The organism is Bulleidia extructa W1219, assembly GCF_000177375.1.
Classification (GTDB): domain Bacteria; phylum Bacillota_I; class Bacilli_A; order Erysipelotrichales; family Erysipelotrichaceae; genus Bulleidia; species Bulleidia extructa.
Window position 1 is genome coordinate 286,966 of the sequence record NZ_ADFR01000002.1, and the last position, 57,671, is coordinate 344,636.

The 57,671-nt window shown below is 34.6% G+C and carries 57 protein-coding genes (2 of these 57 only partly in view); 20 read left to right on the forward strand and 37 right to left on the reverse strand.

The genetic code is table 11. The features are described from left to right. The 7 genes from HMPREF9013_RS01965 to HMPREF9013_RS01995 all read right to left on the reverse strand — a co-directional run. Positions 1 to 127 carry the 5' end (the start) of a glutaredoxin domain-containing protein gene (locus HMPREF9013_RS01965; RefSeq protein ID WP_006626694.1) on the reverse strand. Its footprint begins 188 nt before the window's first position, so 127 of the gene's 315 nt are visible here — the first part of the coding sequence; its start codon is at positions 125 to 127; its stop codon lies beyond the left edge, outside the window. 38 nt (positions 128 to 165) lie between these two features. After that, the gene (locus tag HMPREF9013_RS01970; RefSeq protein ID WP_006626695.1) at positions 166 to 972 is read right to left on the reverse strand and encodes a hypothetical protein; all 807 of its coding nucleotides are present in this window, start codon (positions 970 to 972) and stop codon (positions 166 to 168) included. A 227-nt stretch (positions 973 to 1,199) separates the two neighbouring features. Further along, positions 1,200 to 1,832, reverse strand: coding sequence for a hypothetical protein (locus HMPREF9013_RS01975; protein ID WP_006626696.1), 633 nt, complete (start codon positions 1,830 to 1,832; stop codon positions 1,200 to 1,202). A gap of 12 nt (positions 1,833 to 1,844) precedes the next feature. Then, positions 1,845 to 2,471 carry a hypothetical protein gene (locus HMPREF9013_RS01980; protein WP_006626697.1) on the reverse strand — a complete coding sequence of 209 codons (627 nt, stop codon included), beginning with the start codon at positions 2,469 to 2,471 and terminating at the stop codon, positions 1,845 to 1,847. Positions 2,472 to 2,482: 11 nt separating this feature from the next. After that, positions 2,483 to 3,109 (reverse strand): hypothetical protein, encoded by a 627-nt coding sequence (locus HMPREF9013_RS01985; RefSeq protein ID WP_006626698.1) that lies wholly within the window; start codon positions 3,107 to 3,109, stop codon positions 2,483 to 2,485. A 12-nt stretch (positions 3,110 to 3,121) separates the two neighbouring features. Then, the gene (locus tag HMPREF9013_RS01990; protein ID WP_006626699.1) at positions 3,122 to 3,979 is read right to left on the reverse strand and encodes a hypothetical protein; all 858 of its coding nucleotides are present in this window, start codon (positions 3,977 to 3,979) and stop codon (positions 3,122 to 3,124) included. Positions 3,980 to 4,050: 71 nt separating this feature from the next. Then, positions 4,051 to 5,133 (reverse strand): hypothetical protein, encoded by a 1,083-nt coding sequence (locus HMPREF9013_RS01995; protein ID WP_006626700.1) that lies wholly within the window; start codon positions 5,131 to 5,133, stop codon positions 4,051 to 4,053. A 161-nt stretch (positions 5,134 to 5,294) separates the two neighbouring features. Between HMPREF9013_RS01995 and HMPREF9013_RS02000 the strand changes: the two genes are divergently transcribed. Both HMPREF9013_RS02000 and HMPREF9013_RS02005 read left to right on the forward strand, forming a co-directional pair. Then, positions 5,295 to 7,871 (forward strand): PD-(D/E)XK nuclease family protein, encoded by a 2,577-nt coding sequence (locus tag HMPREF9013_RS02000; RefSeq protein WP_006626701.1) that lies wholly within the window; start codon positions 5,295 to 5,297, stop codon positions 7,869 to 7,871. Further along, entirely contained in the window at positions 7,864 to 10,983 is a 3,120-nt protein-coding gene (locus HMPREF9013_RS02005; protein ID WP_006626702.1) for a UvrD-helicase domain-containing protein, read from the forward strand. The genes HMPREF9013_RS02000 and HMPREF9013_RS02005 overlap by 8 nt, the downstream gene beginning before the upstream one ends. A gap of 113 nt (positions 10,984 to 11,096) precedes the next feature. Here HMPREF9013_RS02005 and HMPREF9013_RS02010 read toward each other — a convergent pair whose 3' ends face one another. The 19 genes from HMPREF9013_RS02010 to HMPREF9013_RS02100 form a co-directional block, all read right to left on the reverse strand. After that, positions 11,097 to 11,828, reverse strand: coding sequence for a C39 family peptidase (locus tag HMPREF9013_RS02010; protein ID WP_040333235.1), 732 nt, complete (start codon positions 11,826 to 11,828; stop codon positions 11,097 to 11,099). After that, positions 11,803 to 12,009 (reverse strand): hypothetical protein, encoded by a 207-nt coding sequence (locus HMPREF9013_RS02015; RefSeq protein WP_040333237.1) that lies wholly within the window; start codon positions 12,007 to 12,009, stop codon positions 11,803 to 11,805. The genes HMPREF9013_RS02010 and HMPREF9013_RS02015 overlap by 26 nt, the downstream gene beginning before the upstream one ends. 74 nt (positions 12,010 to 12,083) lie before the next feature. Next, the gene (locus tag HMPREF9013_RS02020; protein ID WP_006626705.1) at positions 12,084 to 12,953 is read right to left on the reverse strand and encodes a hypothetical protein; all 870 of its coding nucleotides are present in this window, start codon (positions 12,951 to 12,953) and stop codon (positions 12,084 to 12,086) included. A 188-nt stretch (positions 12,954 to 13,141) separates the two neighbouring features. Beyond that, positions 13,142 to 15,052, reverse strand: a complete 1,911-nt coding sequence (locus HMPREF9013_RS02025) for a histidine kinase dimerization/phospho-acceptor domain-containing protein (RefSeq protein WP_006626706.1) — start codon at positions 15,050 to 15,052, stop codon at positions 13,142 to 13,144. Continuing rightward, positions 15,042 to 15,740 (reverse strand): response regulator transcription factor, encoded by a 699-nt coding sequence (locus HMPREF9013_RS02030; RefSeq protein WP_006626707.1) that lies wholly within the window; start codon positions 15,738 to 15,740, stop codon positions 15,042 to 15,044. Before HMPREF9013_RS02030 ends, HMPREF9013_RS02025 begins: the two co-directional genes overlap by 11 nt. Positions 15,741 to 15,855: 115 nt before the next feature. After that, positions 15,856 to 16,395: a rubrerythrin gene (gene rbr, locus HMPREF9013_RS02035; RefSeq protein WP_006626708.1), complete on the reverse strand. Its 540-nt coding sequence runs from the start codon at positions 16,393 to 16,395 to the stop codon at positions 15,856 to 15,858. Positions 16,396 to 16,701: 306 nt separating this feature from the next. After that, positions 16,702 to 18,654 carry an insulinase family protein gene (locus HMPREF9013_RS02040; RefSeq protein ID WP_006626710.1) on the reverse strand — a complete coding sequence of 651 codons (1,953 nt, stop codon included), beginning with the start codon at positions 18,652 to 18,654 and terminating at the stop codon, positions 16,702 to 16,704. A gap of 2 nt (positions 18,655 to 18,656) precedes the next feature. Beyond that, complete coding sequence (locus HMPREF9013_RS02045; protein WP_006626711.1) at positions 18,657 to 19,559, reverse strand: insulinase family protein; 903 nt, start codon at positions 19,557 to 19,559, stop codon at positions 18,657 to 18,659. Positions 19,560 to 19,736: 177 nt separating this feature from the next. After that, entirely contained in the window at positions 19,737 to 20,489 is a 753-nt protein-coding gene (locus HMPREF9013_RS02050) for an ABC transporter permease (RefSeq protein WP_006626712.1), read from the reverse strand. Then, positions 20,482 to 21,339 (reverse strand): ATP-binding cassette domain-containing protein, encoded by an 858-nt coding sequence (locus tag HMPREF9013_RS02055; RefSeq protein ID WP_006626713.1) that lies wholly within the window; start codon positions 21,337 to 21,339, stop codon positions 20,482 to 20,484. The genes HMPREF9013_RS02050 and HMPREF9013_RS02055 overlap by 8 nt, the downstream gene beginning before the upstream one ends. Then, positions 21,332 to 22,900 (reverse strand): HAMP domain-containing sensor histidine kinase, encoded by a 1,569-nt coding sequence (locus HMPREF9013_RS02060; protein WP_006626714.1) that lies wholly within the window; start codon positions 22,898 to 22,900, stop codon positions 21,332 to 21,334. The genes HMPREF9013_RS02055 and HMPREF9013_RS02060 overlap by 8 nt, the downstream gene beginning before the upstream one ends. After that, positions 22,884 to 23,564 carry a response regulator transcription factor gene (locus HMPREF9013_RS02065; protein WP_040333314.1) on the reverse strand — a complete coding sequence of 227 codons (681 nt, stop codon included), beginning with the start codon at positions 23,562 to 23,564 and terminating at the stop codon, positions 22,884 to 22,886. The genes HMPREF9013_RS02060 and HMPREF9013_RS02065 overlap by 17 nt, the downstream gene beginning before the upstream one ends. A gap of 180 nt (positions 23,565 to 23,744) precedes the next feature. Then, on the reverse strand, positions 23,745 to 24,293 hold the full coding sequence (locus tag HMPREF9013_RS07165; protein ID WP_006626716.1) for an FHA domain-containing protein: 549 nt from the start codon (positions 24,291 to 24,293) through the stop codon (positions 23,745 to 23,747). A 34-nt stretch (positions 24,294 to 24,327) separates the two neighbouring features. Beyond that, a complete protein-coding gene (gene rsmI, locus HMPREF9013_RS02075; protein WP_006626717.1) occupies positions 24,328 to 25,182 on the reverse strand; it encodes a 16S rRNA (cytidine(1402)-2'-O)-methyltransferase in 855 nt (284 codons plus the stop codon). Between the two features lie 67 nt (positions 25,183 to 25,249). After that, positions 25,250 to 26,245: a regulatory iron-sulfur-containing complex subunit RicT gene (ricT, locus tag HMPREF9013_RS02080; protein ID WP_006626718.1), complete on the reverse strand. Its 996-nt coding sequence runs from the start codon at positions 26,243 to 26,245 to the stop codon at positions 25,250 to 25,252. Further along, positions 26,223 to 27,200, reverse strand: a complete 978-nt coding sequence (locus tag HMPREF9013_RS07170; RefSeq protein WP_050772074.1) for a DNA polymerase III subunit — start codon at positions 27,198 to 27,200, stop codon at positions 26,223 to 26,225. The genes ricT and HMPREF9013_RS07170 overlap by 23 nt, the downstream gene beginning before the upstream one ends. Beyond that, a complete protein-coding gene (gene tmk, locus HMPREF9013_RS02090; RefSeq protein ID WP_040333324.1) occupies positions 27,190 to 27,822 on the reverse strand; it encodes a dTMP kinase in 633 nt (210 codons plus the stop codon). Before tmk ends, HMPREF9013_RS07170 begins: the two co-directional genes overlap by 11 nt. A gap of 248 nt (positions 27,823 to 28,070) precedes the next feature. Further along, positions 28,071 to 28,850 carry a M15 family metallopeptidase gene (locus HMPREF9013_RS02095; protein ID WP_006626721.1) on the reverse strand — a complete coding sequence of 260 codons (780 nt, stop codon included), beginning with the start codon at positions 28,848 to 28,850 and terminating at the stop codon, positions 28,071 to 28,073. Positions 28,851 to 28,859: 9 nt separating this feature from the next. Further along, the gene (locus HMPREF9013_RS02100; protein WP_006626722.1) at positions 28,860 to 29,357 is read right to left on the reverse strand and encodes a QueT transporter family protein; all 498 of its coding nucleotides are present in this window, start codon (positions 29,355 to 29,357) and stop codon (positions 28,860 to 28,862) included. 214 nt (positions 29,358 to 29,571) lie between these two features. Between HMPREF9013_RS02100 and HMPREF9013_RS02105 the strand changes: the two genes are divergently transcribed. The 4 genes from HMPREF9013_RS02105 (at position 29,572) to phnE (HMPREF9013_RS02120) (ending at position 33,112) form a co-directional block, all read left to right on the forward strand. Continuing rightward, entirely contained in the window at positions 29,572 to 30,642 is a 1,071-nt protein-coding gene (locus HMPREF9013_RS02105; protein ID WP_006626723.1) for a phosphate/phosphite/phosphonate ABC transporter substrate-binding protein, read from the forward strand. 64 nt (positions 30,643 to 30,706) lie between these two features. Next, positions 30,707 to 31,462, forward strand: a complete 756-nt coding sequence (gene phnC, locus HMPREF9013_RS02110; protein ID WP_006626724.1) for a phosphonate ABC transporter ATP-binding protein — start codon at positions 30,707 to 30,709, stop codon at positions 31,460 to 31,462. Further along, positions 31,459 to 32,286: a phosphonate ABC transporter, permease protein PhnE gene (gene phnE / locus HMPREF9013_RS02115; RefSeq protein WP_006626725.1), complete on the forward strand. Its 828-nt coding sequence runs from the start codon at positions 31,459 to 31,461 to the stop codon at positions 32,284 to 32,286. Before phnC ends, phnE (HMPREF9013_RS02115) begins: the two co-directional genes overlap by 4 nt. A gap of 10 nt (positions 32,287 to 32,296) precedes the next feature. Beyond that, positions 32,297 to 33,112: a phosphonate ABC transporter, permease protein PhnE gene (gene phnE / locus HMPREF9013_RS02120; RefSeq protein WP_006626726.1), complete on the forward strand. Its 816-nt coding sequence runs from the start codon at positions 32,297 to 32,299 to the stop codon at positions 33,110 to 33,112. A 63-nt stretch (positions 33,113 to 33,175) separates the two neighbouring features. Here the strand turns inward: phnE (HMPREF9013_RS02120) and HMPREF9013_RS07705 are convergent, their stop codons facing one another. The 3 genes from HMPREF9013_RS07705 to HMPREF9013_RS02130 form a co-directional block, all read right to left on the reverse strand. After that, complete coding sequence (locus HMPREF9013_RS07705) at positions 33,176 to 33,265, reverse strand: hypothetical protein (RefSeq protein WP_408610309.1); 90 nt, start codon at positions 33,263 to 33,265, stop codon at positions 33,176 to 33,178. A gap of 277 nt (positions 33,266 to 33,542) precedes the next feature. After that, positions 33,543 to 33,917, reverse strand: a complete 375-nt coding sequence (locus tag HMPREF9013_RS02125) for a hypothetical protein (RefSeq protein WP_040333242.1) — start codon at positions 33,915 to 33,917, stop codon at positions 33,543 to 33,545. Positions 33,918 to 34,074: 157 nt separating this feature from the next. Further along, a complete protein-coding gene (locus HMPREF9013_RS02130) occupies positions 34,075 to 34,836 on the reverse strand; it encodes a tyrosine-protein phosphatase (RefSeq protein ID WP_006626728.1) in 762 nt (253 codons plus the stop codon). A gap of 56 nt (positions 34,837 to 34,892) precedes the next feature. On the opposite strand from HMPREF9013_RS02130, the gene HMPREF9013_RS02135 reads away from it, so the two are divergent. Both HMPREF9013_RS02135 and HMPREF9013_RS02140 read left to right on the forward strand, forming a co-directional pair. Beyond that, complete coding sequence (locus tag HMPREF9013_RS02135; protein WP_006626729.1) at positions 34,893 to 36,410, forward strand: bifunctional metallophosphatase/5'-nucleotidase; 1,518 nt, start codon at positions 34,893 to 34,895, stop codon at positions 36,408 to 36,410. Between the two features lie 152 nt (positions 36,411 to 36,562). Next, entirely contained in the window at positions 36,563 to 37,456 is an 894-nt protein-coding gene (locus HMPREF9013_RS02140; RefSeq protein ID WP_006626730.1) for a hypothetical protein, read from the forward strand. A gap of 236 nt (positions 37,457 to 37,692) precedes the next feature. Here HMPREF9013_RS02140 and HMPREF9013_RS02145 read toward each other — a convergent pair whose 3' ends face one another. The 8 genes from HMPREF9013_RS02145 to HMPREF9013_RS02180 form a co-directional block, all read right to left on the reverse strand. Beyond that, complete coding sequence (locus HMPREF9013_RS02145; protein WP_006626731.1) at positions 37,693 to 38,265, reverse strand: hypothetical protein; 573 nt, start codon at positions 38,263 to 38,265, stop codon at positions 37,693 to 37,695. Positions 38,266 to 38,308: 43 nt separating this feature from the next. Then, the gene (locus HMPREF9013_RS02150) at positions 38,309 to 39,322 is read right to left on the reverse strand and encodes a hypothetical protein (RefSeq protein ID WP_006626732.1); all 1,014 of its coding nucleotides are present in this window, start codon (positions 39,320 to 39,322) and stop codon (positions 38,309 to 38,311) included. An 89-nt stretch (positions 39,323 to 39,411) separates the two neighbouring features. Further along, positions 39,412 to 40,089 (reverse strand): hypothetical protein, encoded by a 678-nt coding sequence (locus HMPREF9013_RS02155; RefSeq protein WP_006626733.1) that lies wholly within the window; start codon positions 40,087 to 40,089, stop codon positions 39,412 to 39,414. A 2-nt stretch (positions 40,090 to 40,091) separates the two neighbouring features. After that, positions 40,092 to 40,388 carry an FtsB family cell division protein gene (locus tag HMPREF9013_RS02160; protein ID WP_006626734.1) on the reverse strand — a complete coding sequence of 99 codons (297 nt, stop codon included), beginning with the start codon at positions 40,386 to 40,388 and terminating at the stop codon, positions 40,092 to 40,094. Between the two features lie 19 nt (positions 40,389 to 40,407). Continuing rightward, positions 40,408 to 40,689, reverse strand: coding sequence for an RNA-binding S4 domain-containing protein (locus tag HMPREF9013_RS02165; protein WP_006626735.1), 282 nt, complete (start codon positions 40,687 to 40,689; stop codon positions 40,408 to 40,410). Beyond that, positions 40,676 to 44,104: a transcription-repair coupling factor gene (gene mfd, locus HMPREF9013_RS02170; RefSeq protein ID WP_006626736.1), complete on the reverse strand. Its 3,429-nt coding sequence runs from the start codon at positions 44,102 to 44,104 to the stop codon at positions 40,676 to 40,678. The genes HMPREF9013_RS02165 and mfd overlap by 14 nt, the downstream gene beginning before the upstream one ends. Positions 44,105 to 44,154: 50 nt before the next feature. Next, complete coding sequence (gene pth / locus HMPREF9013_RS02175) at positions 44,155 to 44,727, reverse strand: aminoacyl-tRNA hydrolase (RefSeq protein WP_006626737.1); 573 nt, start codon at positions 44,725 to 44,727, stop codon at positions 44,155 to 44,157. After that, positions 44,724 to 45,551: a hypothetical protein gene (locus HMPREF9013_RS02180; RefSeq protein WP_006626738.1), complete on the reverse strand. Its 828-nt coding sequence runs from the start codon at positions 45,549 to 45,551 to the stop codon at positions 44,724 to 44,726. The genes pth and HMPREF9013_RS02180 overlap by 4 nt, the downstream gene beginning before the upstream one ends. Positions 45,552 to 45,626: 75 nt before the next feature. Between HMPREF9013_RS02180 and HMPREF9013_RS02185 the strand changes: the two genes are divergently transcribed. The 12 genes from HMPREF9013_RS02185 to HMPREF9013_RS02240 form a co-directional block, all read left to right on the forward strand. Beyond that, positions 45,627 to 46,385: a M15 family metallopeptidase gene (locus HMPREF9013_RS02185; RefSeq protein ID WP_006626739.1), complete on the forward strand. Its 759-nt coding sequence runs from the start codon at positions 45,627 to 45,629 to the stop codon at positions 46,383 to 46,385. Positions 46,386 to 46,463: 78 nt separating this feature from the next. Next, positions 46,464 to 46,598, forward strand: a complete 135-nt coding sequence (gene rpmH, locus HMPREF9013_RS02190) for a 50S ribosomal protein L34 (protein WP_040333247.1) — start codon at positions 46,464 to 46,466, stop codon at positions 46,596 to 46,598. A 30-nt stretch (positions 46,599 to 46,628) separates the two neighbouring features. Then, on the forward strand, positions 46,629 to 46,958 hold the full coding sequence (gene rnpA / locus HMPREF9013_RS02195) for a ribonuclease P protein component (protein WP_006626741.1): 330 nt from the start codon (positions 46,629 to 46,631) through the stop codon (positions 46,956 to 46,958). A 20-nt stretch (positions 46,959 to 46,978) separates the two neighbouring features. Further along, positions 46,979 to 47,890 carry a YidC/Oxa1 family membrane protein insertase gene (locus HMPREF9013_RS02200; RefSeq protein WP_006626742.1) on the forward strand — a complete coding sequence of 304 codons (912 nt, stop codon included), beginning with the start codon at positions 46,979 to 46,981 and terminating at the stop codon, positions 47,888 to 47,890. A gap of 1 nt (position 47,891) precedes the next feature. Continuing rightward, positions 47,892 to 48,512, forward strand: a complete 621-nt coding sequence (locus HMPREF9013_RS02205) for a Jag family protein (protein WP_006626743.1) — start codon at positions 47,892 to 47,894, stop codon at positions 48,510 to 48,512. Between the two features lie 461 nt (positions 48,513 to 48,973). Beyond that, on the forward strand, positions 48,974 to 50,335 hold the full coding sequence (dnaA, locus tag HMPREF9013_RS02210; RefSeq protein ID WP_006626744.1) for a chromosomal replication initiator protein DnaA: 1,362 nt from the start codon (positions 48,974 to 48,976) through the stop codon (positions 50,333 to 50,335). 141 nt (positions 50,336 to 50,476) lie between these two features. Beyond that, entirely contained in the window at positions 50,477 to 51,598 is a 1,122-nt protein-coding gene (gene dnaN, locus HMPREF9013_RS02215; protein ID WP_006626745.1) for a DNA polymerase III subunit beta, read from the forward strand. Positions 51,599 to 51,683: 85 nt separating this feature from the next. Next, a complete protein-coding gene (locus HMPREF9013_RS02220) occupies positions 51,684 to 51,893 on the forward strand; it encodes an RNA-binding S4 domain-containing protein (protein ID WP_006626746.1) in 210 nt (69 codons plus the stop codon). Further along, a complete protein-coding gene (gene recF, locus HMPREF9013_RS02225) occupies positions 51,883 to 52,962 on the forward strand; it encodes a DNA replication/repair protein RecF (protein WP_006626747.1) in 1,080 nt (359 codons plus the stop codon). The genes HMPREF9013_RS02220 and recF overlap by 11 nt, the downstream gene beginning before the upstream one ends. A gap of 69 nt (positions 52,963 to 53,031) precedes the next feature. Then, the gene (gene gyrB / locus HMPREF9013_RS02230; RefSeq protein ID WP_040333325.1) at positions 53,032 to 54,951 is read left to right on the forward strand and encodes a DNA topoisomerase (ATP-hydrolyzing) subunit B; all 1,920 of its coding nucleotides are present in this window, start codon (positions 53,032 to 53,034) and stop codon (positions 54,949 to 54,951) included. 12 nt (positions 54,952 to 54,963) lie between these two features. Next, a complete protein-coding gene (gyrA, locus tag HMPREF9013_RS02235; RefSeq protein ID WP_006626749.1) occupies positions 54,964 to 57,450 on the forward strand; it encodes a DNA gyrase subunit A in 2,487 nt (828 codons plus the stop codon). Between the two features lie 161 nt (positions 57,451 to 57,611). After that, positions 57,612 to 57,671, forward strand: the 5' end (the start) of a protein-coding gene (locus tag HMPREF9013_RS02240; protein WP_006626750.1) for an Hsp20/alpha crystallin family protein. It continues 357 nt past the right edge of the window; the window shows 60 of its 417 coding nt (coding positions 1–60); the start codon lies at positions 57,612 to 57,614; the stop codon falls past the right edge of the window.

A 57,671-nucleotide genomic window follows, 5' to 3' on the forward strand; every position in this document is an offset into this window, starting at 1 on the left:
AAAACTCCTTCAAAGTTTTCAACGAAGCGGTGATATCTAGAAATTCATACTCCACCCCATATCGATCAAAGTTTTGTTTGCATGCCACACAATCCGGACACATGGTACTTCCATAAATTTTAAACATACGTTTTCCTCCAATATAAAAACCTCTATCAGGATGGTTTATTTCGTTTGACCAACGCGCCATAAATCACTATACGGTATGAAAACAATTTCATCAGCGTTCTTTTTCGCTTGGGCTCGTTGTTGGCGAATATCCCCACCATGATGTGCATTCAACAGGTTCTTATTTACCATATATTGTACATAAAGAACTTTTTTCAACAAGAACCAATGCGTCACATAGAAACAAATTTTCTGTTTCCGATCGTATAAATCTTCCAAAATCAAGGGAGCTTCTAAACGCAATTGATTCGCCGCTAACAAAGCATCATTTTTCAAATTACCATATCCTTGAAAAAATTTATGATCTAGTTTTCTTTGTAATAACCCACATTTTTCATCAAACATTGTATGCAATAAATCCACCAAATCAATCTCGGAATCATTCCCGATGGCTACAATATCGTTTTTACAAGACGCAAATTCACTTTCCGGTTCACTCAAACAATAGAATAACCCCTTGGCATAAAGATAACTGTATTGTGGTTCATCACAAATCAATAAAGCTCTTTGCTTAGCCCCTTTTTCCAAGTATAAAAAGAAAGGAATTACCATTGGCTTACCTTCCAATTTAAAAATATCCTTGTAACGAATCATTTGATTACTAATGGTTGAAGAGTTTATTGAGGCTTGCAAATCAACACAAATACGAATTTGAGGAAATTCCTTTAAAATAGACTTTAACACTTCCAAAAAATCATTCGACAAATCATCATTTTGTACATCAAGATATTCTTCCAAGTATCCATTGAAACGACAATCCAAACCATTATTTTTCTTCTGTTCGAGTATATCACCAACCGACATCCTTCATCCTCCCTAATATATGCGCTTTCCAATATATTTTTAGTATACCCTCACAAATTTTAGTCAATATGTGATTTCCATTATTTTTTCTTGTATATTTGAATCTTTTCCTCACTTCAATCTATTCAAAAAAGCACAACCGTTCGATTGTGCTTAAAGATCCATACTATCCATCTGACCTCTTATAGTCTAACTTGTTTCTATAAGATACTTTCCTCTATCTACAACTATAGGCTTTTAGGTTTTTGTAAAACTATTTCCATTTCAGGATATCTATTGAAAGAAGCGTAGTTTAATACCTCTTGATCATTTTTAATCTGCTCAATGTAAGCTAAAATCTCTCCTATCCCTGCCTCTTTAAGAGTCACTTTCCTATGCCTTAACTCCATCACATATCCAGTAGAAGGTGTCTCAGTACCAACGATGGGATATATTTCTACATCCACTTTTTTGATCGGTTGATGTTGAATCTTATTGAAAAAGAATTTCAACCGATTTAAGTAATATTTATACTTACCATCAAATAACCTAAGCTCCGTATCCATGATCTCAAAAATGGTTAAGCCTTTAAAACTATCTTCCTGTAACAACTTGGTACTTAAATATTGATGATACTTAGAATAACAATCCTTACATAACCAATAGTAAAAATCTAATGTCACATATCCTTCTTTTTCACATCCATCTCGATTCATGATTTTTTCAAAACACAATGTGCAATGTTCATGATCAAAATCAGGATATTGTCCTAAATGATTCTCCAAATAAAAGGTTTTGTATTCTATACTACTTGAAATACCCTTCATAGACTCATACCATCCCGTTTTTTCACCCATTATCTTAAGTGTTTGCTCGTCCATCATGATTCTCCTTTATGGTTTAGGCTTTCGGAAATTCAGTTTTACCCAAGGATATCTATTGAAAGAAGTATACTTCAATACCTCTTGATCATTTTCAACCTGCTCAATATAAGCTAAAATATCCGTTATCTCAGCTTCTCTAAGAATTACTTTTTTATATTTCAATTCTATATGATATTTATAGGCCATATAACTGGATATAACCGGACATATTTCTACATCTACTTTTTTAATCGGTTGTTTTTTTATCTTATTGAAAAAGAATTCCAATCGCCCTATTTCATATTCATACTTACCATCAAATAATGTCAACTCCGTATCCATGATCTCAAAAATCGTTAAGCCTTTAAAACTATCTTCCTGCAACAACTTAGCACTTAAGTATTCATGATACTTAGAGAAACAATCCTTACATAACCAATAATAAAAATCTAATGTCACATATCCTTCTTTTTCACATCCATCTCGATTCATGATTTTTTCAAAACACATTTGACAATGGTCATGATCAAAATCAGGATATTGTCCTAAATGATTCTCTAAATAGAAGGTTTTATACTCTGTATTATCCAACACCATATCCAGAGCCCAACCTAAACCTGTTTTTTCACCTACTAGTTTAAATGTTTTCTCATCCATAGTGATTCTCTCTAATCTATCCGTTTTTGAAAGTGTATCTTAATCCGTGGAGATGTATTGAAAGAAGCGTAGTTTAGTACTTCTTGATCTTCTTCAATCTGTTCAAGATAAGCCAAGATTTCTGCTATCCCTGCATTTCTAAGGATTACTTTTCTATGCCTTAATTCTATCCTATATTCATTAGCCAACTCACTTCTAATGATAGGATATATCTCTAAGTCCACTTTTTTTATCGGTTGATTTTGAATCTTATTGAAAAAGAATTCCAGTCGTTCTATTTCATATTCATATTTACCATCAAACAACATCAACTCCGTATCCATCACTTCAAAAATGGTTAATCCTTTAAAACTATCTTCCTGTAACAATTTAGCACTTAAATATTGATGATATTTAGAAAAACAATCTTTACATAACCAATAATAGAAATCTAATGTCACATACCCTTCTTTTTCGCAACCATCTATATTCATGATTTTTTCAAAGCACAATTCACAATGGTCATGATCAAAATTAGGATATTGTCCTAAATTATCCTCTAGATAATAGGTTTTATACTCTATATTATCCAACACAATATCCAGACCCCAATCCAAACCTGTTTTTTCACCTACCAGCTTAAATGTCTTCTCATCCATCATAATTCTCCTTTATGATTTTTTTTGAAAAGAATTATCGGGGAAAATCCTGTATCCATGATTCCCTGAACCGTCATAGTTATAATCCCAATGAAGACCATATGGTTTTCCATGCTTTAAATCCGGATGTAAGTTTTCTCCTGTCTCCTCTTTTCTCCAAGCTCCCTTTCCGGTATCAGGAACATCATTCCCTCTCCATTTCCATCCTTCTCCCGGTGAAACGTTTGGATCGTTACCCGGATAATCGGGAACCGTATGCCCATTTCCCACATCTCTATTATCTTCTGGAGATTTTACTTCATTTTCCTTAATTGGTTGATCTTTGTTCTTGGATAAAGCTTTAACCGCTTCTTTGGTTGCCCAGCTATACCCAAAGGAAACTCCATTCAGTTTCAACCCTTTCGGTGTTACATTGACTAAAATCTCAAACCCGTTATAATCCAATTCCCATGTTGTATAAGCAATAGTGGTCAGTAGAAGAGCATACGTTACTTTTTCATAAGCTTCCGAAAGACCCGCTCCTAAAAGTTCTAATTTCGCAGCCACCCCGAGATCAAACTCATAAATTCCTATCGTCTCATTGAAAGGTGTGATTCGGGATGTTAAGTCACCCGTTTTTTTAGATGAAGATGAACTGTTCGCTCCATCATAAGCTCTATCGTGTTGTCTTGAAGGTGATTTTATAATTTCTAAAAATTCACTTTTACTGATTGTTACGCCACTTATGGTGATACTATCTTTCGTTATTTTATAATCTTCTATATTATTAAGCTGATTTGTCTTGAAAGAATTAGTAGCCTTCACGTTTACCGGAACAACAAAATGAATGATGACCAAAATAGATAGAAAAACCGATAAAATTTTTTTCATAAATAGCTCCTTATCTAGGTAGATTCCTGATTTATTTCATGTCATTTCTTTTCCCAATATATTATCAATTTTTATTTCTTTTTTTCTTCTAGCACATCTACAATCAATTTAGCCTGAGAATTTCCATCACTGGCTAATCTTTCATCTAAAATCACGAATTTTCCATTACGATAAAAAAGTTTACTAACTCCGTTTCCTGATTTCTGATATCCCTCTATTTCCAGCATCTCTTCTTTGCCATCTTTCAACTCTACCAATGCATCCGCTGCCATAAAGAAATGTCTATCTCCCACTGAAATCATTTCACGAGCGCCACTCGACAATTCGGTGATTTTTTTATTTTCTTTTACATCATATAAAACAGACCATTCCTTCTCACCATGTTGAAGTAAATATCGGTTATTTCCTAAATAGAAAGCTCCTGCCGGATCATCCACTTTTGTTATATCCGTCACCTTTCCTGTTTCCAAATCTAAAGAAAGTTGTTTTTTATTTTTCCCTTCATATTTTATGAAAGTCACAACATTTTTATTGATTTTATAGCTATCCGTAGGTACTGATTTCACTTCTTCTTTATATAAGGTTTTAATATCTTTTGAATCATTCAAATTAAGTGTTTTTATATGATAAAAATAACGACCTTTTTCTTTGGTTAAAAATTGATAAAGCAACCGATTTCCTTCAATCCTATTAAAAGTAGGTAATACCCAACGATCTAACCCAAATACTCCTTCATCTATTTTTTTATCTTGTCCATTCTCTCGATAACCCAACACAACCGTTTCGCCATCTTTTTTTAATTCTGAATAATAAAAGCCTTTCCCATGCTTCAAAAAATCCAAACAACGTACTTTCTCTTTAAAGTTATAAATAGAAGTATATTTTCCATTCGTTATATCCACATATCCAAGAGATTTTGCCCTAAGCTCTCCTGTTAAAGACGTCTTATCTTTGTCTTCTATGGAAATATAGATTTTATTTCCATCCATGTGACGAACACTAATATCTTCTCCTTCCATCTTGACTTCATAATGATTAACAACCTTAAATACTGACTTCGGCTGTTCTTTTGGCTGTTCTATTTTCTTCTCTATTTTTTTAGAACATCCGGCAAATAATACCATTAAAGCTAACCATACTTTTCCTTTTCTCATATTCTTCTCTCCTAAGCTCATCTTATCTAATTCATAGGATTTTAATAGTCTTATTTTGTTTTATCTTTTTTGTTATAATGATTGAGTTAGGGATAACTAAATCTAAATGGATACGCTTTATTGATTTCAACCATTTCTTTAAAAATGCTAGAATGAAGTATATGAAAAAAATACTAGCCAATGCCCCTTTAAATCAACAACTCTATCATCAATATTTCAATGCAACTAAAACAGTGGTCACAGACGTTAAAATTGTTTCTATCTCTTCTTACTTAAACCAAGATAACGAAGACCCTCTTTTTTTACTTTGGCAAATCCAAACTCTTTTATCCAAATCAGATACCTCTTTATTTCCAAACTATCAGGGCATGTTACAATACCCTTCTTTCATACAAGAAATCATTCACTTTGCGAAAGACTGTATCGCCTTTAATCTACAAAAAAAAGATTTACCCGAAAATGACTTTCTCGAAAAAGAGTTAAAAGAAATCATCGGTCTTGTTCTTTCATCCTCTTGTTTAAAAACCTATCGACAAACCATTCAGGAAAACAAAAATTTAGATTTCTCTTCTTTAGAAATCCAAGATCTTGTTCTTACCAACGATTACTATAATCATTTATTAAAAGATTACTTTCATCCTAAGATTGAATTTCAAGAATCTATTTCCGACTTACGCATGGCTTTAAATATTCGCCAAGAAATAGAAATCATGGCACAAGAAATTTGTACTTTCCAAGGTCGAGTCAATATCATATTAAGCAACTATTCTTCTCAGTTTCCTCTTTTAAAACAACTATTTCAGCGCTATGGAATTCCTTTTTGTGCTTATTCATCCAAACAAAACAGTTTAGTGGGCAGAATCTTTAAAGACTTATTTTTAGTTTCTTACGAGCAAAATACTGAGGCCTTCTTAGATTTAATTGAAAATAATGCTTTTGGTGATCGCTTACCACAAGAAACACAATCTGTCTTATCAAAATATCTTTCTAAAGTAGAAGTAAAAGCCCCTTTATTACCTCTTTTAACCATGGAAACCCTATGGCCAAAAGAAGCTGAGCTTTACCAACAACATCAAGAAAACATTGATACCTTTTATCATACGATTCAAGAATCGCTTTTCCTTCTCTTACAAGAAGGAAGTCTTTATGAAAAAATCCAACGAAGCTATACCGTGTTCCGATCTCTTCCTTTTTTAAAAGATCCTCATGAACAAACACTTGCTATTTCGCTAGAATCCTTTTTAAATCAAATAGGCGACGAAATTGATCGTGAAAGAATTCCTTTCTTTTTAGAACTGGTGAGTCAATTTCAATCCATTCAATTGCCAAATCAAATAGGAACCATCATGGTCACAGACCTGCGACATCCTGTTTTACAAGCAGATGTGTCCTATATAGTCGGATTAAATGGTCACACTTACCCAAATGTTCCAAGCAAATCCGGTATCTTTAATGAATCTTATTATGCTCAAATTCCCTACCCAAGTTATGAAGAACGGTATCATACCTATCTTTCTCAATTAAGTTGGATTTTTCATTCTGGAAAACAAATCCATTTTTCTTATTCTCAAAAAGATTATGAAGGAAAGAAATTAGAAGTTTCTTATGACATCCAAAAACTATTCTCACAAAAGGCTCAAACGAAGAAAGCCAAAGAATTACTGCCCCGAAAAAGAAACCGCCATGAAGACAATTTATCCTCTTCCTTTATGGAATCTTGGTTCACACAAAATCCTATACTAAAAGGTTCCGTTAGTTCTATTGAAGAATGGTATCGTTGTCCTTATCAATACTTTTTAAATCGCCTCTTAAAACTAAAAGAACAAAACGTCTTTGAACCAAATAGCTTATACATTGGAACCATCACCCACTCCCTATTGGAAAAAGCTCTAAATGAAAAAAAGAAACTTTACTATGAATTAAGTCTACAAGACCTTCAAAGTCAATTAGATCCTTACTTCCAACTTTGGAAAGTTTTAGATCCCGATCGCTTAGAAATGATTTCTCTTATTAAAGATAAGTTGGCTTCCAATCTTTATTTCTGTCTACAATACTTAAAAGAATATGAACAGAATTATGACTTTTTAGATCCGATCGCCAGTGAACAAGAATTCCAAATCGGTCTTTTTGACGGTTTAGAATTGGTGGGGAAAATTGATCGTCTCGATCAAGACCAACGCAATCAAGATTACTATCTATATGACTATAAATCTTCCCTCCATAAAATGGATAAATCCAAATACCTTTCTGGTCAACAGATTCAACTAATGACTTATAAATTGGTTTTAGAACAATCAGGAGATAAAAAAGTCAGAGCAACCTATTATTTCAGCCTATTACCCGAGAAACAACATTTGCCATCTCTTCAATATAAATTTGACCGTCGAAGTGTTGAAAAAGACCCACAAGATTTCTACGAAACAGATTATCTGCGTTCTATCTTTTTACAAAATCAATCCTTCCGTGGTTGGAAATTAGATGAAGATGTTTCTGATTATAATAAAAATGTGACTGTCGGTTCAAAATTTAAGCTTTTGAATAACGATTTTAATGAAGTGACTTTGCGTCTACTCAAACATTTTTATACCCAATTCAAAGAAGGAATGATAGAAAGAAACCCACAAGATTGCACCTTTTGTCCTTATAGAAGAATTTGCTCCTATCGAGGGACAGAAAGTCATCCACGCATTCCCGATGCCGTTTTAGAATTATTGGAAGGAGAAGATACTCATGACTGATCCCCAACAATTAGCCATCCAAGAAAGAAATACTAATGTACTGGTATCCGCTTCTGCCGGAGCCGGTAAAACTTATCTGTTGATTGAACGGTTAGCTCAACGGATCGTTCAAGATCACATCAGTTTAGATCAGATTTTAGCGGTTACTTTCACAAAAGCAGCTGCTTCTGAAATGAAAACTCGTTTGGCTATGAAACTCAATCGTTTAAGACAAACCGAAATTCAAGAAAGACATTGGATTGATCAACAATTGGCCATTTTATCCAAGGCTGAAATATCCACCATTGACTCTTTCTGTTTAAATCTCATCAAACAATATTACTCTATGATTGGATTAAATCCGACTCGACTCCATCAAACACTCTCCAATGGTCAAGAAAAAGAATTGAAGCACCTTGCTTTTGAAACAGCCCTTTCTCATTTTTATCAACAAAATCCGAAAAAAGCCTTAAAACTATCAAATCATTTCGATCTAAAACCTTTATCTTGTTCATACCTTGAAAAATCTGTTCATCAAATTAACGAGACCGCTAAATCCAGTTCAAATTATACTGACTGGATGAAACACGCTTTATCCTTTTATCCAAAACAAGCTTGTTTTTCAGATTATCCCAAGGAAATGCAAGACTATTTCTTTTCTTATTGGTCTAGACAACTCTTTTCTATTCAAACGATTCTTAAACAAATGAAAATCTGTTTGATGAGTGAAAAGCCTAATAAAACCACCGAAAAAATAACTTCCCTTTTATCACTCATCACTTCTTATCAAAAAGAATTAGCCACTGCTCATTACGAGGTTGCCGTTTTCATGATTAAACAATTGGCTCACTATCAATTCCGAGTGAATAAAAATGAGGAAATGAGGTATTTAAATAAACAATTCACGGAAATCCGAAATGCCTTGGAAGATTCTCTTATAGAAGAAAGTCGCTTGATTAAAGAATCTTCTTATCTACATGAGATCGCTCAAAGTTTATTATTCTTATGTCAAGAAACCGAATTTCAATATCAACAACTCAAAGAAAAAGTGATGGGTTTAGACTTTAATGACATGGCTTTATTTTCTCTGGAAATTCTTGAAAAAAATAATGGTTATCTAGCTAAAAAGTTGCAACAAAAATACGCTGAAATTATGGTGGATGAATTCCAAGATACTTCTGAATTGCAACATAAAATATTAACTATGATTTCCAATGGGAAAAATCTCTTCCGGGTAGGTGATTTAAAACAATCTATTTATGGCTTCCGTAATGCCAAGCCGGAATTGATGGCTGACTTAATGAAATCAAAGAAAGATAAAGTGTATCACTTAGAACACAACTATCGTTCTAAAGACCACATTGTTCAATTCACAAACGCTCTTTTTCAATGCTTAATGAATTATGAAAAAAGCTCTGTTCCCTATGCCTCAGAAGATATCGTTACCATTGGTAAACCTGAACAGCAAGACAAAGAATCCTCTTGTGTTAATCTGATACAAATCAATTCTAAAGACAACATGCTTGGTGCTAAGTGGATTGGTCAAGAAATTCTCCGCTTACTAGAAGAAGGTTATACTTTTCAAGATATTTGTATCCTAACTCCAAGCCATGCTGACAAAGCACAACTTCGTCGTGCTTTTGATGAAATCCATATCCCTTATGCGATTGATGAGAAACAAGGCTTTTTTAAATCTTCTGTAGTACAAACCATCATCAGTTTTGTACACTATTTCTGTGGTAAGCAAGAGGACATTCATTTATTTGCGGTGTTACAATCCCCTATCTTTCAAATATCAGATGAACAATTTGCCAAAAGTCGTCTATCTTATCAACAAGAAAAGCCAAACACTCGCTTCAGTACTTATTTCTTAGACATTCATCCTACGATTAAAAAACGATTAGAAGCCTTAAAAACTTGTTTCTTACAAGAAGGAACCTTGGCTTTCTTACAAGCTCTTTCTCTTGAAAATAGCTTCTATGCTCACCTTTCTTCTCAACAAAAAACCAATTTTGATTTCCTTTTTGAAAAAATCGTACAAGAAAATATCTTTACAGCCTATGATTTCTTTCATTGGTTAGAAAGAAGTGAAGATGAATCTTCTACAGAATCCAACTCTCATTTAGCAGAAGAAAATTTAGTCAAAGTAGAAACCATTCATCATTCCAAAGGGCTTCAATACAAAGTGGTTTTCTTATATAAATGTGATATGAAAAGCCAAAACAACGGCCCTGTTGAAGTATCTGGTCAATACGGTATCGGCTTAGATTATCAAGAGTACACTTACTACAGCTATCATTCCTCTCTGGTCAAATGGATGATTCAACAGGATAATCATCGAAAAGAAGGAGAAGAGTTTTTACGTTTAGCTTACGTTGCCATCACTCGAGCCGAAGAAAAGCTATATTTAGTTTCTCCTTCCAACAAAAAAGAAGGTTCCTTAACAAGAGATTTCATTCTTTCCAACCAGGATTTAGGGGTTTTGGTACAAGCTGCTTTAAAAGACTTACCTGCTTCTTTATATCATTGTATAGAAGTTGAAGAACTGGAAAATGTTCAAGAATATAAAATGCAACCCGACTATCCTTTTGTCCAAGAGCTACCTCATTATTCAAAAGATTTTTCTTCTATTTTCAAACAAGATTCACCAAGTCATCATGGAATAGAATTAAAACCACTTAATTTTGAGAAAAAGAAGGTGACCGGTCAAAACTTCGGTTCAAAAGTCCACACTTGTTTAGAAAAGCTTCCAAACCGTCCTATACAGCTTGATGAAATTGATCCCCAGTTGCCAATGGCTACCAGAGAAAGTATTCTTTTCTTCCAGAATAGCGATTGGACACAAAAGATATTCCAGACAATGGATATCCATCGTGAACTTCCTTATTATTATGAGGAAAATGGAATCGCCTACCAAGGTATCCTTGACTTTATCGCAACAAATCAGAAAAAAGCTATTATCTTAGATTACAAAACCGATCATCTCGATACGGAAGCTGCCTTCATTGCTCGTTACCAAGACCAATTGTGTCAATATCGAACAACTTTTGAAAAAATATATCCGGAAATCGAAACTTGGATCTATTCTCTTCATTTAAAGAGGTTCATTTTTGTAAAAAAACAATCACAGTAAATTCAAACAGCTAAACTCCATCATTCAACCAAATAAAAAGTACAACCGATTTCTATAATCTGAATCAGTTGTACTCGGTATCACTAATTATCGCATTATTTTATCTTATAAACTTACCAAATATAATATCCTCCATTCCCATTTTTTTCTATAGCCTTTGTCATTTTATAAGCCCCAACACTATCATGAGTTTTAAAATATGGGTCATTATAATAAAGAGATTTATTCTCCCCATTAGCTCTTAAACAATCCGCTGACTTTGATGCGGGCGTTCCTTGAATTCGATATCGGTATCCCGTTATGACAATATAATGGCCACTATCAAATTGATACTTCTCATTTAATAGTTTTGTATTAACGTTACCGACAATCGGATAATTCTTCTTGAGGCTCTCCTTGGTAGACTCGTAGATTCCTCTTTGTGCTATCGTTGTAGAACTATAGAAATTACTGTTTGTATACTTATTTAAACCTCTAACCATTTGCCAAACATAAGTTCCGCTTTTATTCGTATTCATATAAGAAGCCAGTGTGCTTTGACTCACTTTCTTTCCGGTTTTATACTTCACGATCATTTGAACACTTGCCGGTCCACACCAATACTTTGTTTCTTGTCTGAAAACCGGAACTGACAGAAATTTTTGTTCAACAATATGAGATGATTTTATGGAAATTTGATTTTTCGCTTCTCTTTCCTTTTCTCGATTTCTGGATTCATTTTCCTTTTCCACCCATTCCGGTGGATTCCCAAAACCATTCATCTCTTCCGCACAAACCGGCTTTATAAAACCAATCACCATTAATGCAATCACCGCCACTTTAATGATTCTTTTCATTTTCTTCATTTTTCTCCTCCACTACGTTAATAATCACTGTGTTACGACGATCTTTATCGTCAAAATGGACTAACTTTTGATCTGCGATAACTAGTTTCCCATTACTATAGAACATTCTTTCAAATTCATCTCCTACTTTTTTATAACCTTTGACTTCTACTGTTCTTATTTTTCCATCTTTTAATTCCACCAACTCCCCTCTTTTTGCTAGTGAACCGTCTGTTAATACATCCGTCGTCGAAAAAAACTGTCGATCTCCAATTCCTACCCATAGGCTTCTATTCCCCCCAAAACTAAGGATTTCTTTTTCTTTTCAATATCGTAGACAACACTACTATGACCATCAATGTTTTCTAATAAATATTGATTATTTCCAAGATACAAAGCATCTGAAATAATCGGATCTTCAATCACACCCGTTACATCGGTGACTTTCCCTGTTTTTAAATCCAAAGACAGATACCATCCTTTTTTACCTTCTCTTTTATTAAAAGTGACTCTATTTTGATTGACACTATATCGGTAATTAGAGTTGATTTCCGGTTTCACTTCTTCTTTATACAAAGTTTTAACATCATTTGGATAATCCAGATTGATTGTTTTTAACTGATGAAAATGACGACCGTTTTCTCTGGTAATAATCTGGTACAGTAATCGGTTGCCTTCAACCTTATTAAACATCGGTAATGCCCATGGATTCACCACAACTCCTTCATCAATCTTCTTACGTTGACCATTCTCCTGATATCCAACTGTCACTATTTCTCCATCTTCTTCAAACTCTGAATAGTAGAACCCTTTGCCTTGGACGAAAAAGTCCCAACAACGTACCCGATCTTTAAAATGATAAATGGAAGTATACTTCCCATTGGTTATATCAATATACCCAAGAGACTTTGATCTATATTGAAGTAGAATTTCTTGATCATACCTCTCCATAGAAGTATAGAGTTTATTTCTTTCCAGATAATGAAAGTTCGCTGAATCCCCTGCCACACTTTTTGTTTCATAATGTTTCACCACCTGAAAATGAGAATTCAATGGTTTTTTTGGTGGTTCTTTCTTTTGAACTACCGGTTTAGAACATCCCACCAGCAACATCACAAGTGCCACAAATACTTTTCCTTTTTTCATATGATCCTCTCCTAAGCTCATCTTATCTAATTCATAGGATTTTAATAGTCTTATTTTGTTTTATCTTTTTTGTTATAATGATTAAGTTAAGGATTAGAATGGAAAAGATAAAAAGACTTGATTCTTCATCCGGTAAAGAATCAAGTCCGATAATCATATATATTTAGGTAGATCTACTTTTATATTGACTACATAGAAGCTTTTTTAAGCTCTATTTTTGTTTGGAAATAATCCCCATTGATTTCAATATCAAACTTTCCATTTTGAAGCTGAACTAAGCTTTTCACAATACTTAAACCTAGCCCGCTTCCTTCATGACTTCTGGAATCATCCCCTTGTACAAAACGCTCCATTAATTCTTCTGCATTGATATTTAATGGCTCTTTTGATACATTCTTCATCACAAATAAAACATGTTCTTCTTTTTCAAGCACCTCTAAATAAATACGTGTCTTTTCTAAAGCATACTTCAATTGATTGGAAAACAGATTTTCAAACACTCGAAATAATAACTCCCCATCTGCTTGAACCATCAAATCCGGATTGGTATTGATCTTAATAATTTCCAATTCACGATCTTTAAAACGATCTGCATATTCTCCTATAATCTGAACCAATAATTCTTCACAATGAATATTACTCAAGTGAACCGGCATATTCCCCGTAGAGGCTTTTGAAGCCAGCAGCACATCTTCCGTCAATCGCTTTAACCGATCCGCATGGTGAATCATGATATCAATATGTTCTTTTCTTTCGTCTTCATTTTTATCTTCTTTGATGATTTGAGCATAATTTAAAATATTGGTCAACGGTGTTTTCAAATCATGGGATACGTTGGTAATCAACTCTGTTTTTAAGTGTTCCGATTTTAATTGATTCATGATAGCTTTTTGAACCCCATCTTTTACTTTGAACAAATCATCTAACTGTCTGGAGAAAATTGGTGTCAATCCTTCTTTGGAAACGGTATAGTTAAAATTTCCTTTAGCATATTCCCGCATCACTTTTGACAACAACTCCGATTGACGAACAAACATTAATACCGCCCAAAAGGAAATGCCAACCAATCCAAAGATGAAAAGACTCCGTCTAAAGACCAAAAACAAAAACCAAAAAATAGATAATAGGAAAAATGCCATCCATGTCAAACTGGTTCCTTCCTGAATATGAACCCATGTTTTCTTAATAAAGTGGAAAATTTTACACAACAAGGTGTTTTTCCAAAAAACCTTGGCTTTTAATCTGACCGCTATCGTTAAGAAGAATAAGCCCAATACAATTCCACAAAGTTCTATCAATAAAGCAAAAATTAAATTTTCTTCTACATTCATAAATAGGTTTTTATAATACTGTTGTAAAAGAGTTTTTGAGAAATAGTTTTGAACTACTATACTCATCAAAAAAATAAATAAACCACCACTTATGAATGCATTTATTTCCAGGGGAATTTTATCCCAAGCAGTTAGAACAATTTCATCTGTATTTTTACGATGCCCTGCCGCATTAAGTAAATAGATAGATGAAATAAGTACTCCAATAAATCCTCCATATAGTAAGTAGTGGATCTCTGCTTGATGATTCTGCAAGAAAGTGTAAACCTGATAACCTTTAAACAACTGATCTTTTACAGTTAATGGTTGTACAATCGTATACTCTACGACATAATCCGCATTTTTTTCATCACTTTGAAAAAAACTACTTTGTTCCCCCGGTTGTTCTAGTTTCGCCTTCTCAAAATATAACTTACCTGTGATGGACTTTGCATTGATTTCATAAGGAAAATTCTGAACCAATTTTTTTTGTCCTTTTTTAATCGTCATAGATAGGTTACTTGATTTTTTACCAAACTGTTGCTCGGCAACACTTTGTTTAAATTGGTTCGCTTCCATTTCACTTAAAAATGCTTTGACTTCCGTTTGGATTCCATAGTTTGCTTCATAAGTAGAAAAATAACTCGTCTGATTCACATGTTCTTGTTGACGAGATGAACTAGAAAGAGCCAGGCCATAAAAACCAATTAAAAAACTAAAACTAGATACACTCAACACAATCCATACAATTATTTTGATTCCAAGACTTCCCAATACTTTATTTTTCATAATCTGACTCCGCTTTATACCCTCTTCCCCAAACCACTTTGATATAGCGAGGATGAGAAGGATCAATTTCAATTTTTTCTCTTAGATGGCGAATATGAACGGCTATAGTACTTTCCGAACCAATGGGTTCTTCCTTCCATACTTCTTGATAAATATCTTGAGAGGTCAACAGTTTTTTAGGATTTTGAATGAAATATTTCAAAATCCCATATTCCACAGGTGTCAAAGATATTTCTTTTCCATCCACATTGACCAACTTTAAGGAATCGTTTAACGTGATCCCGCCCAACATATAAACTTCTTGATCTTTTTGTTGTGATCCAAGCTCTTTAAACCGTCTCAACTGTGCTTTGATACGGGCAATGACTTCTTCTGGGTGAAATGGTTTTGTGATATAATCATCTGCTCCAATGGTCAAACCTTCTATTTTATCCTCTCGCTCACCTTTTGCACTAAGGAAAATAATCGGAATGTTTTGGTTCTTGCGAATTTCTTTCGTGGCTTTTACCCCATCCATAATAGGCATCATAATATCCATTAGAACCAAATCTACTTTTTCCTTTTGAACAATTTCCAAAGCTTCTTTTCCATTCGTAGCGGTCAATAATTCAAAATCTTCTTTTGACAAAAAGATTTTAAGTGCTTCTACAATATCTTTTTCATCATCTACCAATAATATACGATCCATATTTCCTACCTTTTGTAGCCTTATAGTATCATCGAAATCCCCTTTCATCTTTTAAGAAATTATTAATTCCTAATGAAAAAAACCTCCTAAGAAGAGGTTTTTAACGGAAAATCAATTAGTAATTTTCTTTAGTAAGTTCGAAGTAGCTTTCTTGATAACCACATAATGGGCAAACTTTAGGAGCTTTTTTCCCTGTCATCGTGTATCCACAAATTTCACATTGCCATACAGATTCTTCATCCTTTTCAAACACACGATTATTGATCACATTACTCTTTAATTTGTTGTAACGTTCTTCATGCTCTTTTTCAACTTTAGCAACCATTTCCATTTGTGCTGCAATTTTGGTGAATCCTTCTTCGCGAGCTTCTTCAGCCATTTTCTGATACATATCGGTCCATTCATAGTTTTCACCATCAGCTCCCATTTGTAAGCAATCCGCTGTTGAAGGAATTTCTCCACCACATAAAGCTTCAAACCATAAACGAGCGTGTTCTTGTTCATTACGAGCCGTTTCTAAGAAAAGATTAGCAATTTGTTCATAGCCTTCTTCACGAGCTTTTTGAGCAAAAAAAGTGTACTTATTACGAGCCATAGATTCACCCGCAAATGCGTCATTTAGATTCTTTTCTGTCTTTGATCCTTTTAATTCCATGTATCTTGTCCTCCTCTTTCTGACAATCATCACAATATTCTTCAAAAAGCGTTATATGTGAACTCACTTTTCATTCAGGATGAGCTATCTCCTATTGACGATCCGGGCAGGAATCGTAAGTCAATTTCCCTAAATCAAGTAATTTCCCATACTTTAAACAAACAAAATGACTGTTTTCACCAACCATCTATGGATTTTTTGTTCTATTTGTCTTCTTTTCATACGCTTATTGAGAACTATTTTCATTATAAAAGAGAATCATCCGATTTCAAACCGTTTATAAAAAAGAATGTGTTTCCACATTCTTTATTCTTTGATTGATAGTTTTTTATATCCATCTAGCTTTGATACCGCCTCTTCATTTCCGATCACCACTTGAAAACGATGCTTCAAAGCTTCTTCCACTTGATCCGCTAATGCAAGATAATCTTCCTTCTTCATGGCTAAAAGGCGTTCCCGTTCCGCTTGACGAATATGATCGTCAATTGAACTTAAGACTAATGTATCTCCCGTCTTCACTTGACTACGATAATTCATTAACGGTTCCATCGTCGCAATAGTTCCAATAATGTTTAAGTCGTTTTCCGTTTCCGGTTTTTTCACAAAATCTCGTAAATAATCCGCAATTTTTTGATTTACCTCTAAAGAAACTATCGGATTCGGATCACGATAGGAGAAAGTATTGAAACCTAAACGATTACTTCTCATACCTGTTCCATACGCTCCGTTTTTCACTCGAACTTCTGTCCACAAAAAATCATAGGTCACCAAATGAGCCAGTACTTGGAAACAAGGATCATATGTTTCCATCTTAGCAGCTACACCCGTATAAGAAACTCCACCCGAGATTTGAAGAGCTTCTTTTTCATCTTGTAACAATGGATAGTGGACCACCGTACCGTTTGCTTTCACAGTATTTAATCCAAAGATAAAATCTTCAAACTTCTCTTTTTCAATGCCGGCTATAGATAAAATGAAGCGATCTTGACTGAAGATCACAGAGATGTTATTTTGAATAGCTTCTAAGAAACCTTCCCAATCTTCTTCAAAATGATCTTCTAACGATTGTAAATAGGCACCATAGGTAATACCACGTGTATATTCATTGAAAACCCCTTCTGCTGAAGTATGAGCCTTTGCTCGTAACAAGGCATATTGATGACCGCTATTTACTAACGATTGACGAATAGATTCGTTACTTTGTTTTAAAAGATTTAAAACAAATTCCTTTTCAAACTTCGTCTTAAACAGAATTTCTTGAACCAAAGCAATGGCTTGATCTACATTTTTCTCTAATGTGGAAGCCGTTACTTCTAAGAATGGTTGTGTTCCGTCGGTTCGGTTATATGGTGTAAAACAAGTGACTCCAGTACTTAAAACAGGAATGACATTCTTGATTTCAGAGGTTAATGCGGATAGAGAATAGTTCTCCGTTGCTAAATTACCCAACAATTGTCGAGTAAAGAAAGCCACTTCCGATAGCCGATCCTTTGGCAATCCGGCCAATGAGAAATATAAATTAAAATGCACAATACCGGATGGGTCTGATGGATGAATCAGAACACGTGTTCCACGATAGGAAATCTCTTCTGTTGGAAAAAGGATCACTTTTGATTGAACATCACTTAAGGATAATTTTGGCATGGTATCCAATTGTTCCTTGGTATCCGGTGTGGTTTGCCAAGCCTCTAAAGCCAACTGTTCCTCAATATATGGTCGTGCGTTTTCCCAGTTTGCTTGATCGGCTAACAAACGAGCTTGTTCCGCTTCATCTCTTCTCTTCGCAATTGTTTTAGAAGGTTTGGCAATCACCGTGACCCAATGTTCTTCATCATCATAAAATTCCTTCATCATTTCTTCAAAATAAGAAGTGGAAATTTCTTCTCTTAATTCATTGAAAATAGAAGATAACTGAATTCCGTCTATTGGATCTCCATCGTATAACCAAGTTTCCAAGGAGTGAAGACTGTTCAATAAGCCGGCCGGTTCACTCTTTTCTCGATAATGAAACTCCATGCCGTTAATGCTAGCTTCTAATTCTTTTGGATCAAAATGATAATCCTTTGTGACAAAACGAATCACTTCTTTGATTTTTTCCAAATGTTCTTCTTCCGTATTAACCAGCATTAAAATAGAGAATGGTTGTTGCAGTTCTGTTTCTAAACTATAATCCACATCTTGTGCTAAACCGGATTCTAAGATAGCCTTCTTTAAAGGAGCTTCGTTCGTTCCAACCAAAATCGAATGCACAATTGACATAGCTATTTTCTTTTTAATTCATAGAAATGACCCAAAATCTTACCAAAACTGATATAACTACGATTTTCCGAACTGTCTTCTGGAGCTATCTCAATTTCAATGGTAGAAGTACGAGCAGGCAATACTTCTTGATTTTCAATAGTAAACGATTCTCCTTTTTCATAATGAGAGAAATATTCTTCATCAATCAATTTCAAAACCGTTTCAATATCCACATTTCCATCTAAAATAACCCTTGCATTACTTGGATGATAAAACTTTTTATGAGTTTCTAAAAATTTTTCATACGTTAAATCCGGAATTGCTTTAGGATCTCCCCCTGAAACATATTGATACGAATTGGATGGATATAGTTGTCGGAACATTTCATCAAATATGTTGGAGTACACATCCGAAAAAACTCCTTTCATTTCATTTAGAACAACCCCATTGAATTTTGGCACTTCTTTTTCATCATGAATTTCATAGCGCCAGCCTTCTTGTAAGAAAATATTTTTATTCTCATAAATAGCCGGATTGAATACTGCATCCATATAAACAGACATTAAATTCATAAAGTCCTTGTCATTACGGGAAGAAACAGGATAAACCGTTTTATCCGGATATGTCATGGCGTTTAAAAAGGTCTGCATAGAGTGTTTTAGCAAATCGACAAAAGGTTCTCTGGTGCGGTATTTTTTAGAACCATTTAAAACAGAGTGTTCTAAGATATGGAAAACACCTGTATCATCAAAAGGTAATGTCTTAAAGGTAATCGAAAAAGTCTTATTCGTATCCGCTGTTTGAATCCAATTCAATTTAGCGTTTGTTTTATGGTGTGTAAATTCGTAAAGTTTTCCTTTTAAATCGGGTACTTCTCTGATTCGGTTTAGCGTAAAACCACTATAGTTTTCATTGATATTCATGAAAAGCCTCCTATTTCTATTTATTGTATTAAACATACCACAATCTAAAATGCCGGAAAACCTTTTTGAAAGCGGTCTTCCAGCATTTTTATCTTTCATTGTCTAATGGAATATCAATAACACCATCATGGTTTTTATATTGATGGTTCCAGCTGGGATCTTTTCAGTCATAAAAACTTAGTTTTTTCTATCCCTCACTTTGAATGCGATCAGTAAAATCACAGTGCTAACTGCCGTCATAAAAATCATGGATTGAATGAGAGGTCCAAAATTAAAATCTCGCCCCATCCAGAAATCGATATAACCACTTCCCAATTGCCTCATTGGTAATAAATCCGATAACCATCTTAATGATTTTGGCAAATCTGATACAGAAACCCCCATATTCCCACTTAGAATCATCATGGCAAAGTATATTCCCATGGACACTCCATACGTAGGTCCAAATTTTCTAATCATGGTCGCAAGCCCATGGGCTAAAGCCATCATAATTCCAGACAAAACATAAATTCCCAAAATCCAAATAATACCCGCCTTCAAAGTCGGTATTTTTAAATTGAAGAACGGTATTGTTCCTAGTAAATAGATTCCCAAACAAAGAGTCAAAAAGATGGAATACGAAATCAGTTTATTCAGAAAAATATCCTTTTCAGAAAAGCCAAATAGCAGAATCCTTTCCGGAACACGCTTGTCTAATTCATTGGAATACGTCGAAGCATGGCTTAGAAAAATACTGGCTAAAGGAATCAACATGGCCATTCCCATAAATATCGTCGTGATCACTTCTGATTTCATGTTCTCCGGTACGTTTTTTAACACGGATCGACTAATTAGGTGAATAAGTAAAATCGGAAATATGGTTCCAAAGAAAATGGAATATCCATTATACAATGTATTTAAAAATTCATATTTAATCGTATACTTATTCATAGTTTCTCCCCGCATTAATCGTCATCATCTCAATATCATTATCACTTCTTCTGTAATTGATCTGATTTTTAATTAGCTTTTCTGTGATGATCATCTCTTCTTCAGCATTACGACAAGATAATGCTATCAATCCTTCCCCGGATAAAATACGCTTGTGTCCTTCAGCAATAGCCGCTGCTTTTTTCGTATCTTCAACAATCAGTACCGCATTTCCACAATATTTTCGGAAAAGTTCTTCTTTTGAACCATAATCCACTACACGGCCATCTTTTAAATATAATATTTTAGTGGCTAAATTATCCAGCTCCGTATAGTAATGTGATGTGATCAAAAGAGTTGTCTTTTTATCCTTATACCATTCCACAAGCTTATCCATCAAACGCTGTCGTGTTTCAAAATCAAGACCCGAGGTAACCTCATCAAACATAGTGATCTTACTGTCTTGACACATGACCAATATCAAAGTCAATCGCTGCTTTTGACCACCCGAAAGATGTTTCCATCTCTTATTTAAGCAATCTTCAAATTCTAAAAATCGAATCATTTCAACAAGCTTCGGATGATCATGAATCCGACATCCCATCACCATTTCAATGATGATTCGGATTGGGACAGTTTCAATGTATTCATTCTGTTGCATATGAACAGCAATTTGATTCGATGGAATGGCAAGATTGATGTTCCCCTGATAAGAAACCAGTCCTAAGATACTTTTAAGTAATGTACTTTTACCGGCACCATTACTACCGATAATACCGACCCTTTCACCATCTTCAATTTCTACCACACGGCCAAGATTCAAAGCCACTTTGTCTTTGAAATGAACCTTTACATGATCCAATCTAATCATTTTTACCTCTTTTCTCTATCATAAACTCAACACCATCTTGTAAATTCTTACCTTTCAGTTCCAAGCCCAGTTTTCCGGCAAAATATTTCGCGATATAAAGGCCAAGTCCATGACCTTTCTGTTTATCAAGATTCTCCTCTTGTACACTTGTCACAAATGGTTCAAATATATTTTCTATTAGACCTTCTTCAATATGGCCAGGATGATTCAAAACTCGAATCTTTGTTTCTTGTATGATCAGTTTCACATCGCCATTTTCTGTCGTATGATCAATCCCATTCACAATCAAATTTTCTAATATTTTCCTAAGCATCCTAACATTCTTTTGCCAATAAACTTTCTTTTCAGGATTCTCTATTCGTAAAGTGATTCCTTTAGCCTCAGCATTAATCCGATTTTTTTCAATGATTTCTCGACAAAGAACTTCTAAATCAATCCACTCTATCTCTTGCTGATCACTCATATGATGAATACTAGATGCCTCATTTATAATGCTCATCATTTCTTGAAGCTGGTCTTTTACCTCGGGCAGATAAATTTCTCTATCTCCAAACTTACCAACCTTTCCAATCATACCGTCCACTAGAAGAAGCGAGGCTGTAACAGGTGTTTTCAATTGATGGGATAAAGCTCTCATATAGACTTCTTTTCGCTTGTTTTCCTCTTCCAACTCCTCAACTGCCTGTGCTTGTTTTTGATACAGAAGATTTAAGGCTGTTGTCAAATCTGCAATCTCATCCTTCCCCGAAACCTCTAACGGATCTAGAGAATAAGAAGAAGCATACATCCTTTTTTCCGCATCAATGGAGAGTTTTTTAATCGGTTTCACAATTTTTTTAGAATAAATTTCAGAAACTCCAAAGGCTAAGATAATCATCAATAACACAAGCGTTGGTATAGAACCATAAATCACTGGTAAAATCTCTTTGGCAGTAGGAGTCATCACACTATTCACAATCACCAACATGGTTTTCCCTTTTTTAACAAAGCCCACAAAATTGGTATAACTGGTTCCGGAGTAATTACTTTTTACTGTAAACTCACCCATTCCCATTCCACCACCAAGCATATGGATCTTCCGTTTTTGCGCCTTAAACGGCATGACAGATTTATCCACATCCATTGTAAACTTGAAATTCTTTTTAATTTCACCCATGTTTTCATGGAGAACGGAGGATAAAAGCGGCTTGAACTTTTGAAATAAATCATCACTTTTTTCAAAGCTTTTTTGATTTAAAGATCTAATTTGATCAATGAGCTTTCTGGCAGAAGGACTGATAAACTCAATATTCCCCTCAAACCCCGAACCCGCAATTTTAATCGTATACCCCTTGTCAGGAATGGCGATTCCAAACACACCTGAATCACGCATTTCCATTCCTTTCAAAGATTCATGATCCTTAAAATAAGCTAAGGAACTCTTGGCATTCTCCCTGTTCTGCTTTTCCTTATAATCCATATACATCGCCGGCATCAAAAAGATCATATAAGAGAAAATCACCATTCCCGTAATGAAAGCAATGATAACGCTGTATAAAAATGTTTTATTGCCCAATTTCATCTTCTTTCCTCCATCGATAGCCTAACCCGATCACTGTTTCGATATAATCAAAAGGCAATTTTTTTCTAAGATTTTTAACATGGGCGTCTATGATTCTATCGTTTGCAATATATTCTTCCGCAAAAATTTGATCGATTAGCTGATCCCGACTAAACACTCTTCCCGGACTATCACGCAATGTCTTCAACAAAAGAAATTCGCTTACCGTAAGTTTTAAATTTTTTTGATTATAATACGCTCTAAACTCCTCTTCATCGACAATAAGCCCATGTCCCATTAAAGAGGAAGGTTTCTTCCTTGTCCTTCTTAAAACAGCCTCCATTCTTTTAATCAAAATGATGGGAGAAGCCGGCTTAGTTATATAATCATCTGCTAAAAAATGAAACGCTTCCAATTGGGTATTGATATCATCATAAGCTGTCAACATAATCGTTCCTACTTCTTCTTTCATTTTCGCTTTAATCGCTTGTAGAACTTCCAATCCACTAGCACCCGGAACTCGTATATCCAATACCGCCAAATCAAAGTCTTTTCCTTCTTCCACCAAAGCAAGAGCATCATCTCCTCTTTCGCAAGGTATCACCTCATGCCCTGCCACTATCATGTATTCCGATAATACCTCTCGGATCATTTTTTCATCTTCTAGAAAAAGTATTTTTGCCACAATCAATTCATCCTTTCTCGGCTTCATCCATAGAGTAATATGCTCATATGAATTTAGTATGAATTTCTTTTGTTTCTTATCATTGAAAAAAATTCATATCTATTTATTTTATTCTGATCTACTGACACTATATCTACTATAGAGATTCATTTTAAAAAATAAAAAGTACTTAGGATATCCCTAAGCACGAATTTCTTGTTGAATCTTAAGTGATACATGACCTACTGTAACCTCGTCACCAACATTTAATTTTATTTTAGAGTGTGGTACTATCTTCGTTCCATTTAAAAAAGTACCATTATGTTCTGATAAATCTTCCAAGAAAAATGATTCCTCTTCTCTTAAAATTTGGCAATGTTTTCGGGATACTGCCGGATCATTTAACACAAAATCAGAAGCCGCTTCTCGCCCGATAACACATGGGAAATCCAAGAACGATTGACTCTTTGATTGATTTCCTACCGAGATTAAAATCAATAATCCCTTTAAGCTTGGTTTTTCTTGAATCACAGGAGCTACTTTTGTGACTTCATCATCTGTTACATCTAATTCAATCGGCTGTATTGGCGTTTTTTTAATGGCTGGAACCGGTTTTACCTCTTCTCCTGTCTCATCTACATAATATTCATTTTTCTTGAAAACCAAGTAAATAACCGCAACCGTCAACACCAAGATAATGCCGACTAAAATAAAAATCATATATTTTAATACCGTTGGATTTTTTAACATACTCTATCCTCTTTTTTCTTATTTTAGAAAAAGTCTACTCTTTTGGCAATGTTTCCAAGTATAGATCATAAACTTTATTTTTGGATAACCCCATTTTGTCAGCTATTTGTTTACTGGCTTCTTTGGTTCTAAATCCTTGATCCACCAACTTTTGAACTTCACCAACCACTTCGTTGAAATCGACTTCGTCACTCTCCGCCTTACCTTCAACCACTAACACCATTTCCCCTTTTAATTCTTTACATATTTCCAATATTTCTGAAAAAGTACCGCGAATGAATTCTTCATGCAATTTGGTCATTTCTCTGGCTAACGTACAAGAGCGATCCCCTAATATTTCCAAACAATCTTTTAAACACTTTTCAATCCGATGAGGTGCTTCATAAAAAACCATCGTCATTGGATAATCTTTAAATTCTTTCAGTCGTTTTCTTCTTTGACTGGATTGATTCCCTAAAAAACCCACAAATAAGAACGGTTGTACCACTAAACCACTGGCCACTAAAGCATTCAAAATGGCGGAACTACCTGAAATCGGCACCACATTATAGCCCGAACGACTCACCAATTGAACCACCTTTTGACCGGGATCTGAAATCAAAGGATAACCGGCATCACTAATCAAAGCCACATCTTTCCCCTCTTCCAATAAAGACAAAATCCCTTTGGAAGAGTTTTCTTCGTTAAAGTTTTGATAAGCTATCAACCGTTTATTAATACCCAATGTTTTCAATAACTGGCCACTATTTCGCGTGTCTTCACAAGCAATCACATCGACCTTTTCCAAAGTTTCTTTTTGTCGCATGGATATTTCTGTCATATTCCCGATGGGAGTCGGTACTAGAAATAAAGTAGCCCGCTTGTTATGAAAAGATTTCTGACGAATCATTGTACTACCTTTTTCTTACCAAAGCTGCGTGTCGTCACTTTCTTTTGTGTGACTTCTTTTTGTGGTTTCATCTTCGGTAAACCACCTTTTTCTTTTTCTTTGGAAGTGGTGCAGAATTTTCTTTTTTGATCGTTTCTTTTTTCACGACTTCTTTTTTAATCACTTCTTTTTTGACTGCCGATACCTTTGGCTCAATGACCGGTTTTTCTTCTCCTCTTAATTCCGCAAAACTGACATAGACCACACTTTCTCGATTATCCAACCGTGCTTCTTCTCGCAAAACATTGATGGAACTTAAACGATAATCCTGTCCCTCCCATTGGATATGAGAACCAATTTTAGGTAAAGACTGACTGGCCATTTTATAAGCATCATCCTCATATTTTAAACAACACATCAGTTTTCCACACATTCCTGACAGCTTATCAATATTCAAAGCAAGGTTCTGATTCTTCGCCATATTAATAGAAATAACATCAAATTTATCCTTAAAACTCGAGCAGCAAGTCTCACGACCACAAACACCAATCGCTCCAATCATTTTCGCTTTATCCCGATCTCCAATTTGTCTTAATTCAATACGACAATGCAGCTTAGATCCTAAGAATCGTAACAATTCACGAAAATCCACCCGTTGATCCGCCGCATAAATAAACAAGACTTTTGTTCGATCTAAATTATATTGAACATTCAATAAATTCATTTCTAGTTGAAATTGTGCAATTCCTGTTCGGCATACTTCTAAAGCTTCTTTTTCGAGGGCTATATTTTGTTCATTCATCCATACATCTTTTTCGCTTGCGACTCGTAGAATCTCTTTTTGAGGCATTTTTAGTTTATATTTAGCAGGATCTATCGCATCCGCTTCCACTTCAGCCAATTCTAACCCCTGTTCTGTTTCTACAACTACATAACTTCCCTTTTTAATCGTTCCATCTTGAGTCCCAAAGGAATATAATCTAGATCCATTACGAAAACGAACAGCCACACTATAAGGAAAATGAATATCCGGATCTTCTTGTTGAAGAGGACAGGCACAACTATTTTCTTCTACGGTTGTCATTTTTTAAAATCCTCCATTGATATATTGTTTGTTCAAAAAGTAAAGTTGGATCGTTATATTTATTCAGACGATCTAAAGCTTCCATCACCAAAGCATAAACCATGGCTTGTTCTTTATCATCTTTCGCTTTTCGAATGTAGTCCACCAACCAGGTAGGTCCCACTTCTTCTTTCATTAAGGCTTGACGCATGGCTTGTGCCACAAAATGAAAATAGGTATTTAATAAAAATAAATGGCTATCTTTATCTTTCGGTTTTAAAGACACATGATAATCCACCAACAATTCTTGTGGTTGTTCTAAACTTTCTTTCAACATCAAGATAGCCTTGGCATACTCTTCTTTTTCATGGTTCTGTTTTAACTCTTCTTCACTTTGACTGATCAGTGATAAGAAATACGCATCCTCTTGTCCATAGCCTAATTTCAACGCTTGTTGTAACAACTCCTTTTGATTGACACTTTGAAAATAAATTGGAATACAACGAGAAACTAAGGTAGGAAGAATAGAAGACTCCTTAGGCACACTCAAAATAATCACAACACCCTTTGACGGTTCTTCCAAAAATTTCAACAAACTATTTTGAGCGGATAGACTGGCTGTTTCCATGTGCTCTAAGAAACAAACCCTTCTTCCCTTTGCGTTTTCCACCGCTGTTTTTGAAAAATAGTTTTGCAGCTCATCTATTTCTTTTTTAGATATCGCTTTTTCTTCTCCGTTGAGGTGTTGGTAATCAGGATGTTGCCCTTGGATCACTCTTTCGCAAGATCCACAAATTCCGCAAGCGATATCACTCTTTGAGCACAGTAAACTTTGAGCAAAAAAAGTCGCTAAATCTCGCATATCTTGATGAGCATTTCCTACAAATAAATAAGCATGAGAAAAATTTTGATTTCTCAAAGTTCTTTCAATTTGTTGATAAGCCATGGTTTGCATGAAAGATAACCTATTGAGCATCCAGTAATCCTTTCAACACAACATAAGTATCTTCCACCACTTTTTCCAATCCTTGACGAGCATCTACTTTGATAAAACGATCAGGAAAGCGTTTCAAAATAGTTTGGTAGCCTTGGAATACACGAGTATGGAACGAAGCTTCTTCTTGGTCTAAACGATCTAACTGGTTTCTCCCCTTTTGAATTCTTCTAAGACCCGTTTCAGCATCAATATCCAGATAGATGGTTTTATCGGGTAAACAGCCCTCTATCGCAAATTCGTTGATCAGCCATACAGGTTCAATCCCAATACAACGTCCCACTCCTTGATAAGCCAAAGAGCTATCCACAAAGCGATCAGAAATAACCGGTATCCCATTTTCTAAAGCCGGTAATACTTTATCCATTAAGTGCTGACGACGACTGGCCGCATATAATAAAGCCTCTGTACGCGCATCCATATCTGTATTCTGGGGGTCTAGGATAATGGAACGAATTTGCTCGGCAATCTTCGATCCTCCCGGTTCTCTAGTTAGTTGTAAACGATAACCTTCTTGTTGAAGTCTTTGACAAACAGTTTGACTCACCGTTGATTTTCCTGACCCATCCGGACCTTCTATTGTGATAAATAATGCTTTTTTCATAAAACCATTATACCATCTGCTTTGTTTATTCGTCATAAGAATCACAAACAATGCCTTCAGAACTTCTTATTTTCAAAAAACAAGCTAAATACAAACCCATCTGTACTATCCTAAAACATCTATAAGCTCCTATGAAATTAGGACTTCTCTACTTTATTTATTGATGACACTTTATTATCTTTCTGTTTTACATCGACTATTTCTTCTATTCCTATCATCAACAATAACAATCCATTAAAAAGAAGAAACTAATTCTTGTAGTTTCCTCCTTCAACATTAAAGTATTCTTCTAACGTCACATCATTTCCTGCTTGTTGAACTTTTTTCGCTAAATTTGTTCCTATATAACGATAATGCCATGGTTCAAACATATACCCTGTAATGGATTCTTTTCCTTTAATAAAGCGCAAAACAAAACCGTAATTCGGGGCATGTTTTTTCAACCAAATAGCTTCTTTTTGGGTTTCAAACCTTTGACTAAAGTCATAGTTGACATCAGCCCCTAAGATATCCGCTGCTAAACCGGTTTGATGTTCTGAATAACCGGCACGAGCACTAAACTTATCGCTGGCCTCTTTCCCGTTTTGTCGAGCATAAGAGTTATACAGTTGTTTCTGATAAGAATAAGATCGATAACCGGAGCTTAAGCGCAAATAGATGCCATCCTTTTCTGCAGCTTTAAAAAGTTTGACTAATTGATCTGAGGCCTCTTTACGCAACGCCCAAGGAGTTCCATTTGTTTTGACGGGAACACGCACTAAATCGTTAGGTTCATATTCTGCCGGCAATGGATGCTTCTTGTTCACAATATAAGTAAGAGAAGATGCAGTTTTCGTATCTGCTGTCACTTGTTTGTTAGATTCTTCTGATTCAACTTTCGGTTTAGTTTCCGGCTTTTTTTCCTGAGGTTGTTTTGTTTCAGACTTCTGAGCAGGTTGAATCCCTTTATTCTTATTTAAAATATAAGCCGTTGTTATCAACAGAATCGAAAGCAATACAAGCATCACAAGAAATAATTTTTTCGTCATAAATTTCCTCTACTGGATCAATTTTTTCATTGGCTCCATCAATACATAACCCAAGATAACGCTAATAGCCTCTCCGATCGCCACACTGGTTCCTTGAATTAAGAAACCAACCATGAGATTCTCCGGGTTGAATAAGTACGCAAGCTCTGCACCGACAAAGATAAAATTCAAGACAATCGGACATAAAATACTAAGCAACGGAATGTTCTTGAGCTTCTTTTCTCGAAAATAATACGTTCCATAAGCGGCCAAGAAAGTCGCAAGAGTCCCAATTATAGCATCGAGAAATCCGGTTGGATTGGTTGCCATCATCGCTCCAATTAAATTGGTCAGAAAGCAACCTAATGTGACTCCCCAAATAGATGGAGCATAAATCAATGGTAACATCGTTAAAGCTTCCGCAATGCGAACTTGGACACTACCATAGGTAAACGGTGTCAGCACAAGAGAAACAACGGTATAAACCGCCGCAATCATGGCTATACGTGTTAATGTTTTTGTATTCATTTTTTCTCCTTATTTTGATTAACGTCAGGTAGCTGCTACTGACGTAATACCTGTTTATTATACATTTTATTTTAATCAGAGGCGATGCTCCTTTTACAGTTTTTATCAATAAAAAGAGTTCTTTAGAACTTTGTGAATAAATAAATAATTTATTAACGTATTTTATTGCCATATTTTTTGTATAATGAAATTGTTCAATTTGGGAGGAAAAAATATGAACATCAAAAAGATCTCTGTATCTCTACTCACAGCCGCTTTACTAGTTGGCTGTGGTTCTGGCAAATCTTCTGCTACCAACACCAAGAAGGATGCGAACGGACGTGTACTTCCTGCTGACACGGGTAAGAAAGACATTGATAGTCTTAAGTTTCAATTCGTTCCATCTCGTCCAACGGACCAAATCATCAAGGCTACTTCTAATTTAGGCAATTTATTCAAAGCCAAGATGAAAGAAAAAGGATATAACATCGGTAAAGTGGATATTTCCGTATCCGATAGTTATGAGGCGGCTGGAGAAGCGTTATCTGCCGGGTCAGTTGACGTGGCTTGGTTACCTGGTGGAACTTACGCTCTTTATTCCAACGACTCAGACGTTGTTTTGACGGCTACTCGTCATGGTTTCAAAAATGACTCTACTAATCCTAAAGATTGGAATGGAGATGCCAATAAGACACAAAATAGTGATAAACCGGTCACTTATTACAAAGGTCTCATTTATGCCGGACCTTCCGCTTATGGTAGAAAACTAGCCGCTAAAGTGAATGCTGGTGAAAAATTGACGTGGGAAGATTTAGATAAAGCCAAGTGGGCTGTTCGTGATGTGACAAGCTCTGCCGGATATATTTATCCAACCATGTGGTTACAAGAACAATTCAAGGGTAAAGGAATCAAAGATTTATCAAAAGTAACGACATTAAATTACGCTGCCGAATTCCAACAAGCCGCTGCCGAACAAATTGATGTCATCGTATGTTATGCCGATGGTCGTCAAGATTATGAAAAACAATGGCAAAAAGAATGGGGTCGCAAAGATTCAATCTGGAATGAATTGAATGTGATCGGGGTCACACAAAACGTTTATAACGATACTGTAACCGTCACTATGAAGAAGCCTGAAATTTATAACAAAGAATTCATGACCGCTTTCCAAGATTCCATCATTGAAATATCAAAGACAGAAGAAGGTAAAAAGATTTTTGGTATTTACAAGCATAGCGGATATGCAAAAGCAAGCGACAAAGATTATGACGGCGCTCGTCAAGCTCTAAAAGCAGTTCAAAAATAAACTGATTCTAGATGGTGCCTAAAAAGCACCATTTCTTTTTATAGGTAATGAGAAGGAGAACAACATGATTGAATTTAAGAATGTCTCAAAGACATACCCGAATGGCACAAAGGGTCTAGAAAATGTGAATTTAAAAATTGACCAAGGTGACTTCATCGCTATCATCGGTCTATCCGGTGCCGGTAAATCTACTTTAATTCGTACGGTAAATCGCATGATTGATATCACAAAGGGAGAATTAATAGTAGATGGTGAAGATGTTTCTAAACTAAAAGGAAACGAGCTTCGCAACTATCGGCGTAAAGTCGGTATGATTTTCCAGTCCTTTAATTTGGTTTCGCGTACAAGCGTTTTAAATAACGTTTTAGCGGCAAATGTTCCGGATATGCCTTGGTATAAAGTGCTGTTCTCCTCTTTTTCCAAGGAACAAAAAATTCATGCTCTGGAAGCTCTTGATAAAGTCAATATCTTAGACAAAGCCTATCATCGTGTAGATGAATTATCCGGCGGTCAAATGCAACGGGTTGCCTTAGCTCGTACACTAAATCAAAATCCATCTATTATTTTGGCAGATGAACCGGTCGCTTCCTTGGATCCCATTATGGCGGATACTGTTATGTCAGACTTTCAACGTATTAATAAGGAAATGAATATTTCCATTCTATTAAATATTCACCACGTTGATCTGGCTCTTAAATATGCGACTCGGATCATTGGTATTCGTAAGGGACGTATTGTCTACGATGGTCTAGTCAAAGATCTAGATCAAGCCACCATGGATTATATTTATAAAGGAAATGAAGAAGAGGTCAAAGCATGAAAGCATCTTTATTCGACCGTATCTTTAAACCCAAAACCATCCAATTAGAAAATGGGCATACCGTTGATAAACCGGTCAGTCGCATGCCTTTTATCTTGGTAGCTTTAATGATTGCTGTTTATATTTCAGCTAAAATGACTGACTTTGATTTTTCTCTCTTGGCTTCTCGCATCGGAGAATTCACTGTTATTTTAAATAAAATTTTCCATCCTAATGTTGCCTACTTCTCCCATGTGATAACCCCATTGATTGAAACCATTCAAATGTCAGTGACCGGTACTATTCTAGGCTGTTTGATCGGCTTGCCATTAGCCATTCTTTCTTCCAGTAATATCAATAAAAACCGGCCTAGTTTACTAATTTTTCGCTTTATTCTTTCCGTGTTACGTTCTGTTCCGGCATTAATTTATGCTTCCATTTTCGCACTGGTCTTTAGCTTGGGAACATTAGCCGGTACTGTTGCCATCATTGTTTTCACCGTCGGTATTGTGGCGAAGATGTTATACGAAAGTATTGAAACCATCAACATGGGACCATACGAAGCAATGACATCTATGGGAGCCACCACCTTTCAGGCATTCTGGACAGCTTGTGTCCCACAAATTTTACCAACCTACATTGATGATTGTTTATATTGTTTTGAATTAAATGTTCGTGCCTCCGCTATTTTAGGATATGTAGGTGCTGGGGGATTAGGAATTCTCATTCGGGAAAGAACCGGATTTAGAGCCTATAGTGACTTAGGAATGATTCTTCTATCCGTCTTCGTTGTCGTTTGGTTCATTGACTTTGTTAACGGCATTATTAGAAAGAAATTATCTTAAGGAGGGCTTTATGTATAACGAAATAGATCAAGCTTTAAACAGAGAGCCTAAAACATTTCTTCGTAATTTATCGGTTTTCTTAGTAATTTTAGTGGCTTTATCCTGGGGATCTTCTTCCCTTCAATTCGCCGGCTTTACAGAAGCGGGATTAAATGTAGCGAAAGGAGTCATTAGAGGACTTTTCTCTCCAAACTGGGCTTTAATCTTAAATTTAACGGAGAATGGTATTCCTTATTTAATTCTTCAAACCATCGCTATTGCAATCTTAGGCACCATTATCGGAGCTATCCTAGCTATTCCATTTAGTTTCTTGGCTTCTACCGCCATCGTACCAAAACCGATCGCCTATACTTTTAGAGCTGTTATTTTATTGATTCGTACCATTCCTGCTTTAATTTGGGCTTTGGTTTGGATTCGCGTTACAGGTCCTGGTCCTTTCTGTGGAGTTGTCACACAAGCGGTTTGTTCCATTGGTATGATTTCCAAAATGTATATCACCGCTATTGAAGATTTGGATACGGGTATCCTTGAATCATTAGATGCAATGGGATGTACTACTTTCCAAAAAATCCGTATCGGTATCTTACCACAATTAAGTGCTTCCTTTATTTCAACCGCTATTTACCGTTTTGATATTAACTTAAAAGACGCTACCATTCTGGGGATTGTTGGAGCTGGAGGGATCGGTTCTCCATTGTCACAAGCCATTTCAAATAGTAAATGGAATGCCGTCGGAGCATTCTTGTTATCCTTAATTGTATTAGTGATTATCATTGAATATTGTTCCACCAAGATTCGTGCTCGTTTAGCACATGGGCGTCAATAATTAAAATGGACTTCATTGTCCATTTTTTATTTCTTTTGTCACTACTTATCTCAAAGATTTTTTCTATAACTCCCTCAGCAGTATCCTTCTTAGTTTATCTTGTGTGGTTTCCCTGCTTTTATCATTAAAATAGGACATGTCCTTCTCCGTCATTTCTTTAATCTTCTTGATCGTCTTTATTACTGTATCCTGTTCATTTTTATTTTCTAATCGACTTAAGTCGTTCCTTTCGGATCTGTTACACAATAGTCGCTGTTCATTTGCTTCAAATTCGGTTTGACATAAAATCGAATCTTACCACTTCCTAATTTTCCTAGGAAGCGTTTTATCGAGTACCTTTTTATCTTTATGGACGCTTTTTTACCTTATTTCCACCTTAAGCAAGAAAAAATAAGGGTAACGATATAATGTACAGTTATACCATTGCCCATTAATCTGGAATATCAGGAACCTCAATTAATGCAAAGAATGTGAATAATAAAGAAATAGCCACTATAAGAAGTGTAGAAATAATAATAACCACAAACAATATTGTTAACATTTTATTTGTTTTTACAACATTACAATTATTTTTATTTCTTGTTTTATTGGCTTTAAAAATAAGGACTTTCATCATTATAGAGATTAATAAACAAATATATGCAATACAGTTTGTTATCAGCCCATAATGTACAAACCTTTCCGATTCTTTAAGCGTAGTTGTTGGCATCATATGAATAATATTCAAATTTTGTAAAATGACTAATAACATTAAAATGAAACTTAATACAAAAAAGATATTAGCAATAATATTTAACTTTTTCATAACCCACCACCAATTTATTTCGTTGAATATTTATGATATTACATTAAAGTACTATTTTATAGATCTTCACTTTTTTCTACCTGCTTAACTTCTTGAACAAAAAAGAATTAAGCAAACCATTTTTCATTAAAATTATGATTAAATGTTCTCCTTAACTCTATAACTCTGTATACCGTTCTATCAATCTTTCTCTAATTTTTATATCTATTCCAAATTCTTGTTCATAATAATGATCAAAACTACCATATTGATTTAAGATTGAGGCAATCATAGCCAATCCCATTTCTGATTTCACACCACAAGTTTCCATCAACGGTCCATTTAATTCCGGATATTCTTTCAACAAAGAAGCGCTTTCCAGAAAAACTTGATCAATAATTGCTCTTCGGTAGTCGTTCGTCTGTAAATAATCCTCCAACATCTTTTCAGGTTCCACTTCAAATAAACCTAAAATGACCATCGCCATCAATCCCGTTCGATCTTTTCCGCTAGCACAATGAAACAATAAGGGTAACTCATCTTCTTGAATCAATTCCATCACTTTCTTTAAATAAGGATTTCCGAATGGCATATTTTCATAATATTTCAATCGAAGTGCTTTTTGTTGCAAGCCCTTTTCCCCTAGACTCAACATCCCATTAAAACTAAAATCAATATCGTCCATATATTTTGCCCGATAGGCATCAAAACAGATAATAGGAACACCAAGATCCGGATCCGGATGTTTTTCTCTTTCTTCTTTGGAACGAAGATCAATGATTTTCTTCAAACCAATTTTTCTGATCTTTTCTAAATCTTGAGAAGAAAATTGATTCAAACCGGAAGAACGATAAAAAAAACCTTTTTTAATTTTTCTGCCTGTTTTTGTGTGAATATTACCTAAGTCTCTGAAATTTAATTCTTTTCTCAACGTATTCATAGTTTAATGATAGCATGGCTGTTGTATAATTAGTAAATCGAAAGGATTTTAGATCTATGAAAAGAATTCGTATCTTAGCCACTTCAGACGTTCACGGAACCATCTTGCCAACTCAATATTCCAACGGTTTATCCGTTCACATAGGTTTAGCTCGTCTAAAGACTCTCATTGACTCTTTAAGAGATGATCATACTCTTTTAGTGGATAACGGAGACGCAATTCAGGGTTCTCCTTTAACCCGTCATCATTATCATTTTCACGCTGATGAAATCAATCCGATGACCAAAGCCATGAAGGAAATGCACTATGACTTTATCGGTCTGGGAAATCACGATTTCAATTATGGGCAAAAAGCCCTTCAAATCCACTTAACTCATGTGGAAAGCCCTTGTTTATGTGCCAATGTCAAAAAAGAAAATGTGCCAATCGGCTTGAGCTATGCTATCAAAGAGATAGATGGTATCCAATTAGCTTTTTTTAGCTTAGTGACTTCTTATACCCCTACTTGGGAAAGTCAAGAACATATCGAGGGATTGGAGTTTATAGATGCTTATGAAAGTGCTAAAAAAATAGTGGAATACCTTCAAAAATTCGAACAACCGGATTATATCATCTGTCTATACCACGGTGGTTTTGAAAGAGATCTCTCCAATGGTTCTTTATTAGAAGAAGATCGTGGAGAAAACCAAGGTTATCGTATCTTAAAAGAAATTCCTGGAATTGATGTGATGATCAGTGGTCATCAACATCGTTCTTTATCAGGAAAATTGTTTAATACCGTTTATACCCAAACCTCAGATAAAGGGAAAGAACTAGCTTTAATCGATATTTATCCGGAAAATCACCATATCGAAAGTCATATTCTGCCTAATGATATGTTGGCGGATGAAAAGATGATTCAATTGGTTGAAAAAGAAGAGAAGGAAACCCAGACTTGGTTAGATACGGTTGTCGGTCATTCCAAAGTGGACTTAACAATTTCGGATACTTTTCAAGCTCGCTTAAAGAAAGCTCCTTTGGTTACTTTCATCAATCGCATTCAACAAGAAACAACCGGAGCGCAACTTTCCAGTTCCTCTATCTATGATGGGGCAGTGGGCTTTCAAAACAAGATCACTATGAGAGATATCGTCTCTACTTATATTTATGACAATACCTTAGTAGTGAAAAAAATTACCGGAGCTCAATTGAAAGATTATTTAGAACAATGTGCTTCCTACTGGACCTTGAAGGGAAATAATATTGAAGTTTCACAAAACTTTATTTATCCAAAAAAGATGCACTATAACTACGATATGGTTGAAGGAATTGATTATACCATTGATTTAAGAAAACCAATTGGAGAAAGAATCACACAACTGGTTTATCATGGAAAAGATGTTCAAAAAGATGATGAATTCACCATTGCCTTAAATAATTACCGTGCCGCTGGAGGGGGAAACTTTGATATGTTGAAAGAAGCTCCTATCATTCAAAATAATGGTATTGATTTTGCGGATCTAGTCTCTTCGTATTTAGAAAAACATCCTGAAATTGATTTTGTTCCGGAAGATAATATCCATCTGGTCAAATAAAATCATCTCCATTAGAAACTCTCCTTATCTTTTTCGATGACCATTTTTATCCATAAGAAAAAAGGGTTCAATAAAAATTGACGAAAACCTTAGAGTCATTAGATAATAAACGCAGACGTTCAATCAAACATGGATTGAAGAAAGGAAAATTTATGGGCTTTTTTATCGCCGACTTGCTATTTTATCTAGCTACATTAGGATGCTTTATCGCTACTTTATTTGTCTACTTTCAGCTAGTGAAAGCAGTTAAAAAACACCGAGATGTCCCTATGTGGATGTATAAAATGGGACACGCTTTCAAAGCAAGAGGACCGGATTACTATGAAAGCATCACCGATTCTGTCGCTCTTTTTGAAGTGTATGTTTTTTTAGTGGCTTTTCTATTAGCTAATGTATTCGTTGTCGCTATTATATACCAAAAAAATCATAGTCTTCCTGCATCGATCTATCTTTGCTTTAAATATGAATTTGTGATTGTTGTCGCCATGCGATTACTTGGAACCTTATCAAAACTGGTTCTGGTACTCTTATCCCGTAAAATCAATTGGTTTAAGAAGACAGAAAATCAATTATGGAGTTCTCATTTTTACGCCTCAAGCAACGCTGTTCTTGGCATGATTTTTATGACCTTTTTCTTCTTATTACTCACCGTGAATCTGACAGGGGTTCCGGCCAAACCGCTTGAAGTTACCGTGGCTAAAAGTCGTATTGTAATCGGTAGCACAAAAGCTTCTGAGCTTTTGAAAGATGGGTTCCAGTTTACCAAAAAAACAAGGGATAAGGAAATCAAAAAAGAGGCTGATAGTGAAATCAGAAATAAAAGAAACGATCATTTTTATTATGGTGAACTGATGGAATTGGTTCGTGATGGGAAATCCTACGGAACGGTTAGTGTAACACCTAAATCCAAAGATACCGATAAACTCAAGGATTGTGTGATTACCTACTACAGCATTCATGCCGAAAACAACCAAATAAAAGAAGTTCAAATTGAAAACAAAGCGATCTCTACATTAACCTATGACGATTTTAAAAACAAAAATTAAAAGATCTCTTTTCTTTAGATCCGGCTGATCATAAAGAAACCAAAAGATCTTCTGACTTTCGTTTAGAACTTCAAACTTGTGACTATAGTCTATGGCCAAGATATACATTAATAGCTAAATTTAATGACGATAAGCCGTTTAAATATGAAGTCAGAGCACAACATACGATTTGGGAATAGACTTTCATTGATTTAAAATAATAACATATACACCAAAAAACAATTTAATATAATGACTTATTTTATTTTTCTCAAACGTACAAGAGAACTTAGCGTTCCATAGGTACTTCTATCATTTTCTAAGAACGGCTTCGTTTTTTCCACAAATTCTGTAAAAAATTGATCAAATTGTTCAATATCTTTTTCCGGATTTTTCACCAAATTAAGTCGATCACCTAAGCAGGAAATACCTATATTTCCTTCATTTGTTTTAATCATAAGGCCTCGTACTTCTAGATATGATCCAGATCGGTACTGGGCTTCTTTTATATCTTCAAAAGGGACTTTCCACACCCTGCCATCACTTTCTATGACCATTTCTGTTTCACCATTTTCTAAGCAAAACAGCTTTATTCTATGCCTGTTATGGTATTGAAACAGCGATAATATCCCGATACATTCCACATATAATACAACTGCAATCACAATAATTTTCAAATAATCTAAAATTGACGGTAACCGCCAATGCCTCAAAAAAACCAGCACCAAAATGAGTTCAAAACCAAGCAGGACCAAAAAAGTTAAAAGCCACGGAAAGCCAACTTTTTTACGAAGTACATCACTTTCTATTCCATTTACATCATATTTCATTTAAATCCTCCTGATAGTTCATTTTTTATGCCTTTATATTTTATTAGTTATCTTTTGGAATTTTACTACTTAACTCAAAGGAAGTGATATCATTTTGTTCATCAAAACGAATATAAGAATAGTACTCATTCCAAATCAAATCACTGCGAGTTGACCACTGGATGCCATAACATAGGTCTGTTTTGGATGTTGGATTTGAAGGAAATAACCATAGTTTCTTTCCAAAGGCCTTTCGGACAGTTTCTAATGTCAACTTAGAAAACAGATCCACCCCTTCAAATTGGTAAGAGATAGAATTTTTCCTTACTTCAGGAAGATTATCTTGATCCAATACAAAATAAGTGATTTTACAATCTTCTAACGCCACCTCTTTATTTTTATCTCCATAAACTTCAATCCCACCAATCACAACGCCATTTTTAACCAACAAATAAGGAGAACGAGCTACCGGATAAGAATGTTGCTTAAACTCTTTTTTAATCAAAACACTTCGATTGGCTGAATATTTTTCATATTCACCAGAAGAGAGTATTTCTGAATATTTAGAACTAATATGTTTTTCTTGTCTGATATAAATGTCAAACCCGTCTTTCATCATATCGCCAACCGTTGTTTTGGTAACAATCAGTTTCGTATCATTAATTTTCAAGGTTGGTGCTTTTTTAGGAATCCCAATAATGAGATAAGCCATCATTCCAAACATAAAAAATAAGAATGCTATAATCAACACCAGCATGGATCGACCGGTTCTTTTTCTAGCATTAAAAAGAGCCATGATAGGAGGTAGAATAATCAGTCTTGCTAAAATAGCGTTTCCACTTCCTCCTTTACTTAGGATAGGAATAATGGCTAAAATAGCGACCACAATCATAGAACCATACGTCACATATTCACCAATTCCCATTTTATCTGTCCGTGTTTGTTCATTCACTGAATGATCAATCAATCGTCTTCCATGCACGACCTTTTTCTTCATATAATAATAGAATCCAAAACCAATACCTATGTATACAATTCCCAAAAAAACAACCAATCCTATTAAATAAAATCTGCCCATTTACAGTTCTCCCATTAAATTCATTGACGAGTTCATTATACAAGATTTGCAAGTAAAAAGGATAGCCACTCTACCCGTGATTATCCTCTTTATTTGCTGTAATAATAAAAACTAAATGTACCTCCGGAAGTATAAATAGTGATGGTATATTGACCGGATTTCAATTCCGTTGTCGTCGATGTATCAAATGTCCCCGTTTTATTGAAGACTTCAATTTCTTTTCCATCTTCCTGTTTTGCGGTTACTCTTAAGCCTCCTTCTCCATTATGCTTTGCAAAGAAGACAATTCTCGATTTAACCTGCATTTCATACGTTTTATACACCTTTTCATTAGAAGTGATCTTTGGGTTTGAAGTTGACTCTTTCGCTTTTTTAGAGGTTGTCTTAAGACTGGAAGATTGCAACACATATTCCACATTCCTATCTAAATATTGAATTTCAAACTTCTTTTTTTCTCCTTTTAAGACATACTCTCCCCTCGCCGTGATAACCCCTTCTTTTTTTGTGAACGAGATTGACTTTTGATCCACCAAATTCACATCTCCACCAAATTCTTTTCTCAATTCCTGATTGATAAAATTGGTAACCTCGTTTCGATCAAAATACGTCACTATATTAGGAGATAAAGATTTCGTAATATCTTTCTCTTTTTTCAACGGCTCTTCGGTTTCTGCCTTTTTTTCCGGTTGCTCTTTTGGCTTTTCTTTTTTAGTACCACAAGCTACCAAGAGAAAACTAATCAATACAATTAAGCTTATTTTTTTCATCTTCATTTGTCCTTTTTCGGAATATAGAAAATTTGTTCACCATCTTTTGATAACATGTAGTTTGAACGAGCATAACTTTCCACGTAATCCGGGTCCTGTAATTTCTCTTTTTCCGAATTCAACTGATTGTTTTCATCCTTCACCTTTTGAAGCTTTTCCTTTGCATCCGCCAATTGAGATTTCAAGCTAAAATACGTGCGTGCTTGACCAATCACCTGTACCAACAAAAAGAGAATAACCCCTAAAAGAAAAAGCTTTGTGAGCGGTTTTAAATGTGCTTTCTTAACTTTCTTTGCCATGACTTTCCTCACCTTGAATTTAACACGAAATATCCTCTTCATCAAGACTTAGGCGTTTTTCAAAAACAACTTCATACATTTCCATGGCTGTTTCCTTTTTCACTTTTTCTTGAATAGAAAGAATTCGAACACCTAGGATTCTTGAGCCATACTGCACTTCTAAAATATCCCCTATTTTTACTTCATGACTTGGCTTAACAATCCTATCATTAATTTTAATTCTTTGATGAAGAGCCAGTTCTTTTGAAATCGTTCTTCTTTTTAATATCCGTGAAATCTTTAAAAATTTATCCACTCTCATGACGAATTGCCTCCTTCGCTAAATAGATAGCTTGTGTACCTATTTTCAAACTTTCGTTATTTGGAATCATGACCGTAATCGATCGGTTTAAATATTTCAATTGAATATCCTTTGATAAATCTGAATATAACGAGAACAATCGTATTCCATCCACCGATTGAGAAAATAAAGGACTAAAAGTAATTTCCGTTGCCTTATCGGTTTGCAGATAATGTTGCACATGATTCTCAGATAAAGCTATATCCAATGCCTTCTTATCAAAGATCATTTCTACTTCTTTTGGTAAACGACCATATTGATCTTTAATTTCCAACTTATAATCTTCCAATTCTTGCTGATGACATAGGGCATCTATTCGTTGATACAAGTCCAACTTATCAAAATCATCGGCCGCAAATCCTGTTGGAATATACGAAGAGACTTGAATATTGTTTTTGACTTTTGGTTCTTTCTTTTGAATGGGCTGATGGTTCCTTTTAGCTTCAATAGCAGCCTCCAACATTTCAATATAGAAATCAATCCCGACTGTATCAATGAATCCGGATTGTGAAGAACCTAATAAATCTCCGGCTCCCCGAATGGTCAGATCCCGCATCGCCACTTTATAACCAGAGCCCAACTTCGCAAATTCTTTGACCGCTTGAAGTCTTTTTTGGGCCACTTCCGATAATTGTTTGCGGTTTGGAATCAATAAATACGCATACGCTAAGCGATTGGAACGACCGACTCTACCTTTCATTTGATAAATTTGCGATAAACCAAAGTTTTGAGCATCTTCAATCAAGATCGTATTCACATTCGGAATATCAATACCATTTTCAATGATAGTTGTAGTAACCAAGATATCTATTTCTTGGTGATTAAAACGCCACATGATATCTTCAATTTCATCTCGTCCCAATTTTCCATGAACAACCCCAATACGGGCATCCGGAAGTTCTTTTTGAAGTGTTCTAGCTCTGTTGTAAATAAATTCAATATTGTTATAGAGGTAAAAAACCTGACCTTTACGAGACAATTCCTTTTGAATGGCATCTACAATTAAAGCTTGATTTTTTTCCACCACATACGTTTGAACTGAGTACCGATTCAAAGGAGGGGTTTCCAATTGTGATAAAGAACGAACACCGATCAATGACATTTGAAGTGTTCTGGGAATTGGAGTAGCACTTAAAGCTAGTACATCAACCCCATTTCTTAATTCCTTGATTTTTTCCTTATGTTCTACCCCAAAACGGTGTTCTTCATCAATCACCAATAAACCTAGATCTTTAAAATGAACATCCTTTGATAAAACACGATGTGTTCCAATAAGAATATCCACATTTCCTTTTTCTAAATCTTCTAAGATTTCTTGTTGTTTGTCTTTCTGCACAAAACGATCTAAAACTTCAATGCGAACCGCAAAATCTTTATACCGATTCTTAAAGGTTGAAAAATGTTGTTCAGCTAAAATGGTGGTTGGACATAAAACAACCACTTGTTTATGGTCAATAACAGCTTTAAAAGAAGCTCGAATGGATACTTCCGTTTTACCAAAACCAACATCTCCACAAAGCAAACGATCCATGGGCTTACTGCTTTCCATGTCCTTTTTAATTTCCACCATGGCTTTTTTCTGATCTTCCGTCAAATCATATGGAAAAGCATCTTCAAACTTTTTCGTTTCTTCGGTATCTTTTGAAAAAGCATACCCAATGTGCTGTTCACGAGATGAATATAAATTTAATAAACGAGTCGCTACTTCTTCTACGTTCTTTTGTAATTTAGTTTTAGTTTTTTCCCAATCTCCTGAACCAAGCTTATTTAATTTTGGAACAATCCCTTCTCGCGAAACAAATTTACGCACCAAACGAAATTGTTCTAAAGGAACCAGTAATTCTGAATTAGCCTTATAAATAATTCTCAAGAAATCTCGCTTGATATGGTTGATTTCTTTTGTTTCGATTCCCATATACTGTCCAACACCATAATTGGCATGAACTACATAATCTTTTGGTTCTAATTCTTGATAGGCATGAATGATTTCGGCATTACGAAATTTATTTTCATAACGACCCTTTCGATGATGCACTTCAAACAATTCCCTTGCCGTATACACCGCTACCTCTTGATCCGCCAAAAAGAACCCTTGTGACCAATCAGCTTCGTATAGATAAAGAGCCTCTTTTTCTATTTCTTCTTTTTCTTTCAAAAATCGGTATTCTATTTTTTCATGATCTAAGATTTCACGAATTCTTTGTATTTCTTTCTTATTTAAAACAAAGACAGTGACTCTCTGTTTTTGAGCTATTTGAATTCTTTTTTCCAAAAGTTCATTTGGAAGATACACTTCTTCTATATGGGATACAGGATCCCCATAGCTATCTCCATAATAACAACGAGATGCCGGCATACTTCTTTCTAAGTCATGCCATAAATCAAATCTAGGTAAAAGTTTATTTTCTTGCGCCATTTCCTGGATATAAGAAATCGTATCTTCTTTTAAGCGTTTAATGGCATCATTTACCAAAATTTCATCAGAAATAAAAAGTTCCGCATCTTCCATATAATCCCATAAACCCGCCATGTTAGGGACAAAAGCATAATATGGATACATACTCTTATCAAACAAATGAGCTTCCATCGCTTGAATGGTGGTCATCAATTCATCTTGAAGAAAAACATTAGGATTGCGCTCTAAATCTTGTTGGATACCTTTGCGGATATCGCCTATTTGATTAAAAGAGAAAAAGACAATGGAAGCCGGCACAATTTCCACCTCTTCAATTGTTCCAATCGTTCTTTGGATATTTTCATCAAAGAATCGAATCGACTCAATTTGTGTATCAAAAAATTCCAAGCGAATCGGATGATCATAATTGATGGAATACACATCCACAATCCCTCCACGAATTGCAAAACTTAAAGGTTGATCGACATGAGCTTGTTGGTGATAACCACTAGCCAATAATTTTTCCTTTAATACTTTTATGGACCACTCTTCATTGATTTTTAAATGAATGGATGCTTCTTTAAACTGACTAGGAAGTGGTAAAAACCTTAAATATGCCGAAGGACAAGTCACCACAATCTGATTGGGATGTTTCTGTAATGAAAACAAAGTATCGACCTGTTGAGCACTTAATTCCGGAGAAGAAGCGATGGCTTCAACCCGAAGACTTTCATCTGTTCCAAACAAAGAACATTCTTTCTCGGATAAAAAAGAAGTCAATCTTTCATAGAATTGCTGGGCAAGGTACAAATTGGATTTTAAAACGATCATTGGTCTTGGTTTTTGTTGATAAGAAAGTGCCATTAAAAGAGCCTCTTGAATCGTAGAAGAAATCGCAATGGGGGATTTCTTCTTTTGAATTTGTTCTAAGGCTTTATTTTCTTTCGTGATTTGAAATAACCAATGAGGTATCGACACCATGAAGACTCCTTTGCTTAGTGATTATACAATAAAAAGAAGAGTTCGTTTCATTAACCCTTCTTATTAAATCGATTCATAACCAAATCCATTGGCTCATTGACCCACTCATAACAAGCCTTCGCCGCTTGTTCAATGGTTTGTTGAAAAATAGCTTTTTCTTCCGGAAAGACGGAAGATAATACCCAATCAGGGACTTTTTCATGAACCCCTTTCTCACTATGACCGACACCCACACGAATACGAGCAATCATTTGACTATTGAGATGCTGCTGAATGGACTTCATTCCCTTTTGTCCTCCACTGGATCCTTTTTGACGAATCCGGAGAGAACCCACTTTTAAATCCATATCATCATGAATCACCAATATATCTTCCAAAGCCATCTTATAGAAATCAAAAACTTGGCGAACCGCTATACCCGATTCATTCATAAAAGTTTGTGGTTTCATTAGGATCACTTGTTCAGCACCAATACGAACTTGGCTGATCAACGCATTCCATTTATTTTGAGAAATATTCGTATGACATAAATGAGCTAACGCATCCATCACTAAAAAACCACTATTATGACGAGTTTGTTCATACTTTTTACCAGGATTTCCTAAACCAACAATTAATTTCATTTTTTATTCTCGTCTTGTGGATCCGTTAATTTTTCCATCACCATGGTTTCATTCATTGTTTCTTCTGAAGATTCTTCTTTTACTTCTTCTTTTGGCATTTGGAAACTGAGATGATTTAAGAAACGTTGTCCTACACCTAACGTATTAAAGTGATTGACGGTTTCCATTTGTGCCTTTAATCCTTCAATATCATTTTCTTCTTGAGCTATTTTTGCTAGAAGACTGGAACAAACGGATTTATAAACACTGATCATATTCTTGGAATAGGTCAATGTTTCATAGTCACCTTCTAAAATGGATTGATAGAAAGATTTTCCAAAATCCTCTTGTCCTTGATAGTATTTTTTAGCTTGTAAACCAAGTTGAACGACCATTTCTGAGGATAATTGTTCACTGATCGAAGATAATTTTTGAAATAATTCCTCCATCAGTTCCAGTTGGTTTTGACCATAAAGAATATTCGGAATGGATATATAAAGATAGAAGAAACTGTCTTCATTTTCTCCTATGGATGTTCCTTTATTGTGCTGAATTAACTTTTCCGGTTGTAATTTTTCAAGAACAGAACTAAATGAAGTTGTTCGACCATGATTAGCCGCTCCCCAAAGTTTTAAAACCTGTGTTTTTTGAAAAAATTCCACATTTTTATCACGAAACTGATCTTCTAAAGCTATGATTCTATCATTAAATTGATTTTCATCATCTACAAAGCGAATCACCTCGATTAATCCCTTTGTTTTCCCGTTCTTTTGGCTTAATAAAATAATGCGAATCATAAAATAAATGACCAAAGCCCACATAATATAACTGAATAATTTTGGCATAATGACGTATGTCCTCCATTTGTATTGATTTCTATTATACAGTACAATGACAAAGAACCAACATGAAGGAGTTTTATGTCTAATCAATCTAAGAAAAAAATGAATCTAAATGTCATAGCAAAAGCTGTGATTGTTTTGGGAGTTATTGTATTACTGGGATCTGTTTATGTGTTAAATAATCCCCAATTAACCAAACCGGCTATTCAACCAAAACAAGAAACCAATCCAAAAGATACACAAAAAATCACTTTACCGAATGAATTAACAGAAGCTAGTAGTATTACGGTTCTTGTGGATAAAACACATGGTTTGCCAAAGGATTATGTGCCGGCGAATTTGTCAAGTCCTTATTTAAACAGTACAGCTGATGTCATTCAATTAAGAAAAGAAGCAGCTGATCAAGCTAAAGCTATGTTTGAAGCCGCAAAAAAGGATAAAGTTCCTATGTTTATTACAGCCGGTTATCGTAGTTATGAGCAACAAAAAGATTACTATGAAGATCGGGTCAATTTATTGGGAGAAGCGGAAGCAAAAAAAATAACAGCGAATGCCGGTTTTTCTGAAAATCAAACTGGTTTAGCCTTGGATGTTACCGACAAGGCGGATGGTCATAATACCGTTTCTTTTGCGAAGACAAACACTTATAAATGGCTGGTTAAAAATGCTCATAAATATGGTTTTATTCTTCGCTATCCTGACAATAAAGAGACTATTACCGGTTATACTTCCATGCCTTGGCATTGGCGGTATGTAGGAGTTGATGTGGCTAAAAAAATGGTTAAAAAAGGTGGTGTTAATCTTACTTTTGAGGAATATTTTCAAACACAAAAGTAGTTTGACACTAGCCAATGTTTTGTCTATAATTATCTAGCAATGTTTTCAGTTATGTAAAAAAGTATTGGAGGTGGCATGATGAAGAGAACATACCAGCCAAGCAAAAGAAAAACAAAAGCTACCCATGGCTTTAGAGCTCGTATGTCTACTGTAGGTGGACGTAAAGTCCTTGCTAGACGTAGAGCAAAGGGAAGAAAGGTTTTATCTGCTTAAGTCACCTTGGGGTGACTTTTTATTTAGATTATGAAAAAAAGAAATCGAATTAAGAAAAAAGAAGAGTTTCAAGAGTTGATTCATCAAGGAAAGAAAAAAGTGAATCCTTCTTTTGTATTTTATTATCAAAAAAAAATGGAAGAACAAGCTCGTATGGGCATTTCTATTCCTAAGAAAATCGGTCATGCGGTACAAAGAAATTTATACAAACGTCAAATTCGGATGATGTTAGAAGGAATGATTCCTTTTGAAAATTATCCTTATGATGTTGTCTTGATTGTCCGATTTGCTTATCCGACCAAGAATTTTGAAGAAAATCAAAAACTATTGGAAAGAACTTTAATTAAAGATATAATTTAACCATTATACAAGGAGTCCTTATGAAATTATCAACAAGAATGAAAAAGCTACTTATGTTAGCTTTAGTGGTCACAGTACTTGTGACAATCAGCGGCTGTACTGTCCCACATGATGCTAAGGGTAATGTTATTTTAATTACCAACAATACAACTTTTCAATATATTTTTGAAAAAGAAAGTTGGTTTTCTGCTATCTTTGTTTGGCCATTGGCTTGGTTGATCAATCATTTATCTATGATCATTGGGGTTGGTGGAGCCATTGCATTAGTGACCATTGTCATTCATGCTTTATTAGCCGCTTTCACTTCAAAATCTCAAGTAGCTATGCAAAGAATGCAGTTAATTCAACCGGAGTTGAATAAGATTCAAAGAAAATATGAGGGTGTTTCCACTGATAGTGCTCGTATGAAGATGGTTCAGGAGCAACAAGCTTTAATGAAAAAATATGATGTTCATCCTGGTTCTATGATGCTGGTTCAATTTCTTCAATTTCCTATCGTTATGGCGATGTTCTTCGCTATTCAACGTGCGGAATCAGTTGCTAAGGGATCTTTCTTAGGTATGATTTTACAAGTAACTCCTATGAAAGGTTTACAACAATTGATTGCCGGAAATATGGCTTCTCTTAGCTATATTATCTTATTTATTTTAATGCTTGGATCTCAATTTGCTTTAATCAAATTACCTCTAATTTTACAAAAGAAAAAAGCGGAAGCAGAAGCGAAAAAACATCATCGTCGACCAGAAGAAGTTGGTGGTGGTAGTCAACAGGTGATGATGCAATACATGATGGTTGGTATGATTGCTATATTTGGTTTCACTTGGTTTTCCGGTATGTCTTATTATTGGTTTATTCGTAACATAGTAGATATTGTAAAAACGTTAATTGTTCAAAAAAAGATTGATGAACAAAAACCGGTCGGAGGTCGCTAATATGGAAATCTACCAAGGAAAAACATTAGATGAAATTTTAGAAACTGTCGCAAATGAACGTGGTGTTCTTGTAGATACTCTTCAGTATTCGATTTTATGTCAAAATGCACAAGAAACAAAAGCTTATATTTATGATAGCGAGGATATTAAAGAATTCTTATTTGATTACTTAGGTTCTTTCTTCACCGAAATTGAACTAGATATGGAAGTTTCCATCGAAGATTTAGGTGGTTCTTATCATGTGAACTTAAATGCTGAAAATAACGCTATTTTAATTGGCAAACAAGGAAAAACATTACAAGCGTTAAATTTTGTTGTTAAAGCAGCTATTAATGCTTTCTTTAAGCGCCGTATTGATGTCATGATTGATATCAATCACTATAAAGAAGATCGTTATGCAAAGGTTAAATCAATTGCTAAACGAGTGGCTCGACAAGTCCAACAAAGTCATGTCGATGCGGTTTTAGATCCAATGCCAAATGATGAGAGAAAAGTGATTCATAAAACCTTGGCTGATTGGGAAAGTATTTCTACTGAATCAGAAGGAGTAGGTACTGATCGTCATATTTGTATCCGTTATCATGAAGAAGAAGTGGAAGAAATTCCAAATATGTCTTTATAAAAGTATATCTGAATCGATATGCTTTTTTTAATAGACATAGCTGTTTCCATTTATAAATTAATTCTTATTTTTGTGGAAATCTATTTTTTAACCATCTATTATCCACATTTTTATACCACATTTTATTTTGCTACTTTTCCACAATTGTGGAAAAACGTTTAAAAGTTATTTTTTATTTGATTTTATCTACCTTTGTGATGTGTTGATAGTCTGGATAATTCAATTTATTTTTTGTTTTTTCCACTTATTTTTTTATTTTCCACAATAAAAATTATTTTCCACAACTTATCCCCACTATTATTTTGTGGAAATTGTGGAAAACTCTTTAAAACACCTCTATTACCTACTTTATCTGTTTTTATTAATTGTGGATAATTTATTTTTCCACATTTTTTCCTTTTTTTATTTATTATTTAAGGCTAAAATAATAAAGCTAACAATATAAAATTTAGGTGAACAGCATGACAGTACTACAAGACCAATCTCTTAAAAGAATTTGGCAGGAGATTATAAATGATCTTCATGATCAATCTGATTTAGAGGATATTTTTTTCAATACTTACTTAAATCCTTCTTATTTACATTCTTTTGATAACGAAAAGGCTATTTTAGTTGCTAATAATCTGATCTCTTTTAAATGTATTGAAACTTCTGCTTTAAAAGATATTACGATTCTTTTTAAAGCTCGTTATCAAGATTTGGAACCAAATTTTAAAGTTCAATTGGTACAACCAAAGGATATTAAAACGATGACTACTCCTCTGTTGGAAGATTATGAAACTAATTTCAGTTCCTCTACGATTCAAAAAGATCGTACCTTCGAAAACTTCGTTATTGGAGATTGTAATCGAGAATCACAAGCGGCAGCCTATGCGGTTTCTTTAAATCCTGGACAATTATGGAATCCTTTATTTATTTATGGAAATAGTGGTTTAGGAAAAACTCATTTATTAATGGCAATTGCTAATTATATTAAAAAACATCAACCAGAAAAAAAAGTTTATTATACAGAATCTACTAAATTTGTGGAAACAGTAGTTCATGCCTTACAAACAGGAACGATTGATGCTTTTAAACGTTATATGTACAGCTTAGATGTTTTATTGATTGATGATATCCAATTCATAGCCGGTAAAGAAAAATCACATGAAATTTTTTTCACCATCTATGAAGAAATGGTCAATAACAGAAAACAAGTTTGTATTACTTCTGATCGAGAACCAAAAGATATCAAAGATTTAGAAGATCGATTAGCCTCTCGTTTCTTAAATGGGTTAACCGTTGGGATTGATTCACCGGAATTTGAAACAGCCAGAGCTATCTTAAATCAAAAAATTAAAGTAAATGATAATTCCATTGATGAAGAAGGAATGAATTATATTGCTTCAAACTTTGCAGGAAATGTTCGTGAATTAGAGGGAGCTTTAAATCGAGTTTTATTCTATGCTATTCAATTTCAACCTAATGATGATGTGATTCATTTTGAAACGGTTATGCACTCTTTAAAAGCACAATCCTCTAAGACAATGAAATCTGGTTTAAATGCTAAAAAAATCATTCGTATTGTGGCAGATTATTACGGTTTGACCAGCCAACAAATTAAATCTAGAAATCGAACAAAAAATATTGCAAATGCTCGTCATATTTCCATTTTTCTCTGTCGTAAACATTTAGATTTACCTTATATTCGCATTGGAGAAGAGTTCGGTGGTCGAGATCATTCCACTATCATTTCAGCAATCACAAAAGTTGAAAAACAAATTAAGTCCGATCATATCTTTGAAAAAGCTATTCATGAGTTGGAAACTCAAATAGTTGATTAATCCACATTTTTTATCCACCATATATCCACTGTTATTTTTTTAAAAAAATGCAGTAAAATAAAGATGTTCATGACTTTTCCACTTTTCCACAGTCTTAATAAAAATAAAGTCATGATAATTAAATTATAAAAAGGAGCTATCATGAAATTTTCAATTAAAAAAAATCCGTTTGTCACTGCTTTATCAGAATTAAGTCATGCTGTTTCAACTAATTCTCCTCAACCTTCTTTACGAGGAATCAAGATTGAAGTGAAAGTTGATTCTTTAGTATTGACTTCCAGTGATGCCGATATTTCTATTCAGAAAAAAATAATATCTGATGAAGAAAATGATTTAAACGTACAAGAAGAAGGTCATCTTTTAATTGAAGCTAAATATTTATTGGAAATTGTACGTAAATTAGACAGTGATCATATTTTTGTTGAATCTATTGATGGAACGTATACTCAATTTAAAGGTCATCAAGCTTTATTTAAAATTAACGGTATGGCGGTTCATCAATATCCTGCAATTGATTTTAACAAGCCGACTATTGAAATTGAATTAGATAAAAATACGTTTTTAGATTTGATTGAGCAAACGGTTTTTGCTTGTTCTAAGCAAGAAATGAAACCTGTTTTAACAGGGGTTAATTTTGAATTAAAAAACAATCAATTGGTTTGTACGGCAACTGATTCTTATCGTTTAGCTCGTAAAGTGGTTGATTTAGATAGTCAAGATCAGTTTAATATTACGATTCCGGCTAAATCATTGAATGATATGAAAACAACAATCTTACAAAATGCTAAAGAATCTGTTTTCTTTTCCGTAGATCGTTCCAAAATTCAAATTCGAATTGACAATATGATTTTTCAAAGTCGTATTTTAGATGGAGATTATCCGGCAACAAGTCAATTGATTCCAACTCAATTTATAACAGAATTAGAAATGAATCGTCAGGATTTATTAAGAGCTATTGATCGTACCTCTTTCTTAAGAAGTGAAGATGTCAAAGAAAATCGTCTCCAGTTAATTAATGATCAAGCTATTTTAACCAGTCGTTCACAAGAAATCGGGGAATCACATGAAGAATTGATAGCTCAACATAGAGGAGAAAATTTGGATATTTCTTTTGATGGTTCTTATGTGATAGAAGCTCTTCGTGGTCTTCATGGAGAAAAAGTATTGGTTCAGTTTAAAGGAATGATGAAACCATTTATTTTAACTTCTATAGATGATCCTTCTACGATTCAGTTAGTTCTTCCATTAAAGTCAAATCACTAAGGTCTTAAAAAGGCTTAAAAACTAGGTTTTTAAGCCTTTTTATGTTATAATTTATGAGGTTTTTGGAACTTGGAAAGTAGGAAAAATGACGAGAAGAAAACAAGACTACATTTGCTTACAAAACTTCTTAAAATTCTATGGATTAGTACAAACAGGAGGAGAATCAAAAGTTGTGATTCAAGAAGGATTGGTGAAAGTAAATCAGGAAGTTGAAACGCGTCGTGGAAGAAAGTTATATCCTGGTGATGAGGTTACTTATCAAGGAAAAACTTTCATGGTGAAAGATGTACATTAAGTCTTTAGAACTTTCTCATTATCGAAATTACCACCATTTGCAAGTTTCTTTTCAACCTTATCTCAATGTGATTGTAGGAAAAAACGCTCAAGGAAAAACTAATTTAATAGAAGCTCTTTATTATTTATCTTTGTGTCGATCTTTTCGAACTAATCAAGATCAGGCTTTGATTCAAAAAGAAGAAAAATACGCTAACTTAGCTTGTCAAATAGAAGAAAGAAAACAAGAAAGTTATTTACGTTGTATTCTTCATGGAAACGGAAAAAGCCTTTTTATTGGGAAAATAAATATATCGAAAACCAGTGAATTTATTGGTCGTTTGAACGTAGTATTATTTAGTCCGGAAGATATTTATTTATTTTCACAAGCCCCTAAAGCAAGACGAAAATTCATGGATCAAGAATTGATGAAACTCTCTAAAAAATATCTATTTCATCTGACACGATATCAAATTTTATTAAAAGAAAGAAATATGTTATTAAGAAAAACAAAAATAGATGAAACGATGTTAGATATCTTAGATCAACAAATGGTGGAGTCTGAAGTTGAAATTTTAAAGAGAAGAATTTCTTTTCTGCAATTCATCAATCAAAAAATAGAGAGTCTGTTTCAATCTATTTCCGGTATGCCTTTGAATTTAAAAATTGAAATAAAACAAGGGATAGAAGTAAAAAAAATAGAAAAAAAAGAATTAGTAGAGGCTCATCTTTCTTCTCGAAAAAGGGATATAGAAACACGTATCACTAATGTTGGAATTCATCGAGGAGATATTCAATTTTTACTAGATGGTAAGGATATTTTATTATCTGCTTCACAAGGTCAAAAAAGATTGGTTATGATTGCTTTTAAATTAACAATTCTTCGTTATATTGAATTTATTTCAAAAAGAAAGGCGATCGTTTTATTAGATGATGTTCTTAGTGAATTGGATTTAGAAAGACAAAAACGTTTAATTCACGCTGTGAAAAATGACTATCAATGCTTTATCACAGCGACTCATTTACCGGATAGTTTGAAATTAGAACAAACAAATTGTATTTCCATTGAAGATGGAAAAATAAAAGTATAGGAGGTTTACATGGCAAATAAATTAGAAAATAAAGAAGAAAACCGGGCTATCTTTAATGAAACACTTGATATGAAGGTAGATCATGCTTATGAAGATGAAGATATTCAGGTTTTAGAAGGTCTAGAAGCTGTTCGTAAGCGTCCTGGTATGTATATCGGTTCCACTTCCTCAGTTGGTTTACATCATTTGGTTTGGGAAATTGTTGATAATGGTATTGACGAGGCAATGGCAGGATATGCCAGTCAAGTAGAAATTACCGTAGATGAAGATAATATTGTGTCCGTTGAAGATGATGGTCGTGGGATGCCAACGGGAATGAATGAAAAAACGGGTATTTCAACGATTGAAACGATTTTTACAGTATTACACGCTGGTGGTAAATTTGGTGGGGGAGCGTATAAAGTTTCTGGTGGTTTACATGGTGTTGGGGCTTCGGCAGTTAATGCATTGAGTGAATTTCTGGAGGTAACGGTTTATCACGAAGGAAGTGTTTATTTCGTTCGATTTGAAAATGGTGGTCATCCGGTTGAACCATTAAAGGTTATTGGAACTTGTGATGTTGATAAACATGGTTCTTTGGTTCGTTTTAAAGCCGATCCAACAATTTTCACAGAAACAACGGTGTATGATTTTAATATATTAAGAAATCGTATTCGTCAGTTAGCTTTCTTAAATAAAGGAATTCGTATTAAATTTCATGATTTGAGAGAAGTTAATTTTGAAAAAAGAGATCACGACTATTTCTTTGAAGGCGGTTTAAAAGAATATGTGAAGTTTATTAATGAAAATAAAGATAAAGTGCATGAAGATGTCATTTATTCAGAGGGTTATGAGGATAACATTCAAGTAGAAGTGGCTTGTCAATATAATACAAGCTATAATCCATCTATCTATACTTTTTGTAATAATATTACGACTGTGGATGGTGGAACTCATGAAGAAGGTTTCCGTATGGCTTTAACTCGTATCGTGAATAAGTATGCTCGGGAAAATAATTTTTTAAAGGAAAAAGATGAAAATGTAACACAAGAGGACTGCAAAGAAGGATTAACGGCTATTATTTCTGTGAAGCATCCAGATCCTCAATATATTTCTCAAACAAAGTCAAAATTGACCAATAGTGAAGTTCGTAAGATTGTATCGGATATTTTTGGCACTCAATTTGAACGTTTCTTAATGGAAAATCCAAATCAAGCAAAAGCAATTATGGAAAAAATTGTGATTGCTTCACAAGCCCGTTTAGCAGCGAAAAGAGCTAAAGAAATCACTCGTAAGAGTTCTATTAAAGTAGGTTCTCTTCCGGGAAAATTATCAGATTGTTCTTCAAAAGATCCTAGTATTTCTGAAATTTACTTAGTCGAGGGAGATTCGGCGGGAGGATCGGCTAAAAATGGTCGTGATTCACATTTTCAAGCCATTCTTCCTTTAAGAGGTAAAATTTTAAATGTGGAAAAAACGAGACCTGAAAAGGCATTTGAAAATCAAGAAATTCGTTCAATGATTACTGCATTTGGAGCCGGAGTACAGGATGAGGTAGATACTTCTAAGCTTCGTTATCATAAGATTGTGATCATGACCGATGCTGATGTGGATGGTGCTCATATTCGAACGTTATTATTAACATTCTTTTATCGTTTCTTACGTCCTGTTTTGGAACAAGGTTATGTGTATATTGCTCAACCACCGCTATTTAAAGTTCAAAAGGGTCAAAGTGTTCGCTATGCGTATACGGATCGCCAATTGGAAGAATTAAAGGCGGAAATGGGAGAACGGTTGAGTATTCAACGTTATAAAGGTCTTGGAGAGATGGATGCTAGTCAGTTATGGGAAACAACCATGGATCCTAAATCTCGTACCTTGATTCGAGTAACCATTGAGGATGCAGAATATGCTGATCAAAATTTCTCAATGTTGATGGGGGAAGAGGTGGAACCTCGTAAGAACTTTATTTTAGAAAATGCTCACTTTGTTGAAAATTTAGATATTTAATAGGAGGTCAAGATGGCTTTAGAAAATTTTATGGAATTTGATGAAAATAATTTTGACCCTGGTCATATTACGGAAACAGAATTGAGTAAAGAAATTCGTCGTGATTTTTTGGAATATTCGATGTCTGTTATCGTAGCTCGTGCTTTACCGGATGTTCGAGATGGCTTGAAGCCGGTTCAACGTCGTATTTTATTTGCGATGAATGAAATGAATAATGGTCCTGATAAACCATATCGTAAGTGTGCTCGTATCGTTGGAGATACAATGGGTAAATATCATCCACATGGTGATAGTTCAATTTATGGTGCTTTGGTTTATATGGCTCAAAACTGGAACATGAGAGAGACCTTGGTTGATGGACACGGTAACTTTGGATCCATGGATGGAGATGGTGCGGCAGCCATGCGATATACTGAAGCTCGTATGTCTAAAATTTCAGTGGAAATTCTTCGTGATTTAGAAAAAGATACCGTTGATATGATGGATAATTATGATGGAGAAGAAAAAGAACCGATGGTTTTGCCGGCTCGTTTTCCAAATTTATTGGTCAATGGTTCTAGTGGAATTGCGGTTGGTATGGCCACAAATGTAGCTCCACATAACTTGAAAGAAACGATTGATGCTGTCATTGCTTATATGGAAAATCCGGAAATTTCTGTAACGGAATTGATGCAATTCATGAAAGGGCCTGATTTTCCTACAGGTGGCTATATTTTAGGTCGTTCAGGAATTCGTAAAGCTTTTGAAACAGGACGTGGATCAATTGTCATGAGAGCTAAGACTCATTTTGAAGAGATGGCTAATGGCAAAATGCGCATTGTGGTGGATGAAATTCCTTATATGGTGAATAAAGCCTCTCTTGTAGAAAGAATCGGTACATTAACCAGAGAAAAACTAATTGATGGTATTACCGATTTGCGAGATGAATCAAACATGAAGGGAATTCGTGTTGTGGTGGAACTTCGTAAAGATGTACAAGCTGAAGTGGTTTTAAATCAACTGTATCGTATGACGGCTCTGCAATCTAATTTTGGGGTGAATAATGTCGTTTTATTTGATGGAGCTCCTCGCTTAGCTGGTATGAAAGAACTTCTAAAAGGCTATATTGACTTTCAATTAGAAGTAATTCGTCGTCGAACTGCTTTTGAATTAAAAAAAGCCAAAGATCGAGCCCATATTTTGGAAGGCTTGCGTATTGCGGTGGATGGTTTGGATGAAGTGATTCATACCATTCGCCAATCTAAAGATGCTCAAGAAGCTTTAATCAACTTAATGAACAAGTTTCCATTAGATGAAATTCAAGCCAAAGCAATTCTGGATATGCAATTTAGACGTTTGACTGGTTTAGAACGAGATAAAATTGAAAATGAATACCAAGATTTATTATTAAAAATTGCGGATTATGAAGATATCTTAGCGCATAAAGAGCGAGTCATTGATATTGTAAAAAATGAATTAACAGAAATTAAAGCAAAGTATGGATCACCTAGACGTTCAGAAATTATTGATGCGGATGCGGAAATGGAAGATGAAGATTTGATACCGGTAGAAGATATCATGGTGACTTTATCTACGAATGGTTACGTTAAGAGATTAACAACGAATACCTATTCGGTTCAAAACCGTGGTGGTAAGGGTATTAAGGGAATGGACTTGAATAAAGATGATAGTATTGAATCTGTTATCAATATGTCTACTCATGATTTCTTACTCTTATTTACGAATAAAGGTCGTGTGTTCCGTCTAAGAGGGTTTAACATTCCTAATTTTTCAAGAACTTCGAAAGGAATTCCAATTATCAACCTTGTGAATATGGATAAGGATGAGAAAGTGAAGGCTATGGTTCCGGTGAAAAAGAATGACGAACAAACAAAATTTTTATTCTTTGTGACGAAAAAAGGGATTGTAAAACGGACAGCTATTTCTGAATTTGAAAACATTATGAAGAATGGTAAGAAAGCGATTCTTCTTAACGAAGATGATCAATTAGCGTTTGTGAAACCGACAGATGGACAGGCAGAAGTTTTGATTGCTGGAGCTAATGGTAAAGCTGTTCGTATATTAGAAGATAAGGTTCGTCCTCAAGGACGTAGTGCTCATGGTGTAAAAGGTTTTAATACAGATGGTTCTTCGGTGGTTGGAGTCGCAACCACTTTGGAAGGGTTTAATGTACTAACTGTTACAGAAAAGGGAATTGGTAAAGTTTCTTCCATCGCTTCTTTCCGTTTAACAAATCGTGGTTCTAAAGGTGTTAAGGCGGCTAAGATTAATGAAAAAACAGGTGACTTGATTTCAATGAAAGCAGTCAGTGATGATCAAGATGTGATGATTATGACAGAAGGTGGAATTGTAATTCGTATTTCTCTTGACCAAATTGCAGAGTCCTCTCGTTCGAGTATGGGAGTTCATTTGATTCGTGTTGATCAAGATAAAGTTTCTACCGTTGCTATTGTTGATCAGGAAGTAGAAGAAATGATTGAAGAAGAAAGTGCTGAATAATCAGCACTTTTTATATGTATGTGATAATAAAAATAGTTAGTAAATAACTGATGTTTTTAAATAACTATCAAAAAAAGTTAAAAAATTAGCACTTAACGGTTGACAGTGCTAAAAATAAGGTTAAAATAAGAGTGTAAGGAAATAATCCTTAGGAGGTTAATATGAATAGAATGATTAGAAGAAATGGTTTTGATGAATTATTTGATGATATGTTTGGAGCT

Coding starts and splice junctions, on each gene's coding strand:
- HMPREF9013_RS01970 (WP_006626695.1), bottom strand. CDS start 972: ATGTCGGTTGGTGATATACTCGAACAGAAGAAAAATAATGGTTTGGAT.
- HMPREF9013_RS01975 (WP_006626696.1), bottom strand. CDS start 1,832: ATGGACGAGCAAACACTTAAGATAATGGGTGAAAAAACGGGATGGTAT.
- HMPREF9013_RS01980 (WP_006626697.1), bottom strand. CDS start 2,471: ATGGATGAGAAAACATTTAAACTAGTAGGTGAAAAAACAGGTTTAGGT.
- HMPREF9013_RS01985 (WP_006626698.1), bottom strand. CDS start 3,109: ATGGATGAGAAGACATTTAAGCTGGTAGGTGAAAAAACAGGTTTGGAT.
- HMPREF9013_RS01990 (WP_006626699.1), bottom strand. CDS start 3,979: ATGAAAAAAATTTTATCGGTTTTTCTATCTATTTTGGTCATCATTCAT.
- HMPREF9013_RS01995 (WP_006626700.1), bottom strand. CDS start 5,133: ATGAGAAAAGGAAAAGTATGGTTAGCTTTAATGGTATTATTTGCCGGA.
- HMPREF9013_RS02000 (WP_006626701.1), top strand. CDS start 5,295: ATGAAAAAAATACTAGCCAATGCCCCTTTAAATCAACAACTCTATCAT.
- HMPREF9013_RS02005 (WP_006626702.1), top strand. CDS start 7,864: ATGACTGATCCCCAACAATTAGCCATCCAAGAAAGAAATACTAATGTA.
- HMPREF9013_RS02010 (WP_040333235.1), bottom strand. CDS start 11,828: ATGAAGAAAATGAAAAGAATCATTAAAGTGGCGGTGATTGCATTAATG.
- HMPREF9013_RS02020 (WP_006626705.1), bottom strand. CDS start 12,953: ATGAAAAAAGGAAAAGTATTTGTGGCACTTGTGATGTTGCTGGTGGGA.
- HMPREF9013_RS02025 (WP_006626706.1), bottom strand. CDS start 15,052: ATGAAAAATAAAGTATTGGGAAGTCTTGGAATCAAAATAATTGTATGG.
- HMPREF9013_RS02030 (WP_006626707.1), bottom strand. CDS start 15,740: ATGGATCGTATATTATTGGTAGATGATGAAAAAGATATTGTAGAAGCA.
- rbr (WP_006626708.1), bottom strand. CDS start 16,395: ATGGAATTAAAAGGATCAAAGACAGAAAAGAATCTAAATGACGCATTT.
- HMPREF9013_RS02040 (WP_006626710.1), bottom strand. CDS start 18,654: ATGTCAATTGTGCATTCGATTTTGGTTGGAACGAACGAAGCTCCTTTA.
- HMPREF9013_RS02045 (WP_006626711.1), bottom strand. CDS start 19,559: ATGAATATCAATGAAAACTATAGTGGTTTTACGCTAAACCGAATCAGA.
- HMPREF9013_RS02050 (WP_006626712.1), bottom strand. CDS start 20,489: ATGAATAAGTATACGATTAAATATGAATTTTTAAATACATTGTATAAT.
- HMPREF9013_RS02055 (WP_006626713.1), bottom strand. CDS start 21,339: ATGATTAGATTGGATCATGTAAAGGTTCATTTCAAAGACAAAGTGGCT.
- HMPREF9013_RS02060 (WP_006626714.1), bottom strand. CDS start 22,900: ATGAAATTGGGCAATAAAACATTTTTATACAGCGTTATCATTGCTTTC.
- HMPREF9013_RS07165 (WP_006626716.1), bottom strand. CDS start 24,293: ATGTTAAAAAATCCAACGGTATTAAAATATATGATTTTTATTTTAGTC.
- rsmI (WP_006626717.1), bottom strand. CDS start 25,182: ATGATTCGTCAGAAATCTTTTCATAACAAGCGGGCTACTTTATTTCTA.
- ricT (WP_006626718.1), bottom strand. CDS start 26,245: ATGACAACCGTAGAAGAAAATAGTTGTGCCTGTCCTCTTCAACAAGAA.
- HMPREF9013_RS07170 (WP_050772074.1), bottom strand. CDS start 27,200: ATGCTCAATAGGTTATCTTTCATGCAAACCATGGCTTATCAACAAATT.
- tmk (WP_040333324.1), bottom strand. CDS start 27,822: ATGAAAAAAGCATTATTTATCACAATAGAAGGTCCGGATGGGTCAGGA.
- HMPREF9013_RS02095 (WP_006626721.1), bottom strand. CDS start 28,850: ATGACGAAAAAATTATTTCTTGTGATGCTTGTATTGCTTTCGATTCTG.
- HMPREF9013_RS02100 (WP_006626722.1), bottom strand. CDS start 29,357: ATGAATACAAAAACATTAACACGTATAGCCATGATTGCGGCGGTTTAT.
- HMPREF9013_RS02105 (WP_006626723.1), top strand. CDS start 29,572: ATGAACATCAAAAAGATCTCTGTATCTCTACTCACAGCCGCTTTACTA.
- phnC (WP_006626724.1), top strand. CDS start 30,707: ATGATTGAATTTAAGAATGTCTCAAAGACATACCCGAATGGCACAAAG.
- phnE (WP_006626725.1), top strand. CDS start 31,459: ATGAAAGCATCTTTATTCGACCGTATCTTTAAACCCAAAACCATCCAA.
- phnE (WP_006626726.1), top strand. CDS start 32,297: ATGTATAACGAAATAGATCAAGCTTTAAACAGAGAGCCTAAAACATTT.
- HMPREF9013_RS07705 (WP_408610309.1), bottom strand. CDS start 33,265: ATGACGGAGAAGGACATGTCCTATTTTAATGATAAAAGCAGGGAAACC.
- HMPREF9013_RS02125 (WP_040333242.1), bottom strand. CDS start 33,917: ATGAAAAAGTTAAATATTATTGCTAATATCTTTTTTGTATTAAGTTTC.
- HMPREF9013_RS02130 (WP_006626728.1), bottom strand. CDS start 34,836: ATGAATACGTTGAGAAAAGAATTAAATTTCAGAGACTTAGGTAATATT.
- HMPREF9013_RS02135 (WP_006626729.1), top strand. CDS start 34,893: ATGAAAAGAATTCGTATCTTAGCCACTTCAGACGTTCACGGAACCATC.
- HMPREF9013_RS02140 (WP_006626730.1), top strand. CDS start 36,563: ATGGGCTTTTTTATCGCCGACTTGCTATTTTATCTAGCTACATTAGGA.
- HMPREF9013_RS02145 (WP_006626731.1), bottom strand. CDS start 38,265: ATGAAATATGATGTAAATGGAATAGAAAGTGATGTACTTCGTAAAAAA.
- HMPREF9013_RS02150 (WP_006626732.1), bottom strand. CDS start 39,322: ATGGGCAGATTTTATTTAATAGGATTGGTTGTTTTTTTGGGAATTGTA.
- HMPREF9013_RS02155 (WP_006626733.1), bottom strand. CDS start 40,089: ATGAAAAAAATAAGCTTAATTGTATTGATTAGTTTTCTCTTGGTAGCT.
- HMPREF9013_RS02160 (WP_006626734.1), bottom strand. CDS start 40,388: ATGGCAAAGAAAGTTAAGAAAGCACATTTAAAACCGCTCACAAAGCTT.
- HMPREF9013_RS02165 (WP_006626735.1), bottom strand. CDS start 40,689: ATGAGAGTGGATAAATTTTTAAAGATTTCACGGATATTAAAAAGAAGA.
- mfd (WP_006626736.1), bottom strand. CDS start 44,104: ATGGTGTCGATACCTCATTGGTTATTTCAAATCACGAAAGAAAATAAA.
- pth (WP_006626737.1), bottom strand. CDS start 44,727: ATGAAATTAATTGTTGGTTTAGGAAATCCTGGTAAAAAGTATGAACAA.
- HMPREF9013_RS02180 (WP_006626738.1), bottom strand. CDS start 45,551: ATGCCAAAATTATTCAGTTATATTATGTGGGCTTTGGTCATTTATTTT.
- HMPREF9013_RS02185 (WP_006626739.1), top strand. CDS start 45,627: ATGTCTAATCAATCTAAGAAAAAAATGAATCTAAATGTCATAGCAAAA.
- rpmH (WP_040333247.1), top strand. CDS start 46,464: ATGAAGAGAACATACCAGCCAAGCAAAAGAAAAACAAAAGCTACCCAT.
- rnpA (WP_006626741.1), top strand. CDS start 46,629: ATGAAAAAAAGAAATCGAATTAAGAAAAAAGAAGAGTTTCAAGAGTTG.
- HMPREF9013_RS02200 (WP_006626742.1), top strand. CDS start 46,979: ATGAAATTATCAACAAGAATGAAAAAGCTACTTATGTTAGCTTTAGTG.
- HMPREF9013_RS02205 (WP_006626743.1), top strand. CDS start 47,892: ATGGAAATCTACCAAGGAAAAACATTAGATGAAATTTTAGAAACTGTC.
- dnaA (WP_006626744.1), top strand. CDS start 48,974: ATGACAGTACTACAAGACCAATCTCTTAAAAGAATTTGGCAGGAGATT.
- dnaN (WP_006626745.1), top strand. CDS start 50,477: ATGAAATTTTCAATTAAAAAAAATCCGTTTGTCACTGCTTTATCAGAA.
- HMPREF9013_RS02220 (WP_006626746.1), top strand. CDS start 51,684: ATGACGAGAAGAAAACAAGACTACATTTGCTTACAAAACTTCTTAAAA.
- recF (WP_006626747.1), top strand. CDS start 51,883: ATGTACATTAAGTCTTTAGAACTTTCTCATTATCGAAATTACCACCAT.
- gyrB (WP_040333325.1), top strand. CDS start 53,032: ATGAAGGTAGATCATGCTTATGAAGATGAAGATATTCAGGTTTTAGAA.
- gyrA (WP_006626749.1), top strand. CDS start 54,964: ATGGCTTTAGAAAATTTTATGGAATTTGATGAAAATAATTTTGACCCT.